Genomic DNA, 55,078 nt, shown 5'->3' on the forward strand with positions numbered 1-55,078 from the left:
CCCCTCCCCCCCCTCTCCCCCAGCTCCCAGGGCCCCCCCCCCCCCCCCCGGCCGCCGCCCCCCCCCCCCCCCCCCCACGACTGCCCCTCAGGCGGTTGCGCCGGGGGCTCGAACGACCATCGGGACGCCCGGGAAGTAAGCGGCCATCTCCGAGCGGCACCGACGAAGCGCGGCGACGCCATAGCCCTTCTTCCGGCTCTCCGGGCGGATCCAGATGCGGACGTCGACCTCGCCTCGGACGAGTTCGCCGAAGACGATGCCGACCTTGTCGTTGTTCTCGACTGCTACCAACCAGACGGCGTCTTCGTTGTCGACGCGTCCGACGCCCTGCGCGATCTCGTCGCTGATCTCGCCGGCAGGTGCGCCGGAGCCGTCGCCTGCCACTCCCTGCTCAGCGGTGCGCTCGGTGAACAGGTCCGAATCGTCGGTGGCGGAGAAGGGGCGCAGGTTGAGCGTGTCGCCGCTGCTCGCGGGACGTTCGGCCAACGTGAATGTGATCTCGTGATTGAGGTCGTCGAGTTCGCTCTGGTTCTTACGGCGGCCCGCTTTAGTCAACTGGTGCAACGACATGTTGAGAACGGCCTCTGCGCCGAGCTGGGACTTTCCGAGAAGTTGAGCGATCGCTGCGGCTGCGGAGTCGCGGTCGTCAGCTTCGACGATCGTGTCCAGAACCTCGTGTCGCCGCTCAAGGGCGGTAAGCAGTGCATCGGTGATGTCGCGACGGGTGGTTGCTAGATCCAAATCAGTCATAGACCGATCGTTGCACGACTTTCTTGTTACTGGTGGGTCTACTGATGGGTAAGTTCATCGCGCAGTCGATGTTGTGCGGCAACGGGTTTCGGTGAGCGGCTTTCACATTTCTAGAACACGTTCTAGTGTGGTGGAATGAGTGGAGAAGAGACCGACCTGCCCGCCGACCGACTCCTGCACAACCCTGTGCACCTCGGTGATCTGATGGTCGCCGCCCTCAAACGGCACGCGAACAACCCGGTGCTGCATTTGGGCGACACGGCGCTGACCGGACGCGAGATGGCCGACGCGATAAGTCGCTACGTCCAGGCGTGCGAAGGCCTCGGCGCCGGAACTGGCACGGCCGTCGGACTCCTCGCGTCGAACCGCCCGGAAGTGCTGTTCGTCGTCGGCGCCGGACAGACCCAGGGATGGCGCCGGACGGCGTTGCATCCCCTCGGATCGGCAGACGATCACGCGTATGTCCTCTCGGACGCCGGCGTCACCACTCTGATCGTCGATCCGGTCCCGATGTTCGTCGAGCGAGCTGTCGCGCTACTGGAGAAGGTCGACTGCCTCGCGCAGGTCCTGACTCTCGGGCCCGTACCACCAGAACTCGCCGACGTGGGCGTCGACCTGATCGCCGAGGCCGACGCCTATGCGGCGAAGACCTTGACGGCGAAGGTACTCGACCCCGAGCACGTCGTCTCGATCACCTACACCGGCGGCACCACGGGCAAGCCGAAAGGCGTCATCGGAACCGCTCGCGCGATGTCGACGATGACGCAGATCCAACTCGCCGAGTGGGAGTGGCCCGAACGACCCCGTTTCCTCATGTGCACACCGCTCTCGCATGCGGGCGCAGCCTTCTTCGTGCCGACGCTCATCAAGGGCGGCACGATGCTGGTACTCGGTAAATTCGATCCGGCCGAAGTGCTCGAGACCATCGAACGGGAACGGATCACGGCGACGATGTTGGTGCCGTCGATGATCTATGCGCTGATGGACCACCCCGACTCCCGAACCCGGGACCTGTCATCGCTGGAGACCGTCTATTACGGCGCGTCCGCGATCAACCCGGTCCGGTTGGCCGAGGCCATCGACCGGTTCGGCCCGATCTTCGCGCAGTATTACGGCCAGTCCGAGTCGCCGATGGTGATCTCGTATCTGCGTAAGGATGAGCACGATCGCGCCAGGCTCGGCAGTTGCGGTCGGCCATCGGCGTTCCTGCGAACCAAACTCGCGGGCCCCGACGGTACGCCTGTCGCACAGGGCGAGCCCGGTGAGATCTGTGTGTCCGGATCTCTCCTCGCCGGTGGCTACCTCGGGCTGCCAGAGCAGACGGCTGAAACGTTCGCCGACGGCTGGCTGCACACCGGCGACGTCGCGCGGGAGGACGAGGACGGGTTCTGGTTCATCGTCGACCGGACCAAGGACATGATCGTCACCGGCGGGTTCAACGTATTCCCCCGCGAGGTGGAGGACGTCGTCGCCGAGCATCCGGCGGTTGCTCAAGTCGGGGTGATCGGGGTTCCCGACGAGAAGTGGGGCGAAGCGGTGACGGCCGTCGTCGTCCTGCGGCCGGACGCCGATCGATCCGATGCCGCTACCAGTGAGATCGTCGACGAGATTCAAATGGCGGTCAAGCAACGAAAGGGCGGCGTACAGTCGCCGAAACGCGTGGTCTTCGCCGACTCGTTGCCGCTCACTGCTCTCGGCAAGCCCGACAAGAAGGCGCTGCGCGCTCAGTTCTGGGAGGGGCTCGAGCGCTCAGTGGGGTGATCTCCTCCGCTGCGCTACAGAATGTGACTGGGATCGATTCGGTCCTCCGGCGGTTACCGTGTAGCCAGAACCGGCGAGGAGTTGTGATGAGGATTCGCAGAAGTGCGCTGGTGGCGAGCGCCGGTGTGTTGTTCGGACTCTCGGTCGGGTCGGTTCCTGGACTTCAGGAGGCGGCGGTCGGCGTCGCGCACGCCGACACGTGCGCTCGGGCCTTGGTTGACGTGAAGATTCCGGCTGCGACGCCGGTGCGCTCCTGGGCGGAGAACGTCGGGTTCGACGCCGACGGAGACTTGTGGGTCTCTCGCGTCCTCGAGAACGTGATCGAGCGGTATGACGCAGGCGGCCGCCTCACCGGTCGAGTTCACGTCGATTCCCCAGGCGCTGTCCGTCTCGGGCCGGACGGGCGCATGTTTGCGACGTCCGGCGACACCACGGTCAACATGGTCCCCGGGCTGCCGCTTCGCGGGACCGTCATATCGTTCGATCCATCTGTGCTCGAACGGGTTCGGGTTGAAGCCCGCGGGTTGGGTATGCCGAATGGTCTCGCTTTCGACGACATGGGCGCGATGTATGTCGCCGACTCGAACCTCGGCGTCGTCCGGGTTCGACGTGATGGGACGATCGACCGTGCATGGACTGCGCGCGCGCCACGAAACCTGGCACCCGATGCGACCGTGAATGGAACCGGCATGAACGGGATGGCGATCGTCGACGGCAACGCCTACGTCGGTATGACCACCAGCGCGAGCGGTCGGATCTTGCGCGTGCCGCTCGACGACCCCGCCGATGTGTCGGTCGTCGCGGACGTGACGGCTCCGTTGCCTGGCGTCGTCGACGATCTGACGATCGTGCCGGGAGGGCGTCTGGCCGTGGCGAGGACCACCGGACAGGTCGTCGTCGTGGGCAAGGACGGACGACGCTGCACGGTCGGTGCAGGCCGCCCACTGACGTCTCTCGCGGTGACTCCGTCCGGTGATTCTGTAGTCGCGGGAACTGAGGACGGTGCCGTGCTCGAGTTCAGTGGGCGGCTGTTCAGCGCCTCTGTGTGACTGTCCGGGCTCGATCGCAGACGACGACCGGGATCCTTCGATCGGTCCACGCGGCGTACGTGTCAAAATCGGAGTACAACTCGATCAACGCGGGCCACAGCTCGTCGCGCTCGGCGTCTCCCGCGATTCGGGCGGTGAATTCGCCAGTGTCCGAACCGATCTGAATCCACACCGTGGGGTCTGCCTTCAGATTGAAGTACCAGGCGGGGTTTGCGGGCAGCCCGCCCTGCGACGCGACGAGCACGATCGACTCGCCGCGTCGCATGTACAGCAACGGGACCGTGCGCGCCTTACCCGACTTACGCCCGGTCGTCGTCAGCAGACACACGGGAACCGGCTTGCGCATGGCGGCGCCAACCCGCCACTGGTCGCCCAGACGTCCGCCGGTGACTCGGTACAGCGCAGTGTTCAGCCGCGACCCGTACTTGATGAGCCGTCCGACTAATGGCGAATCCAGTTGTGCGGGACGGTTGCTCGGATCCATCAGGTCAGATTCGTTCGAGAATCGTCGCCGTCGACAGTGCGCCCCCGGCGCACATGGTGACCAATGCGTGTTCGCCGTCGGTGCGCTCGAGCTCGTGCAGCGCGGTGGTGATCAGGCGTGACCCCGTGCTGCCGACCGGGTGGCCGAGGGCGATGGCGCCGCCGTTGACGTTGACCTTGTCCATGTCCGCGTCGTGGACCTGCGCCCAGCTGAGTACCACCGATGCGAAGGCCTCGTTGATCTCGACGACGTCGATGTCGTTCAGGCTCATCCCGGTCCGATTGAGGACCCGTTCGGTCGATTGCACTGGACCGTCGAGATGGTAATAGGGCTCGGCCCCGACGAGGGCCTGGCTCTTGATTCGTGCACGCGGACGAAGACCGAGCTCACGGGCTCTGTCCTCGTCCATAATCAGGACGGCCGCGGCCCCGTCCGAGATCTGCGAAGCGGTGCCCGCGGTGTGGATGCCGCCTTCCATCACGGGCTTCAAGGCGGCGATCGACTCGGCCGTCGTCTCGCGCAGCCCCTGGTCACGTGTGACGTCGAGGATCTGTCCGGTCAGGTCGCCTTCCCTGGTGCGCTCGGGTGCGTTGACGGCGAGGACCTCGCGGTCGAAGCGCCCCTCGTCCCATGCTCGCTTGGCGTTGGCCTGCGACCGTACGCCGAGCGCGTCGACATCTTCGCGGGTGAGGCCGCGCCGTTGTGCGATGCGTTCGGCGGCTTCGAACTGGTTGGGCATGTCGATGCTCCACGATTCCGGGCGCCGCGGACCGGCATCGGTGCCGACGTTCGCGCCGAGTGGCACATGCGACATCGATTCGACGCCGCACGCGACCCCGATGTCGATCGCCCCGGCCGAGACCAGGCCCGCCACAAGGTGATTCGCCTGCTGCGCGGATCCGCACTGGCAGTCGATGGTGGTGGCTCCGGTCTGCCACGGCAGCCCGGAGTGTAACCACGCGGTGCGTGTCACGTTGTTGCCCTGCTCGCCGACTTGCATCACCGCGCCGCCGATGACCTGCTCGACGAGGGCTGGATCGATTCCGGCCCGCTCGAGAACACCGAGTTGTGCCGCGCCCAGGACTTCCGCGGCATGTAACCCCGACAACCACCCGTTGCGCTTGCCGATCGGCGTGCGAGCCGCCTCGACTATTACCGGTACACCCATTCCACAGTCCTCTCTGAAGATCAATCTTCACCAAAACTAGAACAAGTTATTGTTCGCGTCTATCCAGTGTGGCAGAGTGTGAGCTACAGCAAATTGTAACGGGTTCTTGTTTCAGGTGAGGCCCGCGACCTTTGGAATGAGGTGATGACGTGGTCCAGGCGCAGAGCGTTGACACGGGGGCGTCGCAGGAGTCAGCGGGAAGTTGCCCGTTCATGCATCAAGAGGGATGGGACTTCACGAATCCCGACCTACTGATGCACGGGATCCCGATGAAGGAGTTCGCCGAACTCCGCAAAACCGCTCCGATCTGGTGGAACGCACAACTTCCCGGCAAGGGCGGCGGCTTCCACGACGGCGGCTACTGGGTGGTGTCCAAGCTCGATGACATTCGAGAGATCTCGAAGAACGCCGACGACTGGTCCACCAACGAGAACGGCGTCATCATGCGTTTCGATGACGAGATGGATCCCGAGCAGCTCGAAGGCACCAAGGCGCTCCTGATCAACCACGATCCGCCGGAGCACACCCGCATGCGCAAGATCGTCTCGCGCGCGTTCACGCCGAAGGCGGTTCACGCGCTCGAAGACAAACTCGACGAGGCCGCGCGGCGAATCGTGTCCGAGGCGGCGGCGACCGGGAAGGGTGACTTCGTCGAGCAGGTCGCCGTCGACCTGCCGCTGCTGGCGATCGCCGATCTGCTCGGCGTCCCTGAAGCTGATCGCGCCAAGCTGTTCCACTGGTCCAACGCGATGATGAACTACGACGATCCCGACTTTGAGCCGGATCCGTTGACCGCCAACATGGAGATCCTCGGCTACGGCTACAACATGGCCGAGCAGCGCCGTCAGTGCCCGGCCGACGACATCGTCACCACGTTGATCGAGGCCGATATCGACGGCCACGCGCTCGATGAGGCCGAATTCGGGTTCTTCTTCATCTTGCTCACCGTGGCGGGCAACGAGACCACGCGTAACGCCATCTCGCACGGCATGAACGCGTTCCTCGACAATCCGGAGCAGTGGGAACTGTTCAAGGCAGAGCGACCCGCGACCGCGGTCGACGAGATCGTCCGCTGGGCGACTCCCGTCAACTGCTTCCAGCGCACCGCCAAGCGCGACCTGACCCTCGGGGGTGTCGACATCAAGAAGGGCGAGCGCGTGGGCATGTTCTACGGCTCGGCCAACTACGATGAAGACATCTTCGACGATCCGTACACCTTCAACATCATGCGCGACCCGAACCCGCATGTCGGTTTCGGCGGCAACGGCACGCACTTCTGCATCGGAGCCAACCTGGCCCGCATGGAGATCAACCTGATGTTCAACGCGATCGCCGACCTCATCCCCGACATCACCAAGATCGGCGACCCCGACCGTCTCCGTCACGGGTGGATCAACGGGATCAAGGAACTGCAGGTCGATTACGGGACGAAGTGAGGACGCATGGCTGACGAACGGCCGTCGTACCTCGACCTCGATCGGGAGAACAACCCGGCGGTGCTCGCCGGTCGTCGCTCGCGAGATGCGGTGACGGCACGCGACAAAGACGCGTGGCTCGCCAACTTCGCGGCAGACGCCGTCGTCGAAGACCCGGTGGGGCCGTCGATGTTCGACGAAGACGGCGTCGGACATCGGGGTGCCGACGGACTCTCCGCCTTCTGGGACAAGACCATCGGCACCACCGAGAAGATCGACTTCGTCTTCGACAAAGAGATCATCTGCGGTGACGAAGTGGCGTACGTCGGGAAGATCGTCACCCACATAGCGGGACACATCTCCGAAGCGAACGGGGTCTTCACCTATAAGGCCGACAGCAACGGCGACCTGGTGGCGTTGCGGGCTTTCTGGGAGGTCGGAGAGACGATGTCGTCTCTGCGTCCTGCATAGATCGGTTCATGACAAGAGCCCGACGACCACGTGGTCGTCGGGCTCTTGCCACGGGCGGCTACTTCTTGAAGCGTTTGGCGACGTGGGAGTCGACGGAGGCGAGGCCTTGGTCGGCGATGGCGACGGCGATCAGGCCTGCGATGAGAGCCAGGGGGAGTTCGTATCCGCCGTCGGACGCCCAGAAGCCTGCGTCGATGTGGGCGATGAAGATGGCGCCGATCATGTCGAGGATCAGCAGGAGGGCGACCAGCGGGACGGCGAGACCCGCGATCAGGGCGATACCGCCAGCGAACTCGAGGATCGCAGCGACCCATGCGGAGAGAGTGGGCGCCGGAACGTCCATCATCTGGAAGCCCGCAGAGGTGGCGTCCATGCCGTTGACGAACAGTTTCTGGCAGCCGTGTGCCAGGAAGATGATGCCCAGAATGACTCGGGCGATCGTCGTCGACAGTCCCTGGGCGTGTTTGAGCGGGTTCATATGCGGCTCTCCTCCGAGAGTGTGGGGGCGCTCTCGCGAAACGCCTGAGTGAACAAACTAGTATGATCGAATCACTTACCTTTCGTAAGTGCAAGCGGGGGCGTACATTGATTTTGTGCCCGATTCCGATGTGCTGCCGTATGACGTCTTCGCGAAGATGTGTCCGTCGCGGCAGGTGTTCGAGCACGTCACCGGAAAATGGGGTGCTCTAGTGCTCGGCCGGCTCGACAGTGGTCCGCAGCGTTTCGGTGAGATTCGCTCGCAGGTCGAGGGGATCAGCGATCGCATGCTCACGCAGACTTTGCGCACATTGTGCGATGACGGTCTCGCAATTCGTGCAGCGGATTCGCCGGCGCACCCGGTGTATCGGCTGACCGAGGCCGGCGAGAACGTAGCGGTTGCAGTTCGAACCCTCATCACCGCCGTCGAAGACGCGATGGCGAGCGGCGTGGGCACGTAGCCTGACACGCACAGCGAAGCGGAGCCGAGATCAGGTGATCCCGGCTCCGCTCGTCTGGTCGATCAGGTGTGCGCAGACTACGGCTTGTCCGCCCCGACGACCCACATCGAGAAGTACTGCGATCCGCCGCCATACGCGTGGCCTAAGGCCTTGCGGGCGTCAGGAACCTGGTGCTCGCCGCCCTTACCCATCACCTGGATCGCGGCTTCGGCACAGCGGATCATGCCGGACGCGCCGATGGGGTTGGACGACAGCACGCCGCCGGACGCGTTGACCGGCAACCTGCCGCCGATCGCGGTGTCGCCGGCCTCGGTAAGCTTCCAACCCGAGTACTCGGGCATGAAGCCGAGGTTTTCTAGCCACATCGGCTCGAACCACGAGAACGGCACGTAGATCTCCGCCGCGTCGATCTCCTCGAGCGGATTCGTGATTCCGGCGGCCTTCCACAGTGCGGCCGACGCGTCACGTCCGGCCTGTGGGCTCACCACGTTGCGGTGCGAGTAGGAGAGCGGTTCGGTGCGCATCGCCGTCGCGTGCAGCCACGCGACCCGGCGCCCTTCGGCGACCGCGTCGTCGGCCGCAGCCTCGTCGCCGATCACCACAGCGCATGCGCCGTCCGACGACGGGCACGTCTCGTCGAAGCGGATCGGATCCCACAGCATCTGCGAGGCGAGGACCTTGTCGACGGTGATATCGGGCTGCTGCAGGTGGGCGAGCGGATTGAGCGACCCGTTCTTGCGGTCCTTCGCCGCGACCATCGCGCCGATATGGCTGGGCGCCTTCGAGTTATTGATGTACGCACGGACGTGGGGGGCGAAGAATCCGCCCGCGCCCGCCCCGACCGGCATCGTGAACGGCACCGGGATCGACAACGCCCACATGGCATTCGACTCCGACTGCTTCTCCCAGGAGACGGCTAGAACGCGGCGGTGCACCCCGCTGCTGATCAGTGAGGACCCGACGATCGCCGTCGACGCTCCGACCGATCCGGCGGTGTGTACGCGGATCAACCGCTTGCCGACCGCTCCGATCGCCTCGGCCATCGCGAGTTCGGGCATCATCGTCCCCTCGAAGAGGTCGGGAGCCTTCCCGATGACGATCGCGTCGATGTCGTCGAGACTCACCTGGGCCTCGTCCAGTGCGCGGTCAATTGCTTCACGGCACAGTCCGGCCATGGTCACGTCGTGGCGTTTGGCGACGTACTTGGTCTGTCCCGTGCCCAGTACGGCTGCGCGATTGCGTCCCATCAGTTTCCGCCTTCCAACGTGAGGACCATGTTCTGTTGCAGCAGTGGGCCGCTCGTCGCGTGGGCGACCGCGGTCCGGGCGTCGCCGGTCAGGACCGCATGCGCGGCGTAACCGATGCGCTGGAGGCCCGCGGAAAACAGTGCGTTCCCGCTGAATGCTCCACCGGACGGATTGATCCGCGTGTTCTCCCCGATGCCGAGTTCACGTCGGACGATCAACTCCTGGTGGGTGAACGGTGCATGGATCTCGGCGACGTCGACGTCACGGCTGCGGTCACCGAACGCGGTGTTCGCGGCCAGCTCGGTCGACGGAGAACGAGTGAGATCTCGTGAACCGATGTTCGGGGTGTCGATACGGTGGTCCCAGCCGGTGACCCATGCTGGGTTGTCGACGAGTTCGCGGGCACGGTCCTCGCTCGCGAGGACGACGGCAGCTCCGGCGTCGGCGTATGGAGCGATGTCGTGGGCGCGCAACGGTTCTCGCACATAGTCCGCGCCCAGGAGGTCGGTGGGGTCGGCTCCACTCGACCGCGCGGCGACCGCGGCCATCTCGGCTTCGGTCCATGCACCGGCGTCGATGCCTGCGCGGGCCTGCAGTCCGGCGAGGGACGGAGCGTCCGGCCACAGTGGAGCCACCGTATACGGATCGGTCTGTAGGGCCAGGGTCGTGTCCATGTCGCCGGCCGAGGCCTTGCCGAAGCCGTAGGCCAGGGCCAGATCCACCTCACCGGTCGCGATCTTGACCCACGCCTCGTACAGGGCCCAGGCCGCGTCCATCTCGACGTGCGATTCGTTGATCGGCGGGACGGCCCCGATCGCGTCGATCGCCGAGATGAATGAGAAGGCCCGCCCGGCAAGGTAATCCGATGATCCGCTGCACCAGAACTCGATGTCGGTGCGGCTGATGTCCAGTTCTTCGTACAGCTTGTTGAAACAGGGGATGAGCATCTCGACGCCGTTGGTGGTGCCGTGCGTCTGCGGGACGTTGGTGCTGTGGGCGAACCCCACCACTGCGATCCGCGGGAAGTTTGCACTCATGGTCGGTCGACTCCTTTCGCGGGTCTAGAGGTGGTTTCGGTATGACTCGAAGTCGGCGTCCGGCTCGCCATTCGGTGCGAAGTGGCTGATGTTGCGCAGGGTGTGATCCCATTCGGCTTCCGGGCGCCAGACGGCCTTAACGCGCATACCCATTCGGACGTCCTCCGCGGGGGTGTCCAGGATGAGATGCAGGAACGGGATGTCTGCGCCGTCGAGGAGCACGTACGCGGCGACGTACGGCGGTTTGATCTGCTGGCCGAGGAACGGCACGTTGACGATGCAGAACGTCGTGATGGTTCCGGTGTCCGGCAATTCGACACGATCGACGGTCGGGGAGCCGTCGGCGGGACTGACCTGACGGGGCGGAAAGTAGACCTCGCCGGTCGCCACTCGTCCGCCGATCAGCTTGCCCGCCTTGAGTCCTTCGAGATACCAGGACTCCTGCTCGGTCGCCGAGTGGCGGACCGTCATGCCGATGGGCGTCGTGATCACGACGTTGCCTGCGTCGTCGGCGATCGACTCGCCGTCGGACGGCGCAGCCGTCTCGGGAGCGTCGCCGAGCGCGAAGTGGGCGATGTCGTCGATGCGTCCGGTCCGCACGTCGCGCCATACTGCGTGCACCCGCGCGCCGGTGCTCACCTGGTCGGCGGCGTCGGCGGCCACCGCGTGCAGCAGCGAGGTGTCGGCCCCGTCGAGTCGGACCAGTGCCCACGCGAACGGACCCGCGAGCGGCTGGTTCTGCGACGGGGAGGGTTGCCACGTCCACGACTCGACGGTGCCGACTGTCTCGACTTCGACGATCTCTGTGATCGGTCGGTTGTTCGTCGGGTCGTACTCTGCGGGCGGCACACTGACGCGACCGTCCGATCCTCGACTGCCGACGATTCGGCCGTCTCGGAGGGCGAGTGCGAACTGGGAGAGCACGGGGCCGAGCGACCTCGTGTAGTCGAAGGAATTGGTCAGGTCCGCGGAGAGGATCTCCGATTCGGGTGCGGGCACCGACACTTCGGGACTCGAATGTTGGGCACTAGTCGTCATCCCCTAACTAGAACACGTTCTAGTATTGTGGGCAAGGGTTCGGACGACTCTTGACGAAAGGCGAGCGAATGAAACTCGGCCTACAGCTCGGATATTGGGGCGCTGGTCCGATCGAGAATGCGGCGGACCTCGTCGTCGCGGCCGAGAACGCGGGCTTCGACTCGGTGTTCACCGCGGAGTCGTGGGGATCGGACTGCTATTCCCCGTTGGCCTGGTGGGGCTCGCAGACCTCGCGCGTGCGCCTCGGCACCGCGGTGGCTCAGCTGTCGGCACGACCTCCGACATCGCTGGCGATGGCAGCGTTGACGCTCGACCATCTCTCCGGCGGACGGCATGTGATCGGGCTCGGCGTCTCGGGTCCGCAAGTGGTCGAGGGCTGGTACGGGCAGTCGTTCGGAAAGCCCCTCGCACGGACCCGGGAGTACGTGCAGGTGGTGCGGGATGTCCTCGCGCGTGAGGCGCCCGTCACCAGCGACGGGCCGCACTATCGACTTCCGCTGGCCGATGGGGCGGGCGTCACCGGTCTCGGGAAGCCGCTGAAGTCGATCACCCATCCGCTGCGCGCCGACATCCCGATCTGGCTCGGCGCCGAAGGGCCACGCAACGTCGCACAGACCGCGGAGATCGCCGACGGCTGGCTCGCGGTCTTCTACACGCCGCGGCTGGCCGACATGTTCAACACCTGGCTCGACGAAGGGCTCGCGCGGCCCGGCGCTCGTCGGACCCGCGAGAGCTTCGAGATCGCTGCGAACGCGCAGTGCGTCATCACCGACGACGTCCCAGCGGCCATCGAGCGGTATCGGCCGTCGACCGCCCTGTACGTAGGCGGGATGGGGGCGAAGGAGAAGAACTTCCACGCCGACCTCTACCGGCGGATGGGCTACGGCGACGTCGTCGACGAGGTCGGACGACTGTTCCTGTCCGGCCACAAGGCGCAGGCCGTCGCCGCGGTGCCAGACGAGATGGTTCGCGAGACCATGCTCGTCGGCACCCGGGACGAGGTACGAAGCCAGATCGGTGACTGGGAGGCGGCCGGCGTCACGACCCTGATGGTGACTGCTCGGGACATCTCGACGATCCGGGAACTGGCCGAATTGATCTGACAGGTCACGCGCCGAGTCCGTTTCGACGTATCCGTCGCAGGCGGCGAGACGTCCGCGAGTGATGATCGCTGTGATCTCTGCGTACTGGGGTGTGACGGGGCAGCGTGCACGTGCGGCAGCGTCCGCGCCGCAGTGGGTCGCTTCGCCGACGATCACTGTGCGCGGTGAGTTCCGCAGCCGGTCGGGAGCACGATATCCATCACCGGATGCTAACTCTCGTGCTGGACGGGCGGAAGAGGTCGACTCTCACTCGCTGGACGAGATCACGCGGCGCGAGGTCGCCACGACGGAGTCTCGCAACCATTGTCGCGGTCTGCCGTCGGGGAGGTGCCGTCGCACGGCTCCGTACGGGAGGTCGACGAGCGCATACACCGCCCGATCGAACTCCTCGCGTCCGGGATTCTCGAAATGGCGACCCGTCCACTCGGCGAGTGCTCTCCTAGCGGCGTCGTTGCGTTCACGGAGCTCGTCGACCACCGATCGTGGTGCGCGGCGGTCGATCTCGCACTGGTCGAAGGTCAGCAGAAGCCGGGCTTTGCCGGGGTTCTCCGCACACCAGTCGAAGACGTGTGCGACGGCCGCATCCGCTGCGGCGACAGTGTCGTCGCCCGCCAAGACGCTGAGGAGACCGGACTGGAACTCGGAGATCGTGCGGAGCCAGAGGCGTGCGAGGATCTCGTCGCTGCCCGCGAAGCGGTGGTAGATCGATCCGGACGGTGCGCCTGCTGCTCTGGCGATGGCGACGGCGGTGACTGCCGCCGCTCCGTCGTCGAGCGCCACCTGCAGTGCGGCGTCGAGCAGGTCGTCGGTGCTGAACTTCGGACGTCGGCCCACGTCAGTCCGCGGCCGACGTCGCCAGCGTCGTGCCTTGGGCGACGGCACAGAGTTTCGCCCCGCCTGCGTCGTCGACGATCTCGATCAGGCAGCGGGTTGCGGCTTTCCGACGACTCGAATGCACGAGTTCGGCGGTCGAGCGCAAGATCGAGCCGTCGCGGGCTCCCGAGACGTAATCGATGGTCAGTCCGCTGGTCAACACATTCGGTCCCAGACCGAGCGCCGCCGCATACGTCAGGCTGTTGTCGGCGAGGTACGCGAGCACTCCGCCGTGGACTAGCCCGTACTGCTGCCGGAGTCGGTCGTCGACGGGTATCTCGAGGACGGCGCGATCGTCGCCGAGCGACACGAGGCGCGCACCGAGCAGTTCACTGAACGGTTGTGCGGCGAGGACCTGACGGGCGAATGTGATGTCCATGTATTAGAGACTTGTCGCTAATACGCGGAGTGTCAATGCCGATGGACGTCACTCGCCGGTGAACGCGGGCTTCTCCTTGTTGGCGAACGCGCGAGGACCGATCTTCGCATCGGCGGATTTGAAGACGGCTGCGCCGAGTTCGGCGTCGATCTTGAACGCCTCCTCCTCGTGTAGACCTTCGGAGTCGCGGATGGTCTTGAGGATCGCCTGGACCGCTAACGGTCCGTTCGCCGCGATCTGGTCGGCGATCTGCAGTGCCTTGTCGAGTGCGGTGCCGTCCGGTACGACGTAACCGATGAGCCCGTACCGTTCGGCTTCGGTCGCGGTGATGTGCCTGCCGGTCAACAGGATGTCCGCTGCGACGGTGTACGGAATCTGCCGAACCAGCCGGACTGCGCTGCCGCCCAACGGGAACAGTCCCCACTTCGCCTCCGACACACCGAATTTCGCGCTCTCGCCCGCGATCCTGATGTCTGTCCCCTGCAGAATCTCGGTGCCGCCTGCGATCGCGGGGCCCTCGACCGCTGCGATCAGCGGCTTGGTGAGACGGCGGCCTTTCAGGAGCGCGGGCATCCGAGTCAGGTCCCAGCCGCCCTCGGAGAACTTGTCCCCCGGGGCCTTCTTGTTCATCGACTTGAGGTCCGCTCCCGCGCAGAAGTAGCCGCCCGCGCCGGTCAGGATCGCCGCCCGAATCTCGGGGTCGGCGTCGACCTGGTCCCACGCCTGCTCCATGATCGCCATCATCTCGGTGGAGAGTGCATTGCGTGCCTGTGGACGATTCATCGTCACAATCAGGACGTGGTCGCGCTTCTCGACGAGACAGTCGGGTGCTGTGGGGGCGGTGGTCTGTTCGGGCATCAGTTCCTCCGGTCTTTTGCCAAGCCTTGCCACGGACAGTAACACGTTCTAGTTTTGACGCATGGCCTATACAATTGCCGACCTCATCGAGCATGCCGTCGACCTGATGCCCGATCGAGTCGCACTCGAATCGGGGGACGATTCCCGGACCTACACGCAGATGGAGGAACGGTCCAACGCCGTCGCGCACAAGCTCGCCGAACTCGGTGTCGAACCGGGCGACCGAGTGGGTATATACAGCAGAAACACCATCGAGTCCGTCGAAGCGATGATCGCCGTCTTCAAGATCCGGGCCGTCATGGTCAACGTCAATTACCGCTACGTCGAACCCGAGCTCGAGCACATCATCTCCGACTCCGGGATGAAAGTGCTCATCCACGAGGACCGCTACACCGAGCGGGTGTGCAACGTGTTATCGAAATCGGCACACGACGTGGTGGCGCGGGTGGTGGTCTCGACACCGGATCTCCGCGGCGAAGCAGGCGGGGCAGAGCAGCTCGATCCGGGCGGGGTTACTGTCGTCGACTACGAGGACGCGATCGCCGAATCGTCCCGCGAGCGTGATTTCGCTGAACGCAGCGACGACGACCTATACATGCTCTACACCGGCGGAACCACCGGCAAGCCAAAGGGTGTCGTCTGGCGTCAGGAAGACGTCTGGCGTGTCCTCGGCGGTGGCATCGACTGGTACACGGGCCGACCGGTCGAGAGCGAGTGGGAGCACGCCGAGACTGGGGCCGCAGGCGGTCAATTGGTCCGATTCCCGATCCCACCGTTCATCCACGGCGGCAGTCAGTGGGCCATCTTCCAGTCGCTGTTCGCGGGCGGTAAAGCCGTCGTCTACCCCGACTTCGACGCTGCCGGAGTGTGGGAGGCCGTCGACAGACACAAGGTGAACGTCGTCTTCATCACCGGGGACGCGATGGGCCGCCCGATGATCGAGGCGCTCGAAGCCGGCGACTACGACACGTCGTCCGTGGTGTCCGTGGCCTCGTCCGCTGCGTTGTTCTCGCCCGCCGTCAAGGAGCGGTACCTGGAGAAGTTCCCGAACGCGGTCGTGATCGACGCGATCGGGTCGTCCGAGACCGGGTTCGGCGGCATGGGGATGGCGCTTAAGGGGCAGAGTCGGGTCGGAGCACCAACCGTCAAAGCCGATCCGAACACCCACGTCCTTCGTGAAGACGGGACGCGTCTGCAGCCCGGCGACGACGAGACCGGTCGCTTGGCGCGTACCGGACACATCCCGCTGCGCTATCACAACGCGCCGGCCAAGAGCGCCGAGACGTTCGTCGAGTACGGCGGCGTCCGATACTCGTTGCCCGGCGACTCTGCGCGCATCGAGGCTGATGGCACCATCACAATGCTCGGCCGCGGGTCGATGTCCATCAACACCGGCGGTGAGAAAGTCTTCCCCGAAGAAGTCGAAGCCTCACTGAAGTCACATCCGGGGGTCTTCGACGTGAGCGTCGTCGGCGTCGCCGACGAACGGTTCGGACAACGGGTGGCCGCCGTGATCGCGCCGCGCAACGACGCTCGGCCGACGTTGACCGAACTCGGCGACGTGGTGCGTGCCGACCTGGCCGGATACAAAGTCCCACGCAGTGTGTGGTTCGTCGACGAACTGAAACGTTCGCCCGCAGGCAAGCCCGACTACCGATGGGCAGCCGAGGTGGCGTCCTCCCGACACCCCGACGAAGCCGTCTAACGGCACGTGTAGACGCACACCCCGCTCGACGACAGCCCGCGAAGGAATTAAGGACAGAAATGAAGACTGACCTCAGTACGAAATTCGGTATCGAGTACCCGATCTTCGGATTCACGCCGAGCGCGCACGTCGCCGCCGCGATCAGCCGCGCCGGCGGCCTCGGTGTCCTCGGATGCGTACGATTCAACGAAGCCGAGGAACTCGACGAAGTCCTCGAATGGATGCATGAGAACACCGACGGCAAGCCGTTCGGCGTCGACGTCGTGATGCCGGCCAAGATCCCGACAGAGGGTTCCAAGGTGGACCTCGACTCGATGATTCCGCCCGAGCATCGTGCGTTCGTCGAACGGACTCTCGACGATCTCGGGGTGCCGCACCTCCCCGACAGCGGCGATCGCGTCAACACCGGCGTCCTGGGCTGGTTGCACTCGGTGGCCCGCTCGCACGTCGACATCGCGATGGAGCACACGCGCAAGTACGGGCAGATCAAGCTCATCGCGAACGCTCTTGGTTCGCCGCCCGAAGATGTCATCGCGATCGCGCATGAGAACGGAGTGCAGGTCGCGGCACTCGCCGGAGCCAAGGAGCATGCGCTGAGCCATGTGAACGCCGGGGTCGACATCGTGATCGCACAGGGCTACGAAGGAGGCGGTCACACTGGCGAGGTCACGTCGATGGTCCTGTGGCCCGAGCTGGTCGACGCACTTGGCGACACCGCTCCGGTCCTCGCCGCGGGCGGCGTCGGGAGCGGCAGGCAGATGGCGGCAGCCATCGCGCTCGGCGCGCAGGGCGTGTGGATGGGCACGTACTGGTTGACCGCGGCCGAATACGAGTTGGGCGCGACCGGCGACGGTCCGTCCACCGTCCAGCAGGCCCTGCTCGCTGCGACGTCGCGCGACACCGTTCGGCGCCGCATCTACTCCGGTAAGCCGGCCCGACTACTCAAGACGAAGTGGACCGACGCATGGGATGCCCAGGGTGCGCCCGAACCGCTTCCCATGCCCCTCCAGAACCTGTTGGTCGGCGAGGCGCATGCTCGCATCTCGCAGGCAGCCGACCCGGAGGTTGTCGCAATGCCCGCAGGCCAGATCGTGGGTCGCTGCAACGCGATCGTGCCCGTCGAGGAGATGATCGACGCCCTGGTGTCCGAGTACAAGGAGGCTGCGACCCGGATCCAGGCGACCCTCGGTGCAGGAACGCCCGTGGAACCTACCTCCTCCCGTATCGACGGTTGAACCGTTCGACGCGGCCTTCGGTGTCCATGACGCGCTGCGCACCGGTCCAGAACGGGTGTGAGTCACTCGTCACGTCGACGACGATCAACGGGTAGGCATTGCCGTCCGACCAGTCGACGGTGTTCTCCGACGTCGCCGTCGAACGGGTGAGGAACTCGGTGCCGGTTGCAGCGTCGCGGAATACGACGTGGTGGTAGTCGGGGTGGATTCCAGTCTTCATTCTTGTTTCCCTTCGGTGCGCTTGGCTTGCTGTGCTGGTTCTGGCTGGGGCGGCTCCATGTCCTCGCACGGGTCGCGGTGGGCGTGCCCGAACGGTGACGGCAGTGACGTCACATACTGTCGGCCACGCGCCAGCTCGTCATCGGTGACCAAGGCGTCGGCGAGTGCGCGGCGCACATCGTCGGGATCGGTCCGATGGCACAGGACCGTCAACGCGTTGTGCCGATCACCGTGGTCGGGGTCCCAACGGAGTGCTGCGAGAGCCAAGTGGTCGGGGTCGACGCTCGAATGGTCGTCGACGCAGGCGAGCCAGGTGCCGACGTGCAGGATCGAGAGCCCGCCGCCCGCGGATTCGAGCCACATGACATCGTCCGGGTCGGACGCCAACCACATCCGTCCTCGTGCCGTCACGACGCCCTCGAGCAGTACGTCGAGAGCGTCGTGGAGGCGTTCGGGATGAAACGGGCGGTCGGCCTCGAACGACACGAGTCGTACACCGCAGTCCTCCTCCAGGTCGGGTCCGCCGGCGAGAAGGGGATCGAACGGTTGGGTCGGCCTACCGCGAGGAGTACCGGGAGCCATCGAACCGATCGCCCCTTCGACGATCTCCCTGGTGAGCGCCTGTTGGCTGTTGAGGGTGCGCATTCCTGCAGAGGGCGCGAGGCGAAGGAGGACCGCATGCAGACGTGCGAGCTCGTATGCACTCTCCACGCCGTCGGCGCCTTCGATGATGATCGCGTCCGCGAACCGGGCCTGAGAGACGGCGATCTGTGACAGAGTTCGCTCGTCATCGAGTGAGGTCACCTCGGCTTCGGTGAGAGTCAGATCGCCGGTCGCGTCGGCCAGCCATGTGCGCGCGTCGAGACCGCACAAGGTGGCCTCGACGGCGACGTCCAGGCCGGCCGGGCCGGGATCCACGTGGGGAGCCTGAACGACAGTGCTCTGAATCTCGACGGCGAGCTGCTCGGGTTCCACAGCGGGGTCGAGCAGGACGACGATCCTTCGTATCTCCGGATCGCGGTGCAGAACGCGCAGCATCGGCAACAGATCGAGACGGAGGGTGCACGATACGCAGCCGTGCTCGAGTTCGATGTCGTCGATGGTGAGGGTGTCCACGCCGTCGCGGGACATCCGGTGCTCGACACGCGTGACTCTCCCGGTCGCGACGTCGCGCAGGTCGTGTGAGACGACTGTCGTGCCCGGGGCCAGGAGGGTGTAGGCGATGCGCGCGTTGATGGTTCGGTTCAGGCCGGCCACCAACGTCACCGGTGTGTGCTCTGTCGCGTTGGGCATGGGCGACTCCTTCGTTCAGATCTCCGCGCCATCTTAATGAACACGATTTCCGTTTGATTGATTCCGACTGTAACGTGCTGGGTGTAGCTAATGCGAATCGTTATCGATAAGAAGGAGTGCATGTGTCCGCCGAATGCCAAGTGACCGGGCGGGTTCCCGGATTCGGAAAGCGAGTCTCGCACTCGCATCGACGCACGTCACGGCAGTGGCGACCCAATATCACGCGCAAAACGTACTGGGTGCCCTCGCTCGGGCGGCGCGTCACGCTGAGAGTGTCCGCGGCGGGAATCAAGACCATCGACCGAGACGGTATCGACGCGGTCATCGCACGAATCAAGGCAGCGGGGCGACTGTAAACGATGAGCAAAAGCACCGACATCCGCCCGATCGTGAAGCTCAAGTCGACTGCGGGCACGGGATACACGTACGTCACCCGCAAGAACCGGCGCAATGACCCCGACCGACTCGTGCTGCGCAAGTACGACCCGGTGGTCCGGCGTCATGTCGAATTCAAGGAGGAACGCTGATGGCCAAGAAATCCAAGATCGTCAAGCAGGAGCGACGCCAAGCGATCGTCGCGCGATACGCATCGCGTCGAGCAGAACTGAAGGCGATCATCGCCTCGCCGTCGAGCGCCGCCGACGCTGTTGCTGCTGCGCGGTCGGAGTTGGCACGGCAGCCGCGCGACGCCAGCGCCACCCGCCTGCGCAATCGGGACGCGGTTGACGGGCGGCCGCGCGGGTACATCGGCAAGGCCGGGGTGTCGCGTATTCGATTCCGCGAGATGGCCCACCGCGGCGAACTCCCGGGCATCACGAAGGCGAGCTGGTGATGGCGAAGAACCCGAAGTCGCGTGCGTCGCAGGCCAAACGTCGTCGGGCCGATCCCAATCTGACGTTCGACTACAAGGATACGGAGGTCCTCCGTCGCTTCCTCTCCGAGCGAGGCCGGATTCGTGCTCGCGCGGTGACAGGGTTGTCGCCACAGCAGCAGCGACAATTGGCGACCGCAGTGCGGAACGCGCGCGAGATGGCCCTGCTGCCCTTCGGTTCCGCGCGCTGAGCGCGCGCGGAACCCGTCAACTAGTCCACGTGGGGGAGCCGAGTGAGGCAACCAGGGCGGATCGAGCGGTCTTGAACGTCGAGGTCTCGGGGAGCGTGTCGACGATCCAGACGTGAGTCGGGCGCTGCTTGGGGCCGAGGTCGGTCTGGGCGTCGAGGAACGATTCGAAGTCGGCCCGATCGATGCTGTCGGCGACGAGTACGGCGCCGACAGCATCGCCGATCTCGGTGGGGACGCCGAGTACCGCGACGTCCGAGATGCGCTGATGTCTGCGGAGCACACTCTCGATGGGTCGGGTTCCGAGGTTCTCGCCGTCGACCCGTAGCCAGTCGCCGATCCGTCCGGCGAAGTACACGTAGCCGTCCTCGTCCACCCACGCGAGGTCGCCGGTGCGGTACACGCCGCCGCGCATCCGTGCGGCTGTCGCTGCGTCATCGCCGTAGTAGCCGTCGAACAAGCCGGGACCCGACGTGTTCACGATCTCGCCTACCACCCCGGGGGCGACGACGTCGAGCGTGTCTGGATCGACGACTGCGACCGGCGCGACCAGCGGTCCGAGCGCGTCGTCCGGTGTGTCCGGCGTCCGCGAGATCGAGACGCCCGATTCGGTCGACCCGAAACCGTCGACGACTCGAGCACCGAAACGGCGCGTGAACTCGGCGCGGTCTGCGGCCGAGGCCTCGTTCCCGTACATGATGCGCAACCCGGTCTGCGCATCGTCCGGACGCGGTGCCGTCTGGAGAATGTAGTTGAGCGGTTTGCCGACGTAGTTGGCGTACGTGACGCCGTATCGTCGTACGTCGTCGCCGAATCCGTGGGCGGAGAAGCGCGGTGCGATCGCGATCGACGATCCGCCGGCCGCTGCGACCGACCAGCCTGCGATCAATGCGTTCGAATGAAACATCGGCATCGAAAGATAGACGACGTCGTCAGGTCCGATCCCGAACCGGTCGGCGAGCATCGCTCCCGGCGCGGCGAACTTCCGCTGACTGCACCGCACAGCTTTGGGGTCTCCGGTCGTGCCCGATGTGAAGATGAGCATCGTCAGGTCCTGTGGATCGGTGTCGACCGGCACGAAGTCGTCCGGCGTCGACGCGTGTGTCCGCGACGTCCACTCGGCGGACGTTATGTCGAGCGTTCGGGCGCCGGGGACGTCGGGCAATAGCGCAGAGGTCTCCGGCGACACCAGGATCAGCTGGCAGTCGGCGAGCACCGCATCGGCGACGAGCGCGCTGGCTCGACGCGTCGAGTTGAGGCCGACCAGGACGAACCCGCCGAACGCCGCCGCCGCGAAAAGTCGAGAGAACTCGACACCGTTGCTCAGGAGAACTCCGACGTGGGACGGTCGCTTGTCGTCGAGCAGTGTCGATGCCGCGGCCGCATAGCGGCGGGCGTCGGCGAGATGATCCCGCCACGAGGTGAATTCGCCGTCGAACCAGACGCCTCGGTCGTCGACGTCGGCCAACGGCGCGAGTAGCTGTCCGAGCGTGACCGCGTCGGTGACCGACGTCGATGTCATCGTGCGGCCAGTGCTGCGCCGAGTTCGCTGAGCGTCACCGGAGCCGATCCGTACGTGAACTCGTTCTGCTTGGCGCGCAGGAAGAAGCGGTGGACGGGGTGAGAGGTGTCCAGTCCGACGCCACCGTGCACATGGACGGCCGTGTGGGCGACGCGGTGGCCGGCGTCCGCTGACCAGAAGGCAGCGGTGTCGACCGCGGCGGTGGTTTCAGCACTATCGGTGTCTGCCGCGCCTGACAGCAGCCAGGCGGCCTGAGCAACGGTCAACTCGAGTGCCTGCGCATCGATATAGGCATCGGCCAGGCGCTGGGCGACGGCTTGGAACGAACCGATTTTCCGCCCGAACTGCTCGCGCTCGCGCGCGTAGTCGGCGGTCGCCGCGAGCGCCCCCGCCACGACGCCGCATTGATCGGCTGCCACGCCGATACGCAAGAGGTCCCGTGCGTGCAACACCGTGTCCGCACCGCCTTCCAGGACGGTGCCCGCGGCGTTCTCGAACGATACCGAGTACACCGGGCTCAGGCCGGTGGAACGGGTCTCGACGACGGTGACGCCCGGACCGACCTCGATGACCACGGCCACCGGCCCGTCGGCGCTTGCCGCGACCACGAGGAGCGCGTCGGCCGCGTCCGCATACGGCACGTTGACCTTGGTTCCGGTGACCCGGGCGTCCGGGGACACCGTGGTCGACGGAACGAGCAGGTCGAATCCCAGGTCCTCTTCGACGGCAGCCGAGATCACTGCGTCGCCGACCACCGCCCTGCCGAGTAGTCCGCGGAGCGCGTCGCCGCCGTGCGCGGCGAGAAGCGGGACCGCAGCAACCGCGTGCTGTGGGTAGGGCAGACGGGCCAGGGCGCGGCCGAGGACAGTTGCGGTCGCTGTCGTCTCGAGCGTCGTCAGATCGGCCCCGGCGTCGCCGACGACCTCGGACGGCGCCGCCAGACCGAGTAGGCCTGCGCCTGCGACTTCGCGCCAAAGATCTGCGTCGATGGGTGCGCGAGCGGCTTCGAGCTCTGCCGTGCGCTCTCGGGTCGCGAGCCGCGCGGTGATATCCGTGGTGAGAGCGGTCAGATCGCCTGCCGCCTCGGTGGGAGTGAAGTCCATGTTGAGAGTTCTCCTTAGAGGTGGTCAGCGGCGAGCGGGCGGAAGGCCGAGTGCGAGCATGCCGATGATGTCGCGTTGCACCTCGTTGGTGCCGCCGCCGAAAGTGAGGATCAGCGAGGTTCGCGCGAAGCGTTCCAAGCGACCCTGCAGGTGGGCTCCGGGGGAGTCTTGGCGCAGTGTCGCGGCCGGGCCGGCGATCTCCATCAGCAGTCGATACGCCTGCGTCGCGAACTCGGTCCCGAACACCTTGGTGGCCGAGGCGTCCGCGGGCGACGGCGAACCACCTTGTGCTGCAATGGAAGCGATCTTCCAATTGATGAGCTTGAGAAACTCGACCTTGGCGTGTACCTGCGCGAGGTTCGCCTGCACCCACGGCACATCGGCCAGACGTCCGCCGCCGTAGGTCTGTTCGCGCGCGAACGCCAGCGTCTCGTTCAGGGCGCTCTGGATGGGTGCGGCGCTGCACAGCGCAACGCGCTCGTGATTGAGCTGGTTGGTGATCAGCGACCAGCCGCCGCCCTCTTCGCCGACGATGGAACTCGTCGGCACACGTACGTCCTGGTAGTAGGTGGCACTCGTGTCGACGCCCGCCATCGTATGGACCGGCGTGTACGAGAAGCCTTCGGCGGTTGTTGGCATCACCAGCATCGAGATGCCCTTGTGCTTGGATGCCTCCGGGTCGGTGCGGCAGGCCAGCCAGACGTAGTCCGCATACGGGATGAGGCTGGTCCACATCTTCTGGCCGTTGATCACGTACTCGTCGCCGTCGCGGACGGCCGTCGTGCGCAGGGCCGCCAGATCGGTGCCTGCATCGGGCTCGGAGTATCCGATCGAGAAGTGAAGCTCGCCTGCCGCGATCTTCGGCAGAAAGAACTCCTTCTGTGCCGGGGTCCCGTAGTGCATGATCGTCGGAGCCACCGAGTTGATCGTCAGGAATGGCACCGGAGCGCCTGCGATCGCGGCCTCGTCGGTGAAGATCAACTGGTCCATCATCGACCGATTCGCGCCACCGAACTCCGTCGGCCACCCCAATGCCAGCCAGCCGTCGGCGCCCATCTGCCGAACTACGTCCCGGTACGCGTCGCCCTCGCCGACCTCTCCGTCACCGCCGTTCAGGGCCGCCCGGCGATCCGGAGTCATGAGCCCGCTAAAATAGGAGCGCAACTCGCGGCGCAACTCCTCCTGATCGGCTGTGTACGCGATACGCATGGGCGGTTTCTCCTGCGATCCTCGAGACGCTCGCGCGCCGGTATGGTTGGCTACTTCTGAAACACGTTCTAACGTGAATGTGCCGAGTCCGTCAACTAGCGGTCGGGAGACCTTGAGGAGAAGACGATGCGAGTGAAGTGTGATTTCGACCTGTGCGAGTCCAACGCGGTCTGCGTGGGCATGGCACCGGATGTGTTCGATCTGGACGACGACGATTACCTGGTAATTCTCGATGAGGACCTGCCATCGACGCGTGCCGAGGAGATGCGTCAGGTTGTCGCGTCGTGTCCGCGTTCGGCGCTCTATATCGAGTGAGCCGAATCCGGTCAGAGGCAACGCCTTTCGCCAAGGCGCTAGCCGAATTGTTAGAACATGTTCTAGTCTGAGTCGCGTTGTAGACGATCGGCGCCGATCCGGCGCGCAGTGGAGAGGGTTCGAGAGTGGGCGGAACATTGGACGGCAAGGTCGCGATCGTCACCGGTGCCGGAGGAGGCCTGGGACGAGCCGAAGCGATCGGCCTGGCGGCCGACGGGGCGACAGTCGTCGTCAACGATCTCGAGCGCGCCCTCGATGCCAGCGATGTCATTGACGCGGTCACGACGGCAGGCGGCACCGCAGTGCGCGTCGCGGGCGACATCTCCGATTCGGCGACCGCGCGTGAGCTGATGCGTACGGCGACCGAGGACCTCGGCGGTCTCGACATCGTGATGAGCAATGCCGGAATCACGCGAGACGCGATGCTTTTCAACATGTCCGACGACGAGTGGGACCTGGTCCTCAACGTGCATCTGCGTGGACACTTCCTGCTCAATCGGAACGCCGCTGCGCATTGGCGCGCGGCGTCGAAGGCTGCGGGCGACCCCGCGTACGGCCGCCTCATCAACACCGCGTCCGAGGCCGGACTCCTCGGCCCGGCGGGGCAGGCCAACTACGGAGCGGCCAAGGCGGGCATCACGGCGCTGACCCTCTCGGCATCTCGTGCCCTGTCTCGATATGGAGTGACCGCGAACGCGATCTGCCCGCGAGCGCGAACCGCGATGACGGCGAGTGTCTTTCCGGACGCACCCGAGGGCGAAATCGACCCGCTGTCGCCCGAGCACGTCGTCACACTGGTGCGCTATCTGGCGAGCCCTGCCGCAGCGAACGTGTCCGGTCAGGTCTTCGTCGTGTACGGACCGAAGGTCACACTGATGGCCGCGCCGACGATTCGGGAGGTCTTCGCGGCGGACGGCGACGAGTGGAGTTCCGAGGCGCTAGCCGGGACCCTGTCGTCGTACTTCGAGACACCCGCCGGAAAAGCGACATTCTCGGCGTCCGAATTGATGGACTAGAGCGGTTGGGCTGATGAATCGTCGATGTCGAGTTGCGTCGCTGAAGCGCCTGAGGACCGTGGTAGGTTGCCTTCACCGGTGGGAGGAGGGGACTTGCTGACAAAGCTGGCCGCTCCGATGAACGGCGTCGGTAATTTCGTGGAGATGACCGTTGAAGCGGCCCGCGAACTGTTTCGCCGACCGTTCCAGTTCCGAGAGACCGTGGAGCAGTCGTGGGCGATCGCCCGCGTCTCCCTGGTGCCGACCCTGCTCGTCGCCATCCCGTTCACCGTCCTGGTGAGCTTCACGTTGAACATCCTGCTTCGCGAGATCGGCGCGCAGGACCTGTCGGGTGCGGGCGCGGCGCTCGGAACCATCACGCAGATCGGTCCGATCGTCACCGTGCTGATCGTTGCGGGCGCAGGCGCGACCGCGATCTGTGCCGATCTCGGCGCCCGCACGATCCGTGAAGAGATCGACGCGATGCGCGTGCTCGGCATCAATCCGATCCATCGACTCGTCGTTCCGCGTGTGGTCGCCTCGACCGGAGTCGCGCTGTTGCTCAACAGCCTCGTCTGCACGATCGGTATTGCGGGTGGCTTCGTATTCTCCGTGTACCTGCAGGACGTCAACCCCGGCGCGTTCATCGCCAATCTGACGCTGCTCACCGGTCTCGGCGAACTCGTCATCTCGATGATCAAAGCCGCGCTGTTCGGTCTGTTCGCAGGTCTGGTCGGCTGCTACCGCGGACTCAATGTGAAGGGCGGAGCCAAGGGCGTCGGCGACGCGGTGAACGAGACGGTCGTCTACTCGTTCATGGCGCTGTTCGTCGTCAACGTGGTTGTGACCGCGGTCGGGCTGAAAGCGACGATGGGCTGACATGGTACTTCCGGGAACTACGCGACTTCTCACCGCACGCGTCGCACTCAAGCGTGCGGGCGAGGACTGGAACAAGATCGGCGATCAGGCGCTGTTCTACTGGGACTCGATCATTTCGATCCCGCGAGCGATCCGCCTGTACAAGAAAGAGATGCTGCGGCTCATCGCCGAGATCTCGATGGGCACCGGTGCGCTCGCCATGATCGGCGGCACCGTTGTGGTCGTCGGCTTCCTCACCCTGTTCACCGGCGGAACCATCGCCGTCCAGGGATACAGTTCGCTCGCCAACATCGGTGTCGAAGCACTGACCGGCTTCTTCTCCGCGTTCATCAACGTCCGCATCGCGGTCCCGGTCATCGCGGGAATCGGGCTGGCCGCAACCATCGGTGCCGGCGCGACGGCACAGTTGGGTGCCATGCGAGTGAGCGAAGAGATCGACGCACTCGAAGTCATGGCGATATCGTCCATTCCGTACCTGGTGAGCACGCGAATCGTCGCTGGACTCGTCGCGATCATCCCGTTGTACGCACTGGCCGCGCTCGCGTCGTTCATCGCGAGCCGGTTCGCGACGGTCATCATGTACGGGCAGTCCGGCGGCGTCTACGACCACTACTTCTCGACGTTCCTGATTCCGTCCGACATTCTGTGGTCGTTCGTGCAGGCCATCTGTATGGCGGTCGGAGTCATGCTCATCCACACCTACTACGGCTTCAACGCGTCCGGCGGTCCCGTCGGCGTCGGAGTCGCGGTGGGCAACGCTGTCCGCGCCTCGTTGGTCGTGGTCGTCGTCATCACGCTTCTCACGTCGCTAGCCATTTATGGCTCCGACGGCAACTTCAATCTGGCCGGGTGAGGGGCATGGCAACTAGGACCCGTGGGAACGGTGTGCGCAAGCTCGCTGCGACAGTGATGGTCGTATCGCTCGTCGTCATCGTGGCGCTCGCTTCCGGACAGTTCCTCGGCTGGTTCCAAGACACGAAGACGGTCACGCTGTTCGCGCCGCGTGCGGGTCTGGTGATGAACCCAGACGCGAAGGTGAAGCTCCGCGGTGTCACCGTGGGACACGTCGCCAGCGTCCGCGAGATCGGTGACCAGGCCGAACTGAAGCTCGACATGAACTCCGGTCAGTTGTCGTCGGTTCCCGGGAACGTACGCGCCGACATCAAGTCGAACACGGTATTCGGCGCCAAAGCTGTGAATCTCGTGGTGCCTACGGACGGTCCCCGCGGAACGCTCACCGCAGGCGACGAGATCAGGGCCGACCACGTCGTGGTCGAGCTAAACACCGTCTATCAGCAACTCGTCGGACTACTCGCCGAGACCCAGCCCGAGAAGATGAACGTGGTACTCGGCGCCGTCGACGAGGCGCTGTCCGGCCGCGGTAAGCAGGTCGGCGACTCGCTGGTCCAGCTGAACGAGATTTTGGGTAAGACCAATCGGCATCTGCCCGAACTCAACCGGATGTTCACCCAAGCCGCGGGGGCGACCGACGTCTATGCCGACGTGATGGGCGACCTGATGCGGACCGTCGACAACGCGACGGTCGTCGGCAATACACTCGTCGATCACTCGGCGAACCTCGACAAGTTGCTGATCAACGTCACCGGGATGGCTCGCAGCGGCAACGGAGTGCTCAGCAAGAGCAAGAAGGACTTGATGAGCACGCTGAGCGACCTGAACCCGGTCACCGACCTGCTCGGCTACCAGTCTCCGGGACTGCGCTGCTTCATCACCGCGGCCAGCGACGCTGCCGACACGGCTGGACCGTTCCTCGGCGGTCGCAACGGGATGCTGCTTCTCGACGCGGCACTCATCCCAGGGCAGGACCCGTACCGCTACCCGCAGGATCTGCCCGAGGTCGGCGGCGACGGCCCGCCGACCTGTGAGGCCGGGCTCTCGGACATCACGTCCAAGAAGAGGACTGAGTTCTACGTGATCGACAACGCGCCCCAGCCCTACCAGCCGCGCACCACTCCGAAGGTGCAGTCCGGCAAGCTCTTCAGCCTGTTGTTCGGAGGTACTCCTCGTGGATAAGCGCGCACGCGCGTTCCGCGCGACACTCATCAAACTCGGCACCTTCATCGTCGTCATGCTGCTGGTGCTGACCGGTCTGGTCGTCGTGTTCAGCAAGTACCAGAGTGGCAGCTCCGACACGTATGCCGCGATGTTCGACAGCGCGTCCGCGATGAAATCGGGCAGTTCCGTCGAGATCGCGGGTGTCGAAGTCGGCTCTGTGAAGAGCATCGAACTCACCGAGGACAACAAGGCCCACGTCGAGTTCACAGTCAACGCGAACTATCGACTCCCCGAGTCGTCGCGAGCGCTCATCCGGTACGAGAACCTCACCGGGGACCGGTACCTTGAACTGCAGCCCGGCAATGGTGACCTCAACACGGCGATGGCCCCCGGCGACGAGATCCCGATCTCCCGGACCGAACCCGCTCTGGACCTCGACAAGCTGCTCGGCGGATTCAAACCGCTGTTTCGCACCATGAACGCCGATGAGGTCAACAAACTCTCGTCCGCTCTCATCGCCGTCTTCCAGGGCCAAGGCGGCTCGCTGAACTCGTTGCTCGCGAGCACGTCATCGTTCACCAACGAGATCGCCGACCGCGACCAGCTCATCGGCAGCGTGATCGACAACTTGAACAAGACCCTCGGCACCCTAGAAGCCGATCATCGGGGGCTCGATCAGAGCGTCGACCGGATGCAGCAGCTGATCAGCGGGCTGGCGGGCGACAAGGACGTGATCGGTCGGTCGATCAGCGAGAGTGCGTCGGCCACCACCGGCCTCGCCGACCTGATGGGAACCATCCGCCCCGACACGAAGAAGGCGATCACCGCACTCGGCACCACGTCGGGAAACGCGCTCAAAGCCGAACCGTTCATCCGGGACCTGTTGGGGCGGCTGCCCGGCGACTTCAAGAAGCTGTCGAACCTCGGCAGCTACGGTTCGTGGCTGCAGATCTACTTCTGCCGGATCCGGCTGCTGCTGCCCGGCCCCGGCAACACCCAGTACTACTACACGGCCATCGACGCGATGGGCGACCAGACGACGGCAGGCGGGAGGTGCGCGAAATGAGTGAAGGCCAGCCCCCGGACCGGCGGACCAAGCGGTCGAAGGCGTCCGTCGGAGTGATCGGTGTGCTCATCACCGCGATGCTCGTCATCAGCGCCCTGCAGATGGACCGGTTGCCGTTCCTATCCCAGATCAGCACCTACGACGTGTACTTCGACGACGCCGGAGGCCTCGTGTCGGGCGACGTCGTGATGGTCGCAGGCGTCGAGGTCGGCAAGGTCGAGGGACTGTCCCTGGACCAGACCGACGACGGGACCCGCGCGAGAGTGAAGTTCCGTCTCAACGACACCGTGGTGCTCGGCGAACGGACGCGCGCCGCGATCAAGACCGAGACAGTGCTCGGACGCCGCAACCTGACGCTGACACCTCTCGGTGATGGTCGCCTCGAACCCGGCCAGTCGATTCCGGTCGACGCCACCGTGTCGCCCTACACGCTGACCGACGCGCTCGACGAGGCGACGACGACCCTGCGCGACACCGACACCGACCAGCTCAATAAGGCGCTCTCGACGATGTCGGACACGTTCTCCAAGACCCCCGACAACGTACGTGGTGCCGTCGACGGCGTCGGTCGGCTGTCCAAAGCGATCGCCGACCGCGACAACGCGCTCAACGACTTGCTGGATCGAGCTCGCGGGGTGACCGACATCGTCGGCAAGCGCAGCCAGCAGATCAGGCAGATGCTGATCGATGCGAACTCGCTGCTCGGCGAACTGAACATGCGCCGCCAAGCGGTGCGTCAGCTGATCACCGGCACGCGCGACGTGGCATCCCAGATCACCGGCGTCGTCAACGACAACCAGGAACAGCTGCGTCCGGTTCTGGATAAGTTCAACGGAGTCCTCGACATCCTCAACGACAACGAGGAGAACTTCGGGAAGGCCATCGACAATCTCGGCCCGTACGCGAACATCCTCGGCGAAGCGGTCAGTTCCGGCCCGTACTTCTCTTCGCTCGTCGGTCTCCCGACCTTCGGCGACTACATGGGTGCGTTCATGAGGGTGATGCAACGAAAGTACCCGGAAGCGGCCAAGTACTTCTACGACTTCTCCGGTGGGCCGTTCTTCCCGAAGAACTGGCGCCAGGGTCCGAACTCGGACGCTCCGGACCTTCCGCGCGAGACGCCGAAGCGAACCTATCCGACCCCCCAACCGTCGACCCCGAAACCGTCGACCCGCCAGAACGGAGGCCGCTGACATGGGTATCAATCGTCGCGTGTGGGCGGTAGTCGCGGGCATCGTCGTCCTGGCCCTGATCGCGGGCGGCGTGTGGTTCGGGGTGCAGCGCGCCACCACTCGAAATCTGACCGCGTACTTCCAAGCCGTCTCCAGCCTCTACGAGGGTGACTCGGTGCGGGTCGTCGGTGTCCCGATCGGCACAGTCACCTCGGTCGAACCACGGTCGGGCGATGTGAAGGTCGTCATGCGTGTCGACAACGACGTGCAACTTCCGGCCGACGTCCGCGCGGTCATCGTCGCGCAGTCGTTGGTGTCCGGGCGGTTCGTCCAGCTCAGTCCCGGGTATGCGAAGGGTGGTCCCGAACTGGCTGACGGTGACGCCGACATCCCGATGGAGCGGACCGCTGTGCCGATGGAATGGGACGACGTCAAGAAGCAACTGTCCGAGTTGACCGAGACGATCGGTCCGGACGGTGCGGACAAGGGCACCGCGGCCCGAGCGGTCGACGTGATCGGCGACAACCTGGATGGGAACGGCGCAGCCATCGCCGAGTCGATCAAGCAGATGTCGTCGGTGATGGGAACCCTCGCGGAGAACCGAGACGACGTGTTCGCATCGGTCAAGAGCCTGCAGACCCTGACCGACGCACTGTCGACGAGCCACGAGCAGATCGTTCAATTCAACGGCCGCATGGCATCGGTGAGCGGAGTCATCTCCGGCAGCAGCCAGGCGATGGGCGATGCGATGACCAATCTGAACGAGGCCATCGGCGAGCTCGAGGGCTTCCTCGGTGACAACAGCTCGACGGTCGTCTCGACCGTCGACAAGCTGTCGCAACTCACCGCAACCCTCAAACGCAAAGACGAGCAGGTGCAGGGACTACTGCACTCCGCCCCGACTCAGTTGGCCAACTTCTTCAACATCTACAACCCGCTCACCGGCGCGCTCGACGGTGTGTTCGGTCTCGGCATGGGCAATAATCTGATCACCATGCTGTGCGGAAGCATGGAATCCACCGCACGTCCGGGTGACACCGAGAAGGACGTCGAGGCGTGCGTGGACATGATCGCTCCGATCATGAAGGACGTCGTGGTCAACTACCCGCCGTTCCTGTCCAACCCAGTGATCGGTCGGACGGCCACACCCGACCAGATCACTTACCAGGACGCGAGCGTCCGGGCACGCGCGCGGGCGGGCGTCGTCCAACGAGACCAGGTCAGTCGCGATGCGGCTCCGGACCCGTTGGCAGACCTTCTCGTCCCATTCGGAGGCGAAGGATGACTCGAACGCGTATGGGAATGGGGCTGCGACTGGGACTGGCACGACGCCGCGTCGCCTGCCTCGTCGCAGGCGTACTGCTGCTCGTTCCTGTCGCGGCGTGTGGAACCGGACCGGTGTCGACCCTCTCATCGATCGGCGCCCAAGGAACCGGCGACGGCGCGTACAAGATCAGTGCGTTGATCCCGACCGCGTCCGGATTGGTCGAGAACGCCCCGGTGATGATCAAGGACGCGACCGTCGGGAGCGTCGGCGACATCAAGATCAAAGACTGGAGCGCCGAGATCACCCTGCGGCTCGAGAAGGGTGTCAAAGTCCCGACCGGCTCACACGCCATGATCGGAATGACAAGCGTCCTCGGCTCCGCACACATCGCGATCGTTCCGCCGGACAAGCCGACCGGACAGTATCTCGCTCCCGGCGGGAGCCTGGCATTGCCGAACTGCCCCGACCAGAAGAACATCGCCGCACCTGAAGGCAAGCCGGTCGCCGACATCAACTCGGCACAGCGGGTCGACGCGTGCATGTATCCCACAACTGAGCAGGTCTTGAGTTCACTGTCGGTCGTGCTCAACGGCGGCGGACTCTCGCAGGTCGGCGACGTCGTGCACGAGTTGAGCCAGGTGTTCGGCGACAACGACGACCAGTTGCGCACCCTCGTCCCGCGGCTGAGCACCCTGGTCAATGACCTGAACGGACAGACCGGGAACATCATCTCGGCGATGGACGGCCTCGACCGCCTGTCCGCGGCCATCAATGACCAGACGCCGACCGTCGAGCGAGCCCTGGAATCTGCGCCGGACATCCTGCAACTCTTGGTCGATCAGCGTCAGAACCTGACGACGGCACTCGACAACGTCGGGAACCTGTCCTCGACGGTCAACGACATCCTGGACGAGAACACCAAGGACATTGAGACGATCGTTCCGAATCTCCGCAAGCTGCTCGAACAGTTGGCGCAGACCGGCCCAGCGCTCACGAATTCGTTGCGCATCCTGCTTACCTTCCCGTTCATCGAAGAGAACATCCCGAAGATCGTCAAGGGTGATTACGTCAACTCCGACCTGGTCCTCGACCTGACGTGGAACCGACTGAACAAGTCGATGATCACGTCAGTCATGACGGGACCCGAAGGCGTCGTCGGCAAGCCCGCGGCAGGCGCCAAGCGCGGAACGAACCCGTTCACCTCGCCGCTGACACCGGGGACGACGACGAAGAAGCCCAAGAACCCGGCCAACCCCACGCCGTCGGAGCTGACCCCGAGCGCTAAGACGCCTGCGTCCGGTACGAAAGCTCCGGCATCGACTTCGAAGAAGAGCGGAGCGAACTGATGAAGATCACCGGTTTCGTCCGTATGCAGCTCATCGTCTTCTCCATCGTCTCGGTGGTCTCGTTGATCGCAGTCGCCGTGTTCTACATCCGTATTCCGCAGATGTTCGGGATCGGGTCGTACAACGTGTCGGTGTCGATGCCCACCACCGGCGGGCTCTACCAGAATGCGAATGTCGCGTTTCGCGGTGTGAACGTCGGCAAGGTCAGCAGTGTGAAACTGACGAGCGACGGCGTCGTCGCCGACCTCAGGATCGACTCCGGCACCGACATCCCGGCGAACGCGTCGGCTGCCGTCCGTAGCGTGTCGGCAGTCGGTGAGCAGTACGTCGACTTCACGACTCCGGAATCGCCGTCGACCGAGATGCTGGCCGACGGCGCCGATGTCCGCACCGATGAGGTCCCCGTCGAGATCTCCACCATGCTCGACCAGGCCGACGCACTGTTGACCGAGGTCGGGGACGCCCGGGTTCGCGACGTGATGGACGAGGCGTTCACCGCATTCAACGGAACCGCGGACGACCTCTCGCGTTTGATGGACTCGATGGTGCTGTTCGTCGGTGCGTTCCACAAGAACGTCGACGTCGCGGTCGACCTGGTCCGCCAGGCCGGACCGCTGCTGGCGACCCAGACCAGGACGGCGTCGGAGATCCGGTCGTGGACCGCCGACCTCACGAAGGTCACCGATCAGTTGCGGGCAAGCGATCCCGACATCACCGATATTCTGGCGAAGGGCCCGGGGGTCGCGAACCAGGCGCAGGATCTCTTCGACGACATGGGGCCGAGCTTCATCTCCGGAATGGGGAACCTGCAGGTCGCCGCGCAGACCATGCGGATCTACCTGCCCAACCTGCGGCAGACTGTGGTCCTGTATCCACGAGTGCTGTCGGCACTGATCACTGCGATCAACAGCGGTTCGAGCAGACACGGCCCGAACGTGAGCTTCGGTCTCGGATTCCAGGACCCGCCGACGTGTTCGGTCGGCTTCGTGCCACCGTCCCAGTGGCGCTCGCCCGCCGAGACGACCGCTCAGGACCTGCCGCCGGGCATGCTGTGCCGCCTGCCGCAGGACGCGCAGTCGTCGGTCCGCGGTGCCCGCAACTTCCCGTGCGTCGAGTTCCCCGGACGTCGCGCACCGACCCCTGCCGAGTGCCGAACCGGTTACGTCCCGTCCGAGCGCGACAACGTCGCCCTCCCGAACGGCTTCCCCGGGACCGACCTTCCGAAACAGCCTGCGGGCTATGTCGTTCCGGGCAGTCCAACCGACCACGACCCGACGCCTGCCACGTACGGCACCACGTACGATCCGGAGACGGGCACGTTCATCGGGCCGGACGGCAAGACGTACTCGACCCAGAACAGCACCGATAACCGCAACCAGAAGACGAAATGGTACGAACTGATCACGAAGACGGTGGAATCCTGAATCCCTCGGGCGACGGCGAGAAGAAGGCTGACGACAAGAAGGCTGACGACAAGAAGGCTGGCGAGAAGACGGCCTCGGTCGAGCGGTCGAGTCCCCTCGCCCGTCGCCGTAAGTCCGGCAGACGTGAGAGTGTCAATACCGATGAGGCGGCCAGGGTTGATGAGACGGCCAGGGTTGATGAAGCCGTCACAGCAGAGGAGATCGTAGGCGCGAGCGCGACAGCAGACGAGACCGACGTCGCTGACTCGGCCCCCTCGGAAGACGATACGGCCGTCGTATCGGCGGACGATCGTGCGCGGGGGATCTCCTACCGAGACCGCCGCCCGTCGGTGAAGGCTCCGGTCGGCTCGGGACGGTCGTCGTCCAAGACCATGCTGATCGCTGTGGGTACCGCGCTCGGTGCGATCGTCCTGGTCGCCGCGATCGTTGTGAGCATCGTGTTCACCGTGGCGTCCTCGCGTATCGACGACAAGCGGGAACTGCGCGCGGACTACGACCAGTTCGCTCAGGAGGTGGTCGTCAAACTGACCACCCTGAACAAAGACAACGCCGACTCGATGCTCGACTTCATGAACAAGCATACGAGCGGCCGTGCGCTGCAGCAGATGCGTGAGTCGATGAAGCAGGCGACCGATCTGATCCGCCAAGACAATATGAAGACCAAGACGACGGTCGTCGCGTCGGCGGTCGAGAACGCCGACGAGGACGATGGATCGGTGCTCGTCGTGTTCGCGTGGGAGAGCACGGCGCCCGAGGCCCCGGACAAGCCGGTCATCGAGACATTCCGTTCGCGGATCGACATCACCAGGATCAACGGAGACCTGAAACTGACGAACTACGAGTGGGTGGGCTGATGAGCAGAAAGATCCGATTGCTGCTCGCAGGCGGAGGCCTGCTGGTCGTCGTCGCCCTCGCGCTGGCCGTGTTCACCGGGATTCGGTTCTGGAGCATGAACGCCGAGGAGTCCGCACGCGACTCCGCAGCGCAGGCTGCGCGGGAGCACACGCTCACCATGTTCGGTCGCGACCCCAAGGACGTGTCGGCGAACATCAACAAGACGATGGGCTTCCTGACGGGCTCGGCCAAGCAGGAGTTGCAGAAGAACGTCACCGAGCACAAGATTGCTGAGACGGTGAAGAAGGACAAGATCGTCACCATCGCCAAAGTCGAAGGCGCAGGCGTCATGGAGAACACCCGTGACACCGCGAAGGTGCTGGTCTACCTGAATCTGTCGACTTCGCGGAACACGAACACCGAGGAGGTCCAGATCGACCAGAGCCGCATCGTGTACGACATGGTCAAACGCGACGGTGAATGGCTGATCAGCACCATCGACATCCTCACCGACGATTCGCTGGCCTCGCGAGTCCAGCAGTCGGACGGTCCCGCCCCGTCGGGAGCCGTTCCGATCCCGTCGGGGGCGCCGGCTCCGACGCAGGCTCCGGCGCCTTCAACGCAGCGGCCGCCGGCGCCTTAAACGCGGTAACTCGTCGCAAGACAGTGGGCGTATCGAGACCACGGTCTCGATACGCCCACTGCTGTCAGCGATCCCCGGTGGGAGTCGGACTCAGCTGCTCGTGTATCCCATCGGCATCACGACGGCCTTGTGTTCGAGGTAGCTCTCGAGCCCTTCCTTGCCGTTCTCGCGGCCGATGCCGGACTTCTTGTATCCGCCGAACGGTGACGCGGGGTCGATCGAGTACCAGTTGATGCCGAATGTTCCGGTACGGATCTGCTTGGCGACCTCGAGTCCCTTGTCGATGTCCTGCGTCCATACGGAACCGGCGAGGCCGTAGTCGGAGTCGTTGGCGACGGCGATCGCTTCGTCCAGGTCGTCGTAGGCGATGACGCTGATGACCGGGCCGAAGATCTCTTCACGAGCGATCGTCATGTCGTTGGTGACTCCGGTGAAGATGGTCGGGCCGATGAAGTTGCCGGTGCCGACGTTCGGAGCCTGGACCTCGAGCACTGCGGTAGCGCCTTCCTCCTTTCCCTTCGCGATGTACGCGGCGACCTTCTCGTGCTGCTTGGAGTTGATGATCGGACCGACCTTGGTCTCCGGGTCGTCGGGCATCCCCGGCGTGAAGGTGGAGGCGACGGCGACCATCGCGTCGACGATCTCGTCGTGACGCGATCGGGGAACGAGCACGCGGGTCTGGGCGACGCACGCCTGGCCCGCATTGAGGAGGCCGGAGAAGATGAGCATGGGCGCGCTGGCCTCGATGTCTGCATCGTCGAGGACGATGGCCGCCGACTTTCCGCCGAGCTCGAGCGAGTACCGCTTGAGCTGCTCTCCGCACCGCGAGGCGATCTGCTGTCCTGCCCGCGTGGATCCGGTGAAGGTGATCTTGTCGACGTCGGGATGCTCGACGAGGGCCTGCCCGGTCTCGACGCCGCCCGGGACGATGGAGATGACGCCTTCGGGTACGCCTGCCTCGGTGAAGATCTCGGCGAGGACGTTCGCGTTCAGCGGCGTCTCGGGTGCCGGCTTGAGAACGATGGAGCATCCGGCCGCGAGGGCCGGGCCGAACTTGTTACAGAAAAGGAACAGTGGGACGTTCCACGCGATGATCGCGCCGACCACTCCGACAGCTTCGTGCAGCACCCGGGTCTCACCGAAGATGCCGGTCCGAGTCTCTTCCCAGGTGTACTGGTCGGCGGCATCGGCGTACGCGCTCAGGCATGCGGTGCCCGCGAACTGCTGGATAGTGGCGACATCCGCGGGAGTCGCGCCCATCTCGGCGGACAGGAGTTCACTCAGCTCAGTCCCGCGCTCGTTGATCAACTCCACAGCACGACGAATAACTGCAGCTCGCTGCGCCGGAGGGGTATTCTGCCACACGCCCGAGTCAAAGGATTCGCGGGCGGCTCGGACCGCGGCGTCGACGTCGGTCGCGTCGGCGTTTGGGACCGACCCGATCGTGTCTCCGCTTGCGGGTGAGAAGACCTTGAGCACTTCTGTCGAGTGCGGGTCCACCCACTTTCCGCCGATGTACAGCTTGGTGGTCTCGATCGGGTCGGTCATGCGTGCTCCTGATGCGTCGAGGGTTTTCCTCGATACTAGAGCACGATGTAGAACACGTTCTAGAAACTGGAATGGGGAATGTGCGTCAGGCCGTCGGCTCGACGTCGATCACGACCTCGAATTCGAGGAGTTCGGCCCCGGAGGCGACGGGCTTCTTGTCACTCTTGTGCGCTTCGCGTGCATCGCCGCCCGCCCATGCGTGATAGCTCTCCTCGTCCTCCCACTGCGTCACGACGAAGTATCGGTCGTCGCCCTTCACGGGACGAAGAAGTTGGAAGCCGAGGAAGCCTGCAGCGCCGTCGACGACGCCTGCGCGAGAGGCGAACCGCTTCTCCAACTCCTCGCCCGCGCCCTCGGGAACACTGATCGCGTTGATCTTCACAATAGCCATGCTGCCGAGGTTACGCGGGGTCGTCGGCAGCCGATAGTGTCGTTCGTTGTGAACTCCGACCCGGTCGACCCCTCACTACCGAGTGATGTGATGCCGACGTCCGACGTCGGCCTGCTCGACCACGGTGGGCGCGACGTCGTCGACGGTGGAGTCGGCGCTATCGTCCTGGTTCACGGGTTGATGGGGCGCGGGCGTACCTGGCGCCGACAGGTGCCGTGGCTGCGGCGCTACGGCCGAGTGTTCACCTTCGACGCGGCGAACCATCAAGGCGTTCGTGCCGTCGATTCGACGGACATCTCGACCGAACGGTTCGTCGCCGATCTCGCCGAGATCATCACATGGATCGATCGGGGACCAGCCGTCCTCGTCGGTCATTCGATGGGCGGCCTGCACTCGTGGTGCACTGCGGCCGCCTACCCGGAGTTGGTGTCGGCGCTCGTCGTCGAAGACATGGCTCCGGACTTCCGCGGTCGGACGACGCGGACGTGGACGCCGTGGTTCGCCAGCTGGCCCGACCGGTTTCCCGATCTCGGATCGGCGGTCGAGATGTTCGGCGAGGTCGCGGGGCGCTACTTCTATGAGGCGTTCGACGACGGTCGCCTCCACGGATCGATCTCGGTGTGGACCGACATCGCGCAAGAGTGGGCCGGGCGGCACTTCTGGGACGAGTGGGACGCTGTGGAGGTTCCCGCGTTGCTGGTGGAGGCCGGATTCTCGGTGACGCCGCCCGGTCAGATGGCCGAGATGGCGCGACGCAGACACGGGGCCTCGTACGTGCGGGTCGATGGCGCCGGGCATTTGGTGCACGACGACGCGCCCGGCGTCTTCCGCGGCGCCGTCGAAGCGTTCCTGAGTGAGTTCCTCGCGCGCTAAGGCGCCTCTCCAGCCAGACAGAACAGCCCCTCCTCGGTCACTTCGATCAGGCCGTCGACCAGTAACGAGTCGAGCGCTCGAGACCGTTGACCCGGATCTCGCTCCCACGCGAGGTCGAGCGCCGAGCGTTCCACCGGACCGGACGTGCCGCGCAGGACGTCGAGAAGACGTCCGCGCGCCTGGCGGTCGGTGCCCTCGAACTTCTGCACTCTGCGCGCGGGCCGATCGTGCTGCGGGCGGCCGAGCCGCACCCATTCGCACGTCGGCTCCAACGGGCAGATCTCGCACCGCGCCTCCCGAGCCGTGCAGACCAACGCACCCAACTCCATCAGCGCCGCGCTGAACGTCGGGGTCTCCGGGGCGGGCGAGCCGTCCGCGGCGAGCGGGAACAACGCTTGCGTCTCGGCGAGATCGCGTCGTGCGGGACTACCCGGATGCTGTCGTCCGTGAACAGCGCGGGCCACGACGCGTCGTACGTTGACGTCGACCACGGGCACCGCCTGCCCGTACGCGAAACACGCGACGGCGCGAGCCGTGTAGTCGCCGATGCCCGGCAACGTCAGGAGCGTGTCGACGTCGGAAGGGACGGCGTCGTCGAACTTCTCGGCGAGCACGCCTGCGCACTCGTGCAGGCGCATCGCGCGGCGTGGATAGCCGAGCTTTCCCCAGGCTCGGACGACCTCGCCGACCGACTCGGCGGCCATGTTCGACGGTGCGGGCCACCGCTGAACCCACTGCCTCCACGGTTCGACGACCCGCGACACCGGAGTCTGCTGAAGCATGATCTCGCTGATCAGGATCTGCCAGCCGGTCACACCCGACTCGCGCCAAGGAAGACGCCTGTGGTTTGGCCCGAACCAGGCGAGCACCGTGTGCGGTGGCACACTGTCAGACATGGAAAACCTCACCCCGGCTCAAGCATGGGCGCAGCTCAAAGAAGGCAACAAGCGATTCGTTGAGAGTCGCCCCATTCATCCGAGCCAGGGTATCTCCGACCGAGAAGCGCTCGTCGGCGGGCAGTCGCCGCAGGTCGTTCTCTTCGGGTGCGGTGACTCTCGACTGGCCGCGGAGATCATCTTCGACCAGGGCCTCGGTGACATGTTCGTCGTCCGCACCGCGGGGCACGTTCTCGACGAGGCTGTCCTCGGAACCATCGAGTACGGGGCCGACATCCTCAACGTGCCGCTCATCGTGGTCCTCGGACACGACCAGTGCGGCGCGGTCGGCGCGACGCTCGACGCGTTGGACAATCTGACCCTGCCCAACGGCTACGTGCGCACTATCGTGGAGAAGGTCGCGCCGAGCGTCCTCGCGGGCAGGTCCGAAGGCCTCACCGAGTACTTCGAGTTCGTGACCCGGCATGTGCAGGAGACGGCGCTCCTGCTCATGCAGCGCAGTCGGAAGATCGCCGAGCGCGTCAATGCAGGCGAACTCGCGATCGTGGGATTGAGCTATCGCCTCGACGACGGCCAAGTGAATGTCGTCGAGGTCGTCGGCGACATCGGTGAGCAGTTCGAGAATCAGTCGGAGCACGCACAATAGCCGGGATCCGGCGAAAAGAATCTTCCGACACGCCGACGGCCACGACGTCGATCGCGAGGTAGCGGCGATACCGTTGCAACCGTGATCGAACCACAGGGACCACTGCCGCCCGAGGTGTATTGGCGACGCCGCCTCCTCGCGATCGTCGGTGCCGTGGTGGCGGTCATTGTGGTGATCGCGCTGATCGTGTGGGCGGGTAGTTCGTCCGACGAAGGTTCCGACCCGGCGAACGCCGCCGCGACGGATTCGGCGTCGCAGACACCGAAGGCTCCGGCACCTGCCCCGTCGTCGTCGAGTCAGGCGCCTGCACCGAGCAGCCAAGCGCCGAGCGGCGGGGGCGAGCAGGGCGAGGGCGGAGACCCGAGCGCGCCGCCCGCGCCGTCGCGTGACGCGGCCGCCTCGATCGAGAATCCCTGTACCGACCAGAGCCTTTCGGTGGTCCTGTACACCGACAAGCCGACGTACACGCAGGGCGACCAACCGGTGTTCACGATCGTGACGACCAACGGCTCTCTCGCAGCCTGTAATCGCGACGTCGGCAAGAACGCACAGAACGTGATCATCAGGTCGCTCGACGGCGCCCGCACCCTGTGGTCGGCGCAGGACTGCGCGCCAGACAAGGCCGTCAACGTCCAACTCCTGCAGCCGGGACAGCAGGTCAGCGACGACACGACGTGGTCGGGTACCACCAGCAGTCCCGGCTGCAAGAAGCCCCGCCAGCAGATTCCGGCGGGCGCGTACCAGGCGATCGCGAAGGTCGGCGAGAAGGAATCGGCGCCGATCACGTTCAACGTGGTCAAGCCCGCGCAGCAGTAAGAGTCGCGCCCGATCGACCCCGCTGTGTCAGTCGAAGCGTTCTAGGCTGCTCTCCGCGAGCCTCGAGAGTCCTTCGCGGATGTGACGCGCCCAGATGCTTCCGATGCCTTCGACGGCCTCGAGGTCGGCAGCACTGCTCGCGAGCAGTGCTTGCAGGGTGCCGAAATGGCGGACGAGGCGATCGACGTGCGCGAACTGCAGACGCGATATGCGAGCCAGCAACCGGTAGCCACGGGGACTCATCGACGTGTCCTGCGCTTCGATCGTCGTCGGATAGCCGAACGCGCCCGCGAGCATCGTGAGGTCGAGCAGGTCGGCGTCCGACAAGTTCTCGACGGCCTCGAGGATCTGGCGAGCCTGCTCGGGACCCGCCGGTTCCGGGCTCGCGTGATAGTCGCGGACCAGCAGTTCGCGCATCGTGTCGTTGTCGCTGATCAACTCCTCGAGCTGCAGCGAGACCTGACGGCCGTTGACGCCGAGTTCGAGGACGTATTCCGCGATCTCCACGGAGACGCGGCGCACCATCTCCATTCGCTGCGCCGCGCTCATCGCATCGCGCAACGATACGTAGTCTTCGATCTCGGCGCGCGAGAGCTGTGCACTCACCTCGTCGAGTCTCGATTTGTATCGTTCCAAGGTCGAGAGGGCGACGTTTGCGCGCGAGAGAATCGCATCGGGATTCTCCACCACGCGGCGCTGGCCGTCGACATAGACGCTGACGATGGACATCGATGCGCTCACGACGATCACCGGCACGCGCATCTGGATGGCCGTGCGCTCGCCCGCGCGATGCCGGGTACCCGACTCCTCGGTAGGAATCGACGGATCGGGAACGAGTTGGACGTTCGCGCGGACGATGCGTCGACCGTCGGCCGACAGCACGACGGCTCCGTCCATCTTTGCGAGTTCGCGTAGCCGAGTCGGTGCGAACTCGACGTCCAAGTTGAAGCCGCCGTCGCAGATGCGTTCCATGTCGTCGTCGTACCCTAAGACCACAAGAGCACCAGTACCGCCGCGCAGGATTCGCTCCAGGGCGTCGCGAAGGGCAGTGCCGGGTGCGACGCGCCGCAGCGTCTCTCGGGTCATGTCCGCACGGACCGGATCGAGCGCCGATGTGTCGTTCATCGCAGTACGCACCTCTCGCACGGAAGACGGTTACCGGTCGGCACCGAGCCACGACTAGCGTAGCTGTGCGTGAAGCCCAGTTTCCTGCCGCCCGCAGACCTCGAACCGTTGACCCGTCATCCGAAGGCCGCGGCGGCCGGACGCCGCATCGATCTGCACCACAGCACCTGCTTCGGCTGCGGCGACGACGTTCCGGTCGGACTGCACCTGAAGGTGATTGCAGGCGAAGGGCTCACTGTCGACGCGCAGATGCCGGTTCTGGACTGGATGCAGGGTGGGCCGGGAGTGATCCACGGGGGTGTGCTCTCTGCCGCGTTCGACGAGGTGATGGGCACGTCGCCGTTGCTCGTCGGGAAGCCGGTCGTGACCGCTCACCTGGAGATCGACTACGCCAAGCCGATTCCGTTGGGGTCGACCCTCGAGTTCCACGCACGGATACTCGGCCGCGAGCGTCGAAAGATCTACATCGAGGCGTTCGCGCACCTGGGCGATCCGGAGAAGCCCGTCGCCCGAGCGCACTCGGTGTTCGTCGTCATCGACCTCGAGTCTCACTTCGCCGACTACTACGACAAACGGGTGGTCCTCTGACGATCGGTCCGGCCGCGCCGTGCGTCAGAACGGAGCGTCGACCGGTTGCAGCCTGCGTCGCTCGAGCGCGACGAGCGCGTCGGCCAGACTCGCCACCTTGGTGATGCGGATGCCCTTCGGGAGCTCCTCGTCGCTGCCCGCCGGAATGATCGCGTGCCGGAAGCCGAGACGTTTCGCCTCGGCCACGCGACGCGATGTGGACGAGACCCGACGGACCTCGCCGGCCAGTCCGACCTCGCCGATCGCCACGGTCGTCGACCCGACCGGTCGGTCGGACGCCGACGAACCGATGGCGAGGAAGATCGCCAGATCGGCGGCCGGCTCGGTCACCTTCATCCCGCCGACGGTCGACGCGTAGACCTCGTACTTGCCGGTCGAAATCTTCGCGTGCTTCTCGGCCACCGCCAACATCATCGCGACCCGGGCGGCGTCGAGTCCGGACACTGCTCGGCGCGGTGAAGGCATCTCGCTCTTGTTCAACAACGCCTGGATCTGCCCGACCATCGCCCGCCGACCGTCCATCGCGACCAGCGCGACGCTGCCCGGTACGTCGGTGGGATGCTCGTGGACGAAGATGCCGGACGGATCGGACACCTCGTGGATACCGTCCGAACGTTGCTCGAAACAGCCGACCTCGTCGGACGGGCCGAAGCGGTTCTTGATGCCGCGCACCATGCGCAGCGACGAATGGCGGTCGCCCTCGAACGCCAGCACTACGTCGACGAGGTGCTCGAGCGAGCGAGGCCCCGCGACGTTGCCGTCTTTCGTGACATGTCCGACCAGGATCACCGCGACCCCGCTCGTCTTCGCCAGAGAGACGAGTGCCGTTGTGACGGCGCGGATCTGCGTCACCCCGCCGGTCACCCCATCGACGCCGGTCGCCACGAGCGTCTGCACCGAGTCGACGATCAGCAGGCTGGGACGGACCTCGTCGACGTGCCCGAGGACCGTCGCCAGGTCGGTCTCCGCCGCGAGGAAGACGTTCTCGTGCACCGCCTCGGTTCGTTCGGCACGAAGCCGAACCTGCCCGGCCGACTCCTCACCGGTCACGTACAGGGCCGTGCGCCCCTGAGCAGCCCACTGTTTGACCGTTTCCAGGAGAAGTGTCGACTTGCCGACGCCGGGTTCGCCCGCCAGCAACACGACGGAGCCGGGGACGATGCCCCGTCCGAGGACACGGTCGAACTCGCCGATGCCGATCGGCGTAGCGCTCGAGGTACCCGCGTCGATATCGGTGATTCGGCGGGCGGGGCTGCGCGGGACGACCGACGTCGTCCCGGCCGCCGCGGGCGCAGGCGCGCCCTCCTCGATCGACCCCCACTCGCCGCATTCCGGGCAGCGGCCGACCCATTTGGACACCTGGTGCCCGCACGCCGTACAACGGAAGATCGCCTTCGCTTTCGCCACGCACCGAACTCTATGCGTCGGCCCCGACAATCGACAGCGCGGTGCGGGAGCCTGTGGACAAACGTGAGAGCGCCTCCGCCCGTTGACCGGGGGAGGCGCTCACCGGTGTTCCGGCGGAGGGGTCAGTGACCTTCTTCGCCCTGTGCGTCGCGGACGACGTCGACACGCTGCTTGAGGGTTCCGGCGTCGACCGGGGTCTGGATGGTGAGACTCTTCTCGCCGATCTTCTTACCGGTCAGGTCGAGGACGTCGAATTTGAACGTCATGGGCGCGGTGAGGCCTGCGCGCACTGACTTCGCATTGGTGAGGGTGGCGGTGAACCGTTCGATGTCGGCGGTCTGCGCCGCCGAGGTGTCGACGTTCGCGGGGACGCCAGCGAGCAGACTCTCCCCTGGACCGAGCACACGGGGTCCGGTCTCCGAACCGGTGTACTGAGCCTTCGGTTCGGTGACTGAGACCGACGACCCGTCCGGGCCGATGAGTTCGACGAACTTGACCTTGCGGGTCACGCTGTCGTTGGAGACCAGGAACGAGACGTCGAACGGCCCGCCGTCGGCGAAGGTCTTGTCGGTGTTCTCGACCGGGTACACGATCTGAAGATTGCGTACCGTGATCTGGCCGTTGCGCAGTTCGTCTCCGCCGCGCATGTCGGGGGCGAGCGCGACTGATCCGGCCGAGCCGTTGACGGCGGGGAGCTGGTTGGTCGTCTGCGCGATCTTGCCTGCGCCGCAGGCTACAGAGCCGAGGGCGATCGCGGCGCCGAGCGCACCGACGACGGCGGCCTTGGCCAAACGGCCGGTGGTCCGATTGAGCACTGACACCTTTTCCTCCGGGTGGTCGTCGCGCTGTCCGCCGGATGCGAACGCTCACTACGCAGCGTAGTGGTGCCGACCCGGAAAAGTTCGCGCGGGTCGCGGATAATCCTGGCGAATTATAGCCTGCCCCTCGTGCACATGTGTTGACCTGCACCGTTGGAAAGGTGCTCTGGGGGTGGGTGTTACACTGGTAACACTCGAAAGGGGCAGGGAACATTGAATTTCAAAGTTGGCGACACCGTTGTGTACCCCCATCACGGTGCTGCTCGGATCGACGACATCGTCGTTCGGACCATCAAGGGTGAAGAAGTCGAATACCTGGTCCTGAAGGTCGCAGACGGCGACATGACAGTGCAGATCCCCTCGAGCAAGCTCGACTATGTCGGCGTGCGAGACGTGGTCGGCGAAGAGGGGCTCGGCGAGGTCTTCCAGGTGCTCCGTGCGCCGAATGTGGAAGAGCCCACGAACTGGGCACGTCGGTTCAAGGCGAATCAGGAGAAGCTGAACTCGGGCGACATCATCAAGGTCGCCGAGATCGTTCGCGATCTGTGGCGTCGCGAACAGGACCGCGGACTGTCTGCAGGTGAGAAGCGGATGCTGACCCGTGCGCGTCGCGTGCTGGTCGATGAGCTCTCGCTCGCTCGGAACACCGACGACGAGAAGGCCGACAGCATCCTCGACGAGATCTTGGCAGCAGCGTCCTGACAGAGCGTGGGCGGCCACATGTGGCCGTATTGATTCCCGCCGCGGGCATGGGCACCCGACTGGGTGAAGACCAGCCCAAGGCGTTCGTAGAGGTCGGCGGAGTGACGCTGCTGGAACGCAGCGTCGCCGCCGCCCGCGACTCCGGGGTCGTCGACGAGATCATCGTCGCCGTCCCGGAGACCAACACGGGCACCGCTCATCGGCTCGTTCCGGATGCGCGCATCGTCGTAGGCGGGGCGCAGCGAAGTGATTCGGTGCGGGCGGCGCTCGCCGTGACCGACGCTGTGCTGATCTTGGTCCACGATGCGGCTCGCGCACTGACCCCGCCGTCGCTGTTCGCCGACGTCGTCGCCGAACTGAGCGAAGGCACCCCGGCGGTGGTGCCCGGAACATCCGTCGCTGACACGCTCAAGCGCGTCGACGCCGCGGCCGGAGTCATCGACACCGTGGACCGAGACATGTTGCGCGCCATCCAGACTCCGCAGGGTTTCCGCGCGGAAGTGCTGCGCGGCGCGCATGCCGGGGCAGGTGACGCGACCGACGACGCCGGGCTCGTGGAAGCCGCGGGTTTCGCGGTGAAAGTGATCCCCGGCGACGCGATGGCATTCAAAGTGACGACCCCGTTCGACCTCCGCCTGGCGCGACTGCTCGCCTGAACCGGACACGAGAAGAGGAGACGCCCATGCGCGTGGGAATCGGCACGGACGTTCACCCGATCGAACCCGGCCGGGACTGCTGGATGGCAGGCCTGCTCTTCGAGGACGCCGACGGCTGCTCCGGGCACTCGGACGGCGACGTCGGGGTGCACGCACTCTGCGATGCGCTGCTTTCTGCGGCCGGACTCGGGGACCTCGGCGTCGTGTTCGGGGTCGATCGACCCGAGTGGAAGAACGTCACCGGGGCCGCGATGCTCGCACACGTCGCGTCGCTGGTCGACGACGCGGGCTTCTCTCCCGCTAACGCCGCCGTCCAGGTGATCGGTAATCGGCCTCGGATCGGCCCGCGTCGCGCCGAGGCGCAGGACGTGCTGTCGGGCCTTCTCGGTGCTCCCGTGTCCGTGTCCGCGACCACCACCGACGGACTCGGCCTCACCGGGCGCGGCGAAGGCGTCGCCGCAGTGGCCACCGCGCTGTTGGTCCTCAAGTAGAATCCCAGGCCGTGACGCTCAACCTGTACGACACCGCATCGCGCGAGGTCCGCGAGTTCGTTCCGCTGCGACCCGGGATGGTCGGCGTGTACCTGTGTGGTGCCACCGTGCAGGGCATCCCGCACATCGGGCACGTGCGCAGCGGGATCGCATTCGACGTGCTGCGGCGGTGGCTCGCCCACCGCGGGTACGACGTGCTGTTCGTCCGGAACGTCACCGATATCGACGACAAGATCCTGCGCAAGGCCGCCGACGCAGGTCGGCCGTGGTGGGAATGGGCCGCCACCCACGAGCGCGCCTTCACCAAGGCGTACGACGCACTCGGCGTCCTCCCGCCGTCCGTGGAGCCGCGCGCGACCGGCTTCATCACGCAGATGGTCGACTACATGCAGCGGCTGATCGATCGCGGCCACGCCTACGTCGCCGACGGCAACGTCTACTTCGACGTCCGGAGTCTGCCCGAGTACGGAAGCCTGTCCGGGCACAAACTCGACGACGTTCATCAGGGCGAGAGCGCGGGCACCGGGAAACGCGATCCGCGTGACTTCACGTTGTGGAAGGCCGCCAAACCGGGTGAGCCGTCGTGGCCGACCCCGTGGGGCGACGGTCGTCCCGGTTGGCATTTGGAATGCTCGGCGATGGCCACGTCGCTCCTCGGCAGTGAGTTCGATATCCACTGCGGCGGAATGGATCTGGTGTTTCCGCACCATGAGAATGAGATCGCGCAGAGTCACGGTGCCGGGGACAGTTTCGCTCGCTACTGGCTGCACAACGGCTGGGTGACGATGGGCGGCGAGAAGATGAGCAAGTCGCTCGGCAATGTCGTCGCCATCCCCGCGATGCTCGAGAAGGTGCGTGCCGTCGAACTGCGCTACTACTTAGGCAGCGCCCACTACCGCTCGATGCTCGAGTACACCGATGCCGCGTTGCACGAGGCTGCTGTCGGGTACCGGCGCATCGAATCGTTCGTACAGCGGGTGGCCGACCGGGTCGGCACCGTCGCAGTAGGCGAGGTGACCGACGACTTCGCTGCGGCACTCGACGACGATCTCGCGGTCCCGGCAGCGCTCGCGGCTGTCCACAACGCCGTCCGCGAGGGCAACACCGCACTCGAATCGGGTGACGCGGCGCGGGCGTCGGCCGTCGCGGGTTCGGTGCGCGCCATGACCGCCATCCTCGGTACCGACCCTCTCGACGAGCGCTGGTCGGCGAGCGGATCGGACGAGGCGTCGACCGCGGCTCTCGACGTGCTGATCGGCGCCGAACTGGAACGTCGTGCGACGGCGCGTGCAGCCAAGGACTGGGCGGTCGCCGACGAAGTGCGTGACCGGCTCGCCGCGGCGGGCGTCGAAGTGACCGATACCCCCGACGGTGCCCAGTGGGCGCTGAAGACGAAGGACTCGTAGATGGCCGGCAATTCGCAACGCAAAGGCGCTGTCCGCAAGACGGGGAGCAAGAAGGGGCAGACCGCAGGTTCCGGTGGTCAGCGACGACGCGGACTGGAAGGACGCGGCGCGACGCCGAAGGCCGAGGACCGCGTTTACCACGCGAAACACAAGAAGGCGAAGGCTGCGGAGCGTTCGTCGACCGGTCGTCCGCGCACCACGCGCAAATCTGACGACGGGCCCGAATACGTGCTCGGTCGTAACCCGGTCGTCGAATGCCTCCGCGCAGACGTCCCGGCAACGGCGTTGTACGTCCAGACCGGGATCGACGCCGACGACCGAGTGCGCGAAGCCGTGCACACCGCGGGTGACCGCGGTATCTCGATCCTCGAAGTCGGTCGGGCCGAACTCGACCGGATGTCGCCGAACGGTCTGCACCAGGGGCTCGGTCTCCAGGTGCCCGAGTACAAGTACGCCCACCCCGACGATCTGATGGCCGAGGCGTTGGCGTCGTCGTCACAGCCCTTGCTGGTGGCACTGGACAACATCACCGACCCGCGAAACCTCGGCGCTGTGGTTCGCTCGGTCGCAGCATTCGGCGGACACGGAGTCCTCATCCCGCAACGTCGGAGCGCGGGCGTGACAGCTGTCGCGTGGCGGACCAGTGCGGGAGCGGCGGCGCGACTGCCCATCGCACAGGCGCCGAACCTGACTCGAACCCTGGTCTCGTGGGCGAAGGCGGGGGCGCAGATCGTCGGTCTCGACGCCGGCGGCGACGTCACCCTCGACGACTACGACGGCACCGGTCCGATCGTGGTGGTCGTCGGCTCGGAGGGCAAAGGCCTCTCGCGACTCGTCCGGGAGACGTGCGACTCCATCCTGTCGGTGCCGATGGCTGGTGACGTCGAGAGCCTCAACGCGTCGGTCGCGGCGGGTGTGGTGCTCGCCGAGTTCGCGCGCCAGCGTCGTCAGGTTTAGCGCGGGACGGGATCGCACCGCCGGGTTTCGGGCAGTCCGGGTACTGAGAACTCTTCGCATACCCGGTTATTCGGGACATGAAGGTGTCCGGTGGACGTCGACTGAATGACAGACACATCACAGGATTCTAGAAATTCAGCGTTTGTTCATTAACCTGTAAGCTGTGTTACACCAAGCGCAGCCAGGACTCTTCGATCGAGTGCGTCGTCTGACGTCACGACGGGTCGAACTCGGCGTGCGCGGATGGTCGGCGGTTGTCCTCGTTCTCGTGGCATTCGTCGTCGTCATCCAGATCGTCTCGCAGGCATACGGCATCCATGGTCCGGTGGACCTGCTGGCCCATGACTTCGTCGGCCGTCCCGGCATCGGCGAGATCAAGATCGCGGGGCTCGTGCTCGCGCTGGTGTGCATGCCCGCCCGCCTACGGTGGTGGACGCTCGGAGCCGTCGTGCTCCTCGAAGCGATCTGGAATCTGCAGAGACTGATCGTCGGAAACCCCGCGACAGTCGGCAACGGCATCCTCTTCGGTCTCGTCGGCATCGGGTTGTTCGCGTTCTGGCGACTCAACGGCGCCGAGCAGTCGGCGACGCTGAAAGCAGTCGGACTCGGTCTCATGATGCCGATAATGGGACGTGTCGGAGATGCGTGGCTCGTCTTGTCCGCGAAGGCGAACCCGACGGTCCTCGACGAGTACGTCGAGGTCGCGGACCGGGCGCTCGGCTCGCCGTCGTGGGCGATGGGCCGCATCGTGTCAGACAGTGCGGTGCTCACCGAACTGTTGAGCAAGGTGTACGTGTACCTACCGGTCGGCGCGGCCATCATCGCGTTCTTCCAACTACGCCATGTGGCCCGCGAGGGGTTCCCGCGCCACCACATTGTCCGCACGTTCCTGGTGATCGGCATGCTCGGCCCGATCATCTATTTCGTCTTCCCGGTCGTGGGCCCCACGTACGCGTTCGGACACGAGCAGATGGGTGCAGGGTGGGTAGACGTCTGGCCGTGGGTGACGCCGCACATCACCGAACCCGTCGCCGTCTACTTCGATCAGGGAATCGCGCGGAACTGTATGCCGAGCCTGCACACCGCGTGGGCGACGTGCATCCTCCTCCACGGTCTTCGTGGATCGGCGGCGTCGAAGGTCTTCGGTTCGGTGTGGTTCGTCTGCACGGTGGCTGCGACTCTCGGCTTCGGCTTTCACTACGCGATCGACATCCTCGCCGGTGTCGTGTTCACGTTGACCCTCGAAGCAGCGTTGACGCGCCCGGAGATCGGTTGGACACGCCTGCGGATGGGTGTGGTCGCGGGGGGTGCGACGGTGTTCGCTGGCCTGCTGTTGGTGACTCGTCTCGCGGCGGTCCCGTTGTCGACGAGCGGTGCCGGGGGAGCAGTCCTGCTGCTGGCGCCGGTGCTGATCATGGCGATCGCCTTCCTGTTCGTCGAACGGCCCGAACTGGTGTCAGTCGGACAACGACCAGGCGGTCCGACGATACCTCCGCGCCTGCTCCGCGAACGATCGCGCGCTTAGTCTGCGCGTTCGGCCGCCGCCCTCGAACGGAGTCGGGACTGCCTGACGTTCCACACGCTGTCGGTTGTCAACAGGATCAACGCGACCCAGACGATCCCGAATCCGATCCAACGTTCGGCAGGCAGGTGCTCGTCGAGGACGAACACCGCGCAGAGGAGTTGCACGATCGGGGTGACGAACTGAATCAATCCGACGGTGACGAGCGCGATGCGCCGAGCGGCCGCAGCGAAGAGCAATAGCGGCACTGCGGTCGCGACTCCGGACAGCGCAAGCAGTACGGCGTGCCCGGCACCGTGATCGTCGAAGTCCAAGCCGGTCGACGTGCTCGCGAGAATCACGAAGACCACCAGCGCGGGAGGGGTCAGAATCGCGGTCTCCAGCGTGAGACTGTGCAGTGCCGGGAGGCGAGCTCCGACCTTGTTCTTCGCAAGTCCGTAGCCAGCGAACGAGAGTGCGAGAACCAGTGCGGTGAGCGGAACCGTGCCGCCCGCGATCGCCAGGTAGAGGCCTGCGGCGACGCCGACGGCGACCGCGGCCCACTGGAGCGGACGGAGCCGCTCGCGGAGCACCACGACGCCCAGCGCGACAGTGACCAGCGGATTGAGGAAGTAGCCTAGCGCGGCGTCGCTCGTATGGCCGGAGGTGACCGCGGCGACGTACACGACCCAGTTGGTCGCGATCAGGAACGCGGCGATGGTCACGCCCGCCAACAGTCGTCGCTGCCCGCGCAGGCGGGCGATCCACGTCCAGTCCCGCATGATCGTCAACACGGCGACGCACAACAGCAGAGTCCACACGATGCGGTGGGCGAGGATCTCCCACGGTCCGGTCGGTCGGAGCGCGTCGAAGAACAGCGGGAACAGACCCCAGCTGCCGTACGCGGCGAATCCGGCGATGACCCCGCGCGTCGACTGTGGGACGGCGCGGGTTCTCATCGAGCGCGCACGTCGATGTCGGCCGCAGCCAATGCCCTTCGCACCGCGCGTGCGTGGTCGAGCGCCCCGGGGGTGTCGCCGTGCAGGCACACGGACGTCGCCTGCGCGTCGATCAAGGAGCCGTCGACCGCGGAGATCCGTCCGGTCCGTGCGAGTGTCACCACGCGGTCGGCGATCGCCGTCGAGTCGTGCAGCAGTGCACCGGATTCGGTGCGAGGCACCAGTGTTCCGCCCGGCGTGTAGCCGCGATCGGCGAAGGCCTCAGTGATCACCGGTACGCCGACATCGAGCGCGAGTCGCTGAGCAGCCGAACCCGGTAGGCACATCAACGGCAGGCCGACCTGCCGGACGGCATCGACCACCGCCCGAGCCTGCTGTTCGTGGTGCACCACAGTGTTGTAGAGCGCTCCGTGTGGCTTCACGTACTCGACTGTGCCACCGACGGATTCGGCAAGAGCGCGGAGTGCGCCCACTTGGTAGAGGAGGTCCGCGATCAGATCGTCACTCGCCACGTCTATGAACCGTCGACCGAAACCGGACCGATCCGGGTAGGAGACCTGTGCGCCGATCCGGACGCCCGAGTCGACGGCCATCGCGCACGTATCGCGCAGGATCGTCGGGGTGCCCGCATGGAATCCGCATGCGATGTTGGCGCTGCTGATGAGCCCGATGATCGCCGCGTCGTCTCCGACTCCCTCCCCGAGGTCGGCGTTGAGGTCGATGACGTCGGTAGGACCCATCCTTCAAGCCTAATCCTGTCCGTTCTGCGGGCGTCTATAGTGTGGGCGCATGGCAGTAATGGGCACGACGGTGACGATCGCCGACGGCGCGGTGCAAGGGCGACGCGGCCGCGGCGGACGCAAGGGAACACTCGCCTGGAAGGGTATTCCGTTCGCGGCGCCGCCCGTGGGCCCGTGGCGTTGGCGGGCACCGGAACCCGTCGTACCGTGGCCCGGCGTGCTCGACTGCGGTGACTACGGAAACGCCCCCGTCCAGGACAAGCTCTTCACCGCGCGGGGGCTCGGACGCTTCCAGCCTCGGCACGAAGACTGCCTCACCCTCAACGTCTTCATGCCCGAGACCGTGTCGCCGACGCCGCGCCCGGTGATGGTGTTCAACTACGGCGGCGCCTACATTCTGGGCAGCACGTCCACTCCGATCTACGACGGTGCCTACCTCGCACGGTCGCGTGATGTGATCGTGGTGACCGTCAACTACCGCGTGGGGCCGCTCGGCTTCCTCGACCTGACCGACTACTCGACGCCGGAGCGTAGGTTCGAGTCGAACCTCGGCCTGCGCGACATGGTCGCCGGGCTCGAATGGGTGCAGCAAAACATCGCAGCGTTCGGCGGCGACCCCGACCGCGTGACAGTATTCGGGGAGAGCGCGGGAGGATCGGCGGCGATCACGCTGCTGTCGACGCCCGCGGCCGGCGGGCTGTTCGCAGGAGCGATCTCGCAGAGCCCCGCCCCGGACCTGGTGGTCGACAAGGAGAACGCACAGGTCTATGCCGACGAGTTCGTCCGGCTGCTCATCGATCCGACGAGGCGTGACGGCGCCGAGCGCACCGAGCCGCCGTTGGATCCAGAGGTCGTCGCACGGGTGGTCGACGACGCGTCCGGGATGGACTTGGTGCGCGCGGGAAACAGACTGCTCGGATTCGCTCGCGCCGCGCAGTTGTCCGATCCGATGCCGTTCGCGCCGACCGTCGACGGCGACTATCTTCCGCAGCGGCCTACGCACGCCGCACGCGACGGCAAGACGCACCCCGTTCCGCTGATGATCGGCCACAACAAGGACGAGGGAGAACTGTTCGCTCGCTTCTGGAACATCCTGCCCGACGGGTCCCAGGCGTTCATCGGCATCGACGATCCGGAGATCCAAGCCGAGGTGCGAGCGCTCTATCCGGGTACCCGCGACCACGTCCGACTGGCTGCTGACGCCACGTTCTGGATACCGACGCAGATGTTCGCCAGTTACCACAGCGAGCACGCGCCTACGTACGTCTACCGTTACGACTACGCACCTGCCTCGTTGAACCTCGCCGGCATCGGCGCGACCCACGCAACCGAACTCTTCGCGGTGTTCGGTACCTACCGCGACCCGATCGGGGCGGGGCTGGCAGCGGCAGGCAGTTGGGCGTCGACTAGGCGTATCACCGCGACCGTCCAGTCGCATTGGAGTTGGTTCGCGCGTAAGGGCGTTCCGTCGCCCAGTTGGCCGCGCTACACCCTCGACGACCGCCGTGTGATGGTCCTCGACGATCCGTCGTACGTCGTGTCCGATCCCGACGGCGGTCGCCGCCGCGCGTGGGAACGCGTGCATCTGGCGGTCGGCGGGTGAATCGGCGACGGGCCGCGGTGTCGGCGCTGGCCTGCGCGTCGGTGCTGATGGTCGGAGCATGCGGCGACGACGAGAGCGATGGCGGTGATACGTCGTCCGCTGCGCCTGACGTCTCTGCCGCGACGTCCGCGACTTCGAGTGGGACGACCAGTTCCCCTTCCCCGCATTCGACCTCCCCTGCGCCGCCGACGCTTCCACCGCCGTATATCGAGGGCGCCGATTGGGTCGACACAGAGGTCGGACCGAGCCTGCAGATCCGACCGACTCAAAACGGGCGGAACGTCTCCGGTGACACGACTGGCGACGAGGCCTGGAAAGAGGTCCTCGTGTTGCACCCGGACGCGGACAGCGCGGGGATGCGCGCCCAGTTCGACTGCCATTGGACGTTCGCGCGCCTCGTCGATCCGGAGAAGCCGAGCTGGAACCTGGAACCCGACCGGCCCGTCGTCTCCGCGAGCGAGATGATCTCGGCGAGGTGCAACCCGGGTTTCGCCGAAGAGGGATAGGCGCGCCCGGATCGCCGGTCAGTCCCGGCGTCGCATCCCGACGAGACGGCATATGACGTAGATGGCGAACGAAATCGTCGTGACGGCCACCGACACCGGCAGCTCCGGAGCGAGGGACAAGACGAGCCCGCCGACGGCGGCGATTTCGGCGAACACGACCGAGAGGATGAGCACCGTGGTCGGATTCGCGGTCAGCCGGGACGCTGCGGCCGCCGGGGTGATCAATAGGCTCATCACGAGCAGGGCCCCGATGATCTGGACGCCCTGTGCTGCCGCCAGCCCGACGAGGATCGCGAACACCACCGACAGCAGGCGGGTGGGCACGCCCGCGGTCTCGGCGACCCTCGGGTCCAGACTCGCGAACAGGAGCGGTCGGTAGATGATTGCGTAGACGACGAGGACGATGGCCGCCGTCACGCTGACGGCGATCAGGCCGTTCGTGCCGACGCTGACCACCTGGCCGGTGAGGAGGGCGAAACCCTGCCCGACACGTCCGTGTAGCGACAAGAAGAGGACGCCGAGACCGAGGCCGAACGCCATGACGACGCCGATCACCGAATCTCGTTCGCGCGCACG

General features: G+C 65.6%; 60 protein-coding genes (1 of these 60 cut by a window edge). 36 read left to right on the plus strand and 24 right to left on the minus strand.

Annotated elements, in window-relative coordinates; translation table 11 throughout:
* Positions 1–87 precede the first annotated feature (87 nt).
* On the minus strand, positions 88–750 hold the full coding sequence (locus ACTIMF_RS10270) for a GNAT family N-acetyltransferase (protein WP_442350188.1): 663 nt from the start codon (positions 748–750) through the stop codon (positions 88–90).
* Between the two features lie 135 nt (positions 751–885).
* On the opposite strand from ACTIMF_RS10270, the gene fadD8 reads away from it, so the two are divergent.
* Together fadD8 and ACTIMF_RS10280 are read left to right on the plus strand one after the other, a co-directional pair.
* The gene (gene fadD8 / locus ACTIMF_RS10275; RefSeq protein WP_442350189.1) at positions 886–2,511 is read left to right on the plus strand and encodes a fatty-acid--CoA ligase FadD8; all 1,626 of its coding nucleotides are present in this window, start codon (positions 886–888) and stop codon (positions 2,509–2,511) included.
* 86 nt (positions 2,512–2,597) lie between these two features.
* Positions 2,598–3,560, plus strand: a complete 963-nt coding sequence (locus tag ACTIMF_RS10280) for an SMP-30/gluconolactonase/LRE family protein (protein ID WP_442350190.1) — start codon at positions 2,598–2,600, stop codon at positions 3,558–3,560.
* On the opposite strand, the gene ACTIMF_RS10285 is transcribed toward ACTIMF_RS10280, so the two are convergent.
* Both ACTIMF_RS10285 and ACTIMF_RS10290 read right to left on the minus strand, forming a co-directional pair.
* Positions 3,544–4,044: a nitroreductase family deazaflavin-dependent oxidoreductase gene (locus ACTIMF_RS10285; protein WP_442350191.1), complete on the minus strand. Its 501-nt coding sequence runs from the start codon at positions 4,042–4,044 to the stop codon at positions 3,544–3,546. The genes ACTIMF_RS10280 and ACTIMF_RS10285 overlap by 17 nt on opposite strands.
* A gap of 4 nt (positions 4,045–4,048) precedes the next feature.
* On the minus strand, positions 4,049–5,212 hold the full coding sequence (locus ACTIMF_RS10290; protein ID WP_442350192.1) for a steroid 3-ketoacyl-CoA thiolase: 1,164 nt from the start codon (positions 5,210–5,212) through the stop codon (positions 4,049–4,051).
* A gap of 149 nt (positions 5,213–5,361) precedes the next feature.
* Here ACTIMF_RS10290 and ACTIMF_RS10295 point away from each other — a divergent pair, with 149 nt between their 5' ends.
* Together ACTIMF_RS10295 and ACTIMF_RS10300 are read left to right on the plus strand one after the other, a co-directional pair.
* Positions 5,362–6,648 (plus strand): cytochrome P450, encoded by a 1,287-nt coding sequence (locus tag ACTIMF_RS10295; RefSeq protein WP_442350193.1) that lies wholly within the window; start codon positions 5,362–5,364, stop codon positions 6,646–6,648.
* A 6-nt stretch (positions 6,649–6,654) separates the two neighbouring features.
* Positions 6,655–7,098: a nuclear transport factor 2 family protein gene (locus ACTIMF_RS10300; RefSeq protein WP_442350194.1), complete on the plus strand. Its 444-nt coding sequence runs from the start codon at positions 6,655–6,657 to the stop codon at positions 7,096–7,098.
* Positions 7,099–7,156: 58 nt separating this feature from the next.
* Here ACTIMF_RS10300 and ACTIMF_RS10305 read toward each other — a convergent pair whose 3' ends face one another.
* Positions 7,157–7,576, minus strand: a complete 420-nt coding sequence (locus tag ACTIMF_RS10305) for a DoxX family protein (RefSeq protein ID WP_442350195.1) — start codon at positions 7,574–7,576, stop codon at positions 7,157–7,159.
* Positions 7,577–7,691: 115 nt separating this feature from the next.
* Between ACTIMF_RS10305 and ACTIMF_RS10310 the strand changes: the two genes are divergently transcribed.
* Complete coding sequence (locus ACTIMF_RS10310; RefSeq protein WP_442350196.1) at positions 7,692–8,036, plus strand: winged helix-turn-helix transcriptional regulator; 345 nt, start codon at positions 7,692–7,694, stop codon at positions 8,034–8,036.
* A gap of 77 nt (positions 8,037–8,113) precedes the next feature.
* On the opposite strand, the gene ACTIMF_RS10315 is transcribed toward ACTIMF_RS10310, so the two are convergent.
* The 3 genes from ACTIMF_RS10315 to ACTIMF_RS10325 are packed head-to-tail and all read right to left on the minus strand — an operon-like array spanning position 8,114 to position 11,358.
* The gene (locus ACTIMF_RS10315) at positions 8,114–9,283 is read right to left on the minus strand and encodes a thiolase domain-containing protein (protein WP_442350197.1); all 1,170 of its coding nucleotides are present in this window, start codon (positions 9,281–9,283) and stop codon (positions 8,114–8,116) included.
* Complete coding sequence (locus ACTIMF_RS10320; protein WP_442350198.1) at positions 9,283–10,320, minus strand: thiolase domain-containing protein; 1,038 nt, start codon at positions 10,318–10,320, stop codon at positions 9,283–9,285. The genes ACTIMF_RS10315 and ACTIMF_RS10320 overlap by 1 nt, the downstream gene beginning before the upstream one ends.
* A gap of 24 nt (positions 10,321–10,344) precedes the next feature.
* Complete coding sequence (locus tag ACTIMF_RS10325) at positions 10,345–11,358, minus strand: Zn-ribbon domain-containing OB-fold protein (protein WP_442350199.1); 1,014 nt, start codon at positions 11,356–11,358, stop codon at positions 10,345–10,347.
* Between the two features lie 68 nt (positions 11,359–11,426).
* Between ACTIMF_RS10325 and ACTIMF_RS10330 the strand changes: the two genes are divergently transcribed.
* Positions 11,427–12,461: an LLM class F420-dependent oxidoreductase gene (locus ACTIMF_RS10330; protein ID WP_442350200.1), complete on the plus strand. Its 1,035-nt coding sequence runs from the start codon at positions 11,427–11,429 to the stop codon at positions 12,459–12,461.
* A gap of 246 nt (positions 12,462–12,707) precedes the next feature.
* On the opposite strand, the gene ACTIMF_RS10335 is transcribed toward ACTIMF_RS10330, so the two are convergent.
* The 3 genes from ACTIMF_RS10335 to ACTIMF_RS10345 are packed head-to-tail and all read right to left on the minus strand — an operon-like array spanning position 12,708 to position 14,571.
* The gene (locus ACTIMF_RS10335; protein WP_442350201.1) at positions 12,708–13,295 is read right to left on the minus strand and encodes a TetR family transcriptional regulator; all 588 of its coding nucleotides are present in this window, start codon (positions 13,293–13,295) and stop codon (positions 12,708–12,710) included.
* 1 nt (position 13,296) lies between these two features.
* Positions 13,297–13,713 (minus strand): PaaI family thioesterase, encoded by a 417-nt coding sequence (locus tag ACTIMF_RS10340; protein WP_442350202.1) that lies wholly within the window; start codon positions 13,711–13,713, stop codon positions 13,297–13,299.
* Positions 13,714–13,761: 48 nt separating this feature from the next.
* A complete protein-coding gene (locus tag ACTIMF_RS10345; RefSeq protein WP_442350203.1) occupies positions 13,762–14,571 on the minus strand; it encodes a crotonase/enoyl-CoA hydratase family protein in 810 nt (269 codons plus the stop codon).
* A gap of 61 nt (positions 14,572–14,632) precedes the next feature.
* Between ACTIMF_RS10345 and ACTIMF_RS10350 the strand changes: the two genes are divergently transcribed.
* Both ACTIMF_RS10350 and ACTIMF_RS10355 read left to right on the plus strand, forming a co-directional pair.
* A complete protein-coding gene (locus ACTIMF_RS10350; RefSeq protein WP_442350204.1) occupies positions 14,633–16,276 on the plus strand; it encodes an acyl-CoA synthetase in 1,644 nt (547 codons plus the stop codon).
* 59 nt (positions 16,277–16,335) lie between these two features.
* Positions 16,336–17,511, plus strand: a complete 1,176-nt coding sequence (locus ACTIMF_RS10355) for an NAD(P)H-dependent flavin oxidoreductase (protein WP_442350205.1) — start codon at positions 16,336–16,338, stop codon at positions 17,509–17,511.
* Here the strand turns inward: ACTIMF_RS10355 and ACTIMF_RS10360 are convergent.
* Positions 17,486–17,731, minus strand: a complete 246-nt coding sequence (locus ACTIMF_RS10360) for a type B 50S ribosomal protein L31 (protein WP_442350206.1) — start codon at positions 17,729–17,731, stop codon at positions 17,486–17,488. The two genes, ACTIMF_RS10355 and ACTIMF_RS10360, sit on opposite strands and share 26 nt — an antisense overlap.
* The gene (mrf, locus tag ACTIMF_RS10365; protein ID WP_442350207.1) at positions 17,728–19,023 is read right to left on the minus strand and encodes a ribosome hibernation factor-recruiting GTPase MRF; all 1,296 of its coding nucleotides are present in this window, start codon (positions 19,021–19,023) and stop codon (positions 17,728–17,730) included. Before mrf ends, ACTIMF_RS10360 begins: the two co-directional genes overlap by 4 nt.
* Positions 19,024–19,145: 122 nt before the next feature.
* On the opposite strand from mrf, the gene rpmB reads away from it, so the two are divergent.
* From rpmB to rpsR, 4 genes are read left to right on the plus strand one after another with little or no spacing between them, the layout of a single operon-like run.
* Complete coding sequence (gene rpmB, locus ACTIMF_RS10370; RefSeq protein ID WP_442350208.1) at positions 19,146–19,379, plus strand: 50S ribosomal protein L28; 234 nt, start codon at positions 19,146–19,148, stop codon at positions 19,377–19,379.
* A 3-nt stretch (positions 19,380–19,382) separates the two neighbouring features.
* Positions 19,383–19,550 carry a 50S ribosomal protein L33 gene (gene rpmG / locus ACTIMF_RS10375; protein ID WP_236998828.1) on the plus strand — a complete coding sequence of 56 codons (168 nt, stop codon included), beginning with the start codon at positions 19,383–19,385 and terminating at the stop codon, positions 19,548–19,550.
* Positions 19,550–19,855, plus strand: a complete 306-nt coding sequence (gene rpsN, locus ACTIMF_RS10380; RefSeq protein ID WP_442350209.1) for a 30S ribosomal protein S14 — start codon at positions 19,550–19,552, stop codon at positions 19,853–19,855. Before rpmG ends, rpsN begins: the two co-directional genes overlap by 1 nt.
* The gene (gene rpsR / locus ACTIMF_RS10385) at positions 19,855–20,085 is read left to right on the plus strand and encodes a 30S ribosomal protein S18 (RefSeq protein WP_442350210.1); all 231 of its coding nucleotides are present in this window, start codon (positions 19,855–19,857) and stop codon (positions 20,083–20,085) included. The genes rpsN and rpsR overlap by 1 nt, the downstream gene beginning before the upstream one ends.
* 16 nt (positions 20,086–20,101) lie before the next feature.
* On the opposite strand, the gene ACTIMF_RS10390 is transcribed toward rpsR, so the two are convergent.
* From ACTIMF_RS10390 to ACTIMF_RS10400, 3 genes are read right to left on the minus strand one after another with little or no spacing between them, the layout of a single operon-like run.
* A complete protein-coding gene (locus tag ACTIMF_RS10390) occupies positions 20,102–21,604 on the minus strand; it encodes an AMP-binding protein (RefSeq protein ID WP_442350211.1) in 1,503 nt (500 codons plus the stop codon).
* On the minus strand, positions 21,601–22,707 hold the full coding sequence (locus ACTIMF_RS10395; RefSeq protein ID WP_442350212.1) for an acyl-CoA dehydrogenase family protein: 1,107 nt from the start codon (positions 22,705–22,707) through the stop codon (positions 21,601–21,603). Before ACTIMF_RS10395 ends, ACTIMF_RS10390 begins: the two co-directional genes overlap by 4 nt.
* Before the next feature lie 24 nt (positions 22,708–22,731).
* Positions 22,732–23,916 (minus strand): acyl-CoA dehydrogenase family protein, encoded by a 1,185-nt coding sequence (locus ACTIMF_RS10400; protein ID WP_442350213.1) that lies wholly within the window; start codon positions 23,914–23,916, stop codon positions 22,732–22,734.
* Positions 23,917–24,042: 126 nt separating this feature from the next.
* Between ACTIMF_RS10400 and ACTIMF_RS10405 the strand changes: the two genes are divergently transcribed.
* The 12 genes from ACTIMF_RS10405 to ACTIMF_RS10460 all read left to right on the plus strand — a co-directional run bounded on the left by ACTIMF_RS10405 (position 24,043) and on the right by ACTIMF_RS10460 (position 35,873).
* Complete coding sequence (locus tag ACTIMF_RS10405; protein WP_442350214.1) at positions 24,043–24,231, plus strand: ferredoxin; 189 nt, start codon at positions 24,043–24,045, stop codon at positions 24,229–24,231.
* A gap of 125 nt (positions 24,232–24,356) precedes the next feature.
* Positions 24,357–25,247: a 3-oxoacyl-ACP reductase gene (locus ACTIMF_RS10410; protein ID WP_442350215.1), complete on the plus strand. Its 891-nt coding sequence runs from the start codon at positions 24,357–24,359 to the stop codon at positions 25,245–25,247.
* A gap of 93 nt (positions 25,248–25,340) precedes the next feature.
* The gene (locus ACTIMF_RS10415; RefSeq protein ID WP_442350216.1) at positions 25,341–26,105 is read left to right on the plus strand and encodes an MlaE family ABC transporter permease; all 765 of its coding nucleotides are present in this window, start codon (positions 25,341–25,343) and stop codon (positions 26,103–26,105) included.
* Between the two features lies 1 nt (position 26,106).
* Complete coding sequence (locus tag ACTIMF_RS10420) at positions 26,107–26,958, plus strand: MlaE family ABC transporter permease (protein ID WP_442350217.1); 852 nt, start codon at positions 26,107–26,109, stop codon at positions 26,956–26,958.
* Positions 26,959–26,963: 5 nt separating this feature from the next.
* A complete protein-coding gene (locus ACTIMF_RS10425; RefSeq protein ID WP_442350218.1) occupies positions 26,964–28,139 on the plus strand; it encodes an MCE family protein in 1,176 nt (391 codons plus the stop codon).
* Positions 28,132–29,187: an MCE family protein gene (locus tag ACTIMF_RS10430; RefSeq protein WP_442350219.1), complete on the plus strand. Its 1,056-nt coding sequence runs from the start codon at positions 28,132–28,134 to the stop codon at positions 29,185–29,187. The genes ACTIMF_RS10425 and ACTIMF_RS10430 overlap by 8 nt, the downstream gene beginning before the upstream one ends.
* A complete protein-coding gene (locus ACTIMF_RS10435; RefSeq protein WP_442350220.1) occupies positions 29,184–30,380 on the plus strand; it encodes an MCE family protein in 1,197 nt (398 codons plus the stop codon). The genes ACTIMF_RS10430 and ACTIMF_RS10435 overlap by 4 nt, the downstream gene beginning before the upstream one ends.
* A gap of 1 nt (position 30,381) precedes the next feature.
* Positions 30,382–31,644 (plus strand): MCE family protein, encoded by a 1,263-nt coding sequence (locus ACTIMF_RS10440; protein WP_442350221.1) that lies wholly within the window; start codon positions 30,382–30,384, stop codon positions 31,642–31,644.
* Positions 31,641–32,972, plus strand: coding sequence for an MlaD family protein (locus tag ACTIMF_RS10445; protein WP_442350222.1), 1,332 nt, complete (start codon positions 31,641–31,643; stop codon positions 32,970–32,972). The genes ACTIMF_RS10440 and ACTIMF_RS10445 overlap by 4 nt, the downstream gene beginning before the upstream one ends.
* Complete coding sequence (locus ACTIMF_RS10450) at positions 32,972–34,396, plus strand: MCE family protein (protein ID WP_442350223.1); 1,425 nt, start codon at positions 32,972–32,974, stop codon at positions 34,394–34,396. Before ACTIMF_RS10445 ends, ACTIMF_RS10450 begins: the two co-directional genes overlap by 1 nt.
* Complete coding sequence (locus ACTIMF_RS10455; protein WP_442350224.1) at positions 34,360–35,250, plus strand: hypothetical protein; 891 nt, start codon at positions 34,360–34,362, stop codon at positions 35,248–35,250. The genes ACTIMF_RS10450 and ACTIMF_RS10455 overlap by 37 nt, the downstream gene beginning before the upstream one ends.
* Entirely contained in the window at positions 35,250–35,873 is a 624-nt protein-coding gene (locus ACTIMF_RS10460) for a hypothetical protein (RefSeq protein WP_442350225.1), read from the plus strand. Before ACTIMF_RS10455 ends, ACTIMF_RS10460 begins: the two co-directional genes overlap by 1 nt.
* Before the next feature lie 90 nt (positions 35,874–35,963).
* Here ACTIMF_RS10460 and ACTIMF_RS10465 read toward each other — a convergent pair whose 3' ends face one another.
* Together ACTIMF_RS10465 and ACTIMF_RS10470 are read right to left on the minus strand one after the other, a co-directional pair.
* Entirely contained in the window at positions 35,964–37,421 is a 1,458-nt protein-coding gene (locus tag ACTIMF_RS10465; protein ID WP_442350226.1) for an aldehyde dehydrogenase, read from the minus strand.
* 85 nt (positions 37,422–37,506) lie between these two features.
* On the minus strand, positions 37,507–37,812 hold the full coding sequence (locus ACTIMF_RS10470) for an antibiotic biosynthesis monooxygenase family protein (protein ID WP_442350227.1): 306 nt from the start codon (positions 37,810–37,812) through the stop codon (positions 37,507–37,509).
* A 90-nt stretch (positions 37,813–37,902) separates the two neighbouring features.
* Here ACTIMF_RS10470 and ACTIMF_RS10475 point away from each other — a divergent pair, with 90 nt between their 5' ends.
* A complete protein-coding gene (locus ACTIMF_RS10475; protein WP_442350266.1) occupies positions 37,903–38,685 on the plus strand; it encodes an alpha/beta fold hydrolase in 783 nt (260 codons plus the stop codon).
* On the opposite strand, the gene ACTIMF_RS10480 is transcribed toward ACTIMF_RS10475, so the two are convergent.
* A complete protein-coding gene (locus ACTIMF_RS10480; protein WP_442350228.1) occupies positions 38,682–39,581 on the minus strand; it encodes an A/G-specific adenine glycosylase in 900 nt (299 codons plus the stop codon). The genes ACTIMF_RS10475 and ACTIMF_RS10480 overlap by 4 nt on opposite strands.
* Here ACTIMF_RS10480 and ACTIMF_RS10485 point away from each other — a divergent pair.
* Together ACTIMF_RS10485 and ACTIMF_RS10490 are read left to right on the plus strand one after the other, a co-directional pair.
* Positions 39,580–40,227 (plus strand): carbonic anhydrase, encoded by a 648-nt coding sequence (locus ACTIMF_RS10485; protein WP_442350229.1) that lies wholly within the window; start codon positions 39,580–39,582, stop codon positions 40,225–40,227. The genes ACTIMF_RS10480 and ACTIMF_RS10485 overlap by 2 nt on opposite strands.
* 81 nt (positions 40,228–40,308) lie before the next feature.
* Positions 40,309–41,043, plus strand: a complete 735-nt coding sequence (locus ACTIMF_RS10490) for a hypothetical protein (RefSeq protein ID WP_442350230.1) — start codon at positions 40,309–40,311, stop codon at positions 41,041–41,043.
* A gap of 27 nt (positions 41,044–41,070) precedes the next feature.
* On the opposite strand, the gene disA is transcribed toward ACTIMF_RS10490, so the two are convergent.
* Positions 41,071–42,168 carry a DNA integrity scanning diadenylate cyclase DisA gene (gene disA, locus ACTIMF_RS10495; protein WP_442350231.1) on the minus strand — a complete coding sequence of 366 codons (1,098 nt, stop codon included), beginning with the start codon at positions 42,166–42,168 and terminating at the stop codon, positions 41,071–41,073.
* Positions 42,169–42,237: 69 nt separating this feature from the next.
* On the opposite strand from disA, the gene ACTIMF_RS10500 reads away from it, so the two are divergent.
* Complete coding sequence (locus tag ACTIMF_RS10500) at positions 42,238–42,756, plus strand: PaaI family thioesterase (RefSeq protein ID WP_442350232.1); 519 nt, start codon at positions 42,238–42,240, stop codon at positions 42,754–42,756.
* Between the two features lie 24 nt (positions 42,757–42,780).
* On the opposite strand, the gene radA is transcribed toward ACTIMF_RS10500, so the two are convergent.
* Together radA and ACTIMF_RS10510 are read right to left on the minus strand one after the other, a co-directional pair.
* Positions 42,781–44,163, minus strand: a complete 1,383-nt coding sequence (radA, locus tag ACTIMF_RS10505) for a DNA repair protein RadA (RefSeq protein WP_442350233.1) — start codon at positions 44,161–44,163, stop codon at positions 42,781–42,783.
* A gap of 122 nt (positions 44,164–44,285) precedes the next feature.
* On the minus strand, positions 44,286–44,984 hold the full coding sequence (locus tag ACTIMF_RS10510; protein WP_442350234.1) for a copper-binding protein: 699 nt from the start codon (positions 44,982–44,984) through the stop codon (positions 44,286–44,288).
* Between the two features lie 210 nt (positions 44,985–45,194).
* On the opposite strand from ACTIMF_RS10510, the gene ACTIMF_RS10515 reads away from it, so the two are divergent.
* From ACTIMF_RS10515 to ACTIMF_RS10540, 6 genes are all read left to right on the plus strand, one after another.
* Positions 45,195–45,683 (plus strand): CarD family transcriptional regulator, encoded by a 489-nt coding sequence (locus tag ACTIMF_RS10515; protein ID WP_442350235.1) that lies wholly within the window; start codon positions 45,195–45,197, stop codon positions 45,681–45,683.
* A 20-nt stretch (positions 45,684–45,703) separates the two neighbouring features.
* Positions 45,704–46,339, plus strand: coding sequence for a 2-C-methyl-D-erythritol 4-phosphate cytidylyltransferase (ispD, locus tag ACTIMF_RS10520; protein ID WP_442350236.1), 636 nt, complete (start codon positions 45,704–45,706; stop codon positions 46,337–46,339).
* A gap of 26 nt (positions 46,340–46,365) precedes the next feature.
* Complete coding sequence (gene ispF / locus ACTIMF_RS10525; protein ID WP_442350237.1) at positions 46,366–46,830, plus strand: 2-C-methyl-D-erythritol 2,4-cyclodiphosphate synthase; 465 nt, start codon at positions 46,366–46,368, stop codon at positions 46,828–46,830.
* Between the two features lie 11 nt (positions 46,831–46,841).
* Complete coding sequence (gene cysS / locus ACTIMF_RS10530; protein WP_442350238.1) at positions 46,842–48,236, plus strand: cysteine--tRNA ligase; 1,395 nt, start codon at positions 46,842–46,844, stop codon at positions 48,234–48,236.
* Positions 48,237–49,193, plus strand: a complete 957-nt coding sequence (gene rlmB, locus ACTIMF_RS10535; protein WP_442350239.1) for a 23S rRNA (guanosine(2251)-2'-O)-methyltransferase RlmB — start codon at positions 48,237–48,239, stop codon at positions 49,191–49,193. It begins immediately after the preceding gene.
* Between the two features lie 163 nt (positions 49,194–49,356).
* Positions 49,357–50,718 carry a DUF5933 domain-containing protein gene (locus ACTIMF_RS10540; RefSeq protein ID WP_442350240.1) on the plus strand — a complete coding sequence of 454 codons (1,362 nt, stop codon included), beginning with the start codon at positions 49,357–49,359 and terminating at the stop codon, positions 50,716–50,718.
* Here the strand turns inward: ACTIMF_RS10540 and rarD are convergent.
* Complete coding sequence (rarD, locus tag ACTIMF_RS10545; protein WP_442350241.1) at positions 50,715–51,653, minus strand: EamA family transporter RarD; 939 nt, start codon at positions 51,651–51,653, stop codon at positions 50,715–50,717. The two genes, ACTIMF_RS10540 and rarD, sit on opposite strands and share 4 nt — an antisense overlap.
* Entirely contained in the window at positions 51,650–52,393 is a 744-nt protein-coding gene (locus ACTIMF_RS10550; RefSeq protein ID WP_442350242.1) for a 5-oxoprolinase subunit PxpA, read from the minus strand. Before ACTIMF_RS10550 ends, rarD begins: the two co-directional genes overlap by 4 nt.
* A gap of 49 nt (positions 52,394–52,442) precedes the next feature.
* Between ACTIMF_RS10550 and ACTIMF_RS10555 the strand changes: the two genes are divergently transcribed.
* Both ACTIMF_RS10555 and ACTIMF_RS10560 read left to right on the plus strand, forming a co-directional pair.
* A complete protein-coding gene (locus ACTIMF_RS10555) occupies positions 52,443–53,996 on the plus strand; it encodes a carboxylesterase/lipase family protein (RefSeq protein ID WP_442350243.1) in 1,554 nt (517 codons plus the stop codon).
* Positions 53,993–54,502 (plus strand): DUF2599 domain-containing protein, encoded by a 510-nt coding sequence (locus tag ACTIMF_RS10560; RefSeq protein ID WP_442350244.1) that lies wholly within the window; start codon positions 53,993–53,995, stop codon positions 54,500–54,502. The genes ACTIMF_RS10555 and ACTIMF_RS10560 overlap by 4 nt, the downstream gene beginning before the upstream one ends.
* Positions 54,503–54,520: 18 nt before the next feature.
* Here ACTIMF_RS10560 and ACTIMF_RS10565 read toward each other — a convergent pair whose 3' ends face one another.
* Positions 54,521–55,078, minus strand: partial view of a metal ABC transporter permease gene (locus ACTIMF_RS10565; protein ID WP_442350267.1) — the 3' portion only. It continues 270 nt past the right edge of the window; the window shows 558 of its 828 coding nt (coding positions 271–828); its start codon lies off the right edge, out of view — the gene reads right to left on this strand; it ends in the stop codon at positions 54,521–54,523.

The sequence above is a fragment of the Gordonia sp. (in: high G+C Gram-positive bacteria) genome (assembly GCF_052106715.1).
Taxonomy (GTDB): Bacteria; Actinomycetota; Actinomycetes; order Mycobacteriales; family Mycobacteriaceae; genus Gordonia.

Bases quoted from the DNA above. Each gene is read 5' to 3' on its own strand.
- ACTIMF_RS10360 (WP_442350206.1), bottom strand. From the start codon at position 17,731: ATGAAGACTGGAATCCACCCCGACTACCACCACGTCGTATTCCGCGAC.
- ACTIMF_RS10425 (WP_442350218.1), top strand. From the start codon at position 26,964: ATGGCAACTAGGACCCGTGGGAACGGTGTGCGCAAGCTCGCTGCGACA.
- ACTIMF_RS10300 (WP_442350194.1), top strand. From the start codon at position 6,655: ATGGCTGACGAACGGCCGTCGTACCTCGACCTCGATCGGGAGAACAAC.
- ACTIMF_RS10475 (WP_442350266.1), top strand. From the start codon at position 37,903: ATGCCGACGTCCGACGTCGGCCTGCTCGACCACGGTGGGCGCGACGTC.
- ACTIMF_RS10285 (WP_442350191.1), bottom strand. From the start codon at position 4,044: ATGGATCCGAGCAACCGTCCCGCACAACTGGATTCGCCATTAGTCGGA.
- rpsN (WP_442350209.1), top strand. From the start codon at position 19,550: ATGGCCAAGAAATCCAAGATCGTCAAGCAGGAGCGACGCCAAGCGATC.
- ACTIMF_RS10555 (WP_442350243.1), top strand. From the start codon at position 52,443: ATGGCAGTAATGGGCACGACGGTGACGATCGCCGACGGCGCGGTGCAA.
- ACTIMF_RS10325 (WP_442350199.1), bottom strand. From the start codon at position 11,358: ATGACGACTAGTGCCCAACATTCGAGTCCCGAAGTGTCGGTGCCCGCA.
- ACTIMF_RS10405 (WP_442350214.1), top strand. From the start codon at position 24,043: ATGCGAGTGAAGTGTGATTTCGACCTGTGCGAGTCCAACGCGGTCTGC.
- ACTIMF_RS10320 (WP_442350198.1), bottom strand. From the start codon at position 10,320: ATGAGTGCAAACTTCCCGCGGATCGCAGTGGTGGGGTTCGCCCACAGC.
- ACTIMF_RS10270 (WP_442350188.1), bottom strand. From the start codon at position 750: ATGACTGATTTGGATCTAGCAACCACCCGTCGCGACATCACCGATGCA.
- ACTIMF_RS10485 (WP_442350229.1), top strand. From the start codon at position 39,580: ATGGAAAACCTCACCCCGGCTCAAGCATGGGCGCAGCTCAAAGAAGGC.
- ACTIMF_RS10550 (WP_442350242.1), bottom strand. From the start codon at position 52,393: ATGGGTCCTACCGACGTCATCGACCTCAACGCCGACCTCGGGGAGGGA.
- rarD (WP_442350241.1), bottom strand. From the start codon at position 51,653: ATGAGAACCCGCGCCGTCCCACAGTCGACGCGCGGGGTCATCGCCGGA.
- ACTIMF_RS10330 (WP_442350200.1), top strand. From the start codon at position 11,427: ATGAAACTCGGCCTACAGCTCGGATATTGGGGCGCTGGTCCGATCGAG.
- ACTIMF_RS10470 (WP_442350227.1), bottom strand. From the start codon at position 37,812: ATGGCTATTGTGAAGATCAACGCGATCAGTGTTCCCGAGGGCGCGGGC.
- ACTIMF_RS10340 (WP_442350202.1), bottom strand. From the start codon at position 13,713: ATGGACATCACATTCGCCCGTCAGGTCCTCGCCGCACAACCGTTCAGT.
- rpsR (WP_442350210.1), top strand. From the start codon at position 19,855: ATGGCGAAGAACCCGAAGTCGCGTGCGTCGCAGGCCAAACGTCGTCGG.
- ACTIMF_RS10450 (WP_442350223.1), top strand. From the start codon at position 32,972: ATGAAGATCACCGGTTTCGTCCGTATGCAGCTCATCGTCTTCTCCATC.
- ACTIMF_RS10395 (WP_442350212.1), bottom strand. From the start codon at position 22,707: ATGGACTTCACTCCCACCGAGGCGGCAGGCGATCTGACCGCTCTCACC.
- ACTIMF_RS10440 (WP_442350221.1), top strand. From the start codon at position 30,382: ATGGGTATCAATCGTCGCGTGTGGGCGGTAGTCGCGGGCATCGTCGTC.
- ACTIMF_RS10480 (WP_442350228.1), bottom strand. From the start codon at position 39,581: ATGTCTGACAGTGTGCCACCGCACACGGTGCTCGCCTGGTTCGGGCCA.
- ACTIMF_RS10400 (WP_442350213.1), bottom strand. From the start codon at position 23,916: ATGCGTATCGCGTACACAGCCGATCAGGAGGAGTTGCGCCGCGAGTTG.
- ACTIMF_RS10435 (WP_442350220.1), top strand. From the start codon at position 29,184: ATGAGTGAAGGCCAGCCCCCGGACCGGCGGACCAAGCGGTCGAAGGCG.
- ACTIMF_RS10420 (WP_442350217.1), top strand. From the start codon at position 26,107: ATGGTACTTCCGGGAACTACGCGACTTCTCACCGCACGCGTCGCACTC.
- ACTIMF_RS10290 (WP_442350192.1), bottom strand. From the start codon at position 5,212: ATGGGTGTACCGGTAATAGTCGAGGCGGCTCGCACGCCGATCGGCAAG.
- ACTIMF_RS10390 (WP_442350211.1), bottom strand. From the start codon at position 21,604: ATGACATCGACGTCGGTCACCGACGCGGTCACGCTCGGACAGCTACTC.
- ACTIMF_RS10445 (WP_442350222.1), top strand. From the start codon at position 31,641: ATGACTCGAACGCGTATGGGAATGGGGCTGCGACTGGGACTGGCACGA.
- disA (WP_442350231.1), bottom strand. From the start codon at position 42,168: ATGAACGACACATCGGCGCTCGATCCGGTCCGTGCGGACATGACCCGA.
- ispF (WP_442350237.1), top strand. From the start codon at position 46,366: ATGCGCGTGGGAATCGGCACGGACGTTCACCCGATCGAACCCGGCCGG.
- ACTIMF_RS10455 (WP_442350224.1), top strand. From the start codon at position 34,360: ATGGTACGAACTGATCACGAAGACGGTGGAATCCTGAATCCCTCGGGC.
- ACTIMF_RS10355 (WP_442350205.1), top strand. From the start codon at position 16,336: ATGAAGACTGACCTCAGTACGAAATTCGGTATCGAGTACCCGATCTTC.
- ACTIMF_RS10280 (WP_442350190.1), top strand. From the start codon at position 2,598: ATGAGGATTCGCAGAAGTGCGCTGGTGGCGAGCGCCGGTGTGTTGTTC.
- ACTIMF_RS10350 (WP_442350204.1), top strand. From the start codon at position 14,633: ATGGCCTATACAATTGCCGACCTCATCGAGCATGCCGTCGACCTGATG.
- mrf (WP_442350207.1), bottom strand. From the start codon at position 19,023: ATGCCCAACGCGACAGAGCACACACCGGTGACGTTGGTGGCCGGCCTG.
- fadD8 (WP_442350189.1), top strand. From the start codon at position 886: ATGAGTGGAGAAGAGACCGACCTGCCCGCCGACCGACTCCTGCACAAC.
- rpmG (WP_236998828.1), top strand. From the start codon at position 19,383: ATGAGCAAAAGCACCGACATCCGCCCGATCGTGAAGCTCAAGTCGACT.
- ACTIMF_RS10465 (WP_442350226.1), bottom strand. From the start codon at position 37,421: ATGACCGACCCGATCGAGACCACCAAGCTGTACATCGGCGGAAAGTGG.
- rlmB (WP_442350239.1), top strand. From the start codon at position 48,237: ATGGCCGGCAATTCGCAACGCAAAGGCGCTGTCCGCAAGACGGGGAGC.
- ACTIMF_RS10315 (WP_442350197.1), bottom strand. From the start codon at position 9,283: ATGGGACGCAATCGCGCAGCCGTACTGGGCACGGGACAGACCAAGTAC.
- ACTIMF_RS10460 (WP_442350225.1), top strand. From the start codon at position 35,250: ATGAGCAGAAAGATCCGATTGCTGCTCGCAGGCGGAGGCCTGCTGGTC.
- ACTIMF_RS10305 (WP_442350195.1), bottom strand. From the start codon at position 7,576: ATGAACCCGCTCAAACACGCCCAGGGACTGTCGACGACGATCGCCCGA.
- ACTIMF_RS10345 (WP_442350203.1), bottom strand. From the start codon at position 14,571: ATGCCCGAACAGACCACCGCCCCCACAGCACCCGACTGTCTCGTCGAG.